Here is a 40,924-nt window from a genome sequence, read left to right on the forward strand (position 1 = left end):
GGTGCCGGGGCGCAGGTGGGTGACATTGGCCCCCAGTGCCACCAGGGTGCCCATGCCATCGACGCCGGGCACATGGCCTGGCTGCCAGTGGGGATGACCCTGTTCGATGAGTTTCCAGTCCACCGGATTGAAGGCGATGGTCCGGTTGGCGACGAGGACCTCGTCGGGCCCGGGGGTGGGGAGCGCTTGCCGGGTGAGGGTGAGCTGGTCCGGTTCGCCGGGGGCGTGCCAGCACCAGGCCTGGGTATGGTTCATGGTGACTCCTTGAAAGAGAGGGGCGCAGATTGAATCACATGGCGTAACAATGTCTTGGGTTGTTGTTGCACTGGCAAGACAACAAGGCGGACCCCACGCTGGTGGGGTCCGCCCGGGAAGAGGTTCGGCGCCAGCCGCCTTATGCCCGCTCTGCCCCATAGACGGGGTAATCGGTCAGCCCTTTCTCGCCGCCGCCAAACAGGGTGGCGGGATCGTGGGGGGCGAACGGATGGCCGTGGCGCAGGCGGTTCGGCAAGTCGGGGTTGGCCACGAAGGGGCGACCGAAGCCAATCATGTCGGCCCAGCCCGCCTCGATGGCGGCGCGGGCGCGTTCCCCATCGTACTTGCCGGCGTAGATGAGGGTGTTGGGGAAGGCGTCGCGCAGCCCCTGCTTGAAGCTCTCCGCCATCAGGGGGGCGTCGTCCCAGTCCGCTTCGGCGACGTGCAGATAGACCACGCCGAGCTGGCCCAGCAGGCGCGCGGCGGCCAGATAGGTCTCCTGGGGGTTGGCATCCACGGTGCCGTTGAGGGTGGTGAGTGGCGCAAGGCGTACCCCGACCCGGTCGGGACCGATCTCGTCACAGACCGCCTCGGTCACCTCTTTGAGGAAACGCAGCCGGTTTTCGAGCGAACCGCCATAGCCGTCGGTGCGGGTATTGGACTCGGAGTCGAGGAACTGGTTGATGAGGTAGCCGTTGGCGGCGTGCAACTCAATGCCGTCAAAGCCCGCTTCCATGGCGTTGCGGGCGGCCTGGCGAAACTGCCCCACCACGGCGTCGATGTCGGCCTGGGTCATGGCGCGCGGGGTGACGGTCTCCACAAACCCCGGGGCATCGCTGCCGTTGTCGACGAATACCTTCACTCCCTTGGCCTGGATGGCGGAGGAGGAGAGGGGCTGGGCGCCGCCGATGTTGTCAGGATGGGTGACCCGGCCCACGTGCCAGAGCTGGGCGAACATGATGCCCCCCTCGGCGTGGACGGCATCGGTTACCTGCTTCCAACCTGCCACCTGCTCGGCGCTGTGGATGCCCGGTGTCCAGGCGTAGCCCTTGCCCAGGGGATCTATCTGGGTGCCTTCGCTGATGATGAGGCCGGCCCCGGCACGCTGGGCGTAGTAGGTCGCCATCATGGCGTTGGCCACGTCCCCGGGCTGGCTGGCGCGGGAGCGAGTCATGGGGGGCATGACGATGCGGTTGGCAAGGTGCAGCTGGCCGAGGCGAAGGGGGCAGAACAGGGGATCGTGGTGCATGATGGATTCCTCAATCTTTGGGAGTGAGGTGACTCTAAAGGGGATTGTTATTGTGAAAAAGAGGGGGTATTGCAGAAGAGAATTGCCGTTATCGCAGCAATGGCGCGGGAGGGGCCGGGCTCGGGCCAGAAAAAAGAGGGCCAAAGGCCCTCTTTTGCTGCATTGTCATCGATGATCAGGGGGAGAGTGGGGTGACCCGTACTCGCTCGATGCGCCGCTCGCTCACGGCCATGACCTCGAAGCAGAACTGGCCGAGGTGCAACTGCTGACCGACGTCGGGCAGGCTGCCGAAGTGGGAGAGCAACATGCCCGCCAGGGTCACGTACTCGTCGCTCTCGCTCACCAGACCATCGCAGTTCAGTGCCTGCTCCACCTGGTGGATGTTGGTGGTGCCGTGGATGAGCCAGTGCTCGCCCTCGCGCACCACATCGGGGGTCTCGTCCTCGTCCGGCAGCTCGCCGACGATGGCCTCCAGCAGATCGTGGTTGGTGACCAGCCCCTGGATGACGCCAAACTCGTCCGCCACCAGAATGAGGCTGCCCCTGGCCTGGCGCAGCTCCGCCAGCAGCCGGATCACGTTGATGGTCTGGGGCACGATGACGGGCTCGTTCTGTCTGGCTAGTGCTGCCAGGGATTGCCCCTCGTTGAGGGCAAACAGCAGATCCCGAGCCTTGACCACCCCGATGATCTCGTCCAGCTCCCCGTCACAGACCGGGAACAGGCTGTGGGGGGCCCGTTGCAGCAGGGCGCGGATCTCGTCCTCGCTGTCGCTCACGTCGATCCACTCCATCTCGGAGCGCGGGGTCATGATGGTGCGAATGGAACGCTCGGCCAGCGACAGCACGCCGCTCACCATGTAACGCTCCTCTTCACCGAAACCAGGGGGCAGGGGCTGAGCCTGCACCTCTTCTTCGTCCTCCTGCGGGTGGGCTGAGCGTTTGTTCCCCCCCATCAGCTTGAAGATGGCGGCGGTGGTGCGCTCGCGCAGGGGCTGGCGCGCCTCATGGCGCAGGGCACTGCGCTGGGCGAGCTGGTTGAAGAACTCGATGAGCACCGAGAAGCCGATGGCCGCGTAGAGGTAGCCCTTCGGAATGTGGAAGCCGAAGCCCTCCGCCACCAGGCTGAAGCCGATCATCAAGAGGAAGCTCAGGCAGAGCACCACCACAGTGGGATGGGCGTTGACGAAGCGGGTCAGGGGCTTGGAGGCGAGCACCATCACTACCATGGCGATGGTCACGGCCGCCATCATGACGCCGAGGTGATCCACCATGCCGACGGCGGTGATGATGGAGTCCAGGGAGAAGACCGCATCCAGCACCAGGATCTGGGCGATCACCACCCCGAACCCGGCATAGACGCCGGTGCCGCCTTGCTCCTCGGGCTTGGCCTCGAGTCGCTCATGCAGCTCGGAGGTGGCCTTGAACAGCAGGAAGAGTCCGCCTCCCATCAGGATGAGATCCCGACCGGAGAAGGGGTGATCCCAGATGTGCAGCAGAGGCGCCGTGAGGGTGACCAGCCATGACATGATGGTGAGCAGTCCCAGGCGCATCAGCAGGGCCAGGGAGAGACCGATGATGCGCGCTTTGTCCCGCTGGGCGGGGGGCAGTTTTTTCACCAGGATGGCGATGAAGACCAGGTTGTCTATCCCGAGAACGATTTCCAGGATGATCAGGGTAAGCAGACCGACCCAGATTGACGGGTCCAGCAAGAATTCCATGTGATTGACCTCAATGAAGACAGATGCAGTGAATCGTGGTCACGGCGTGGCCGTGGTGACGGAGACGATCGCTTCAGAGGCGTTGGTTGAGCAGGTACAGATAGGCTTTGATGGGAAAAGACGAAGGGCTACTTCGGGGATTGTCCATGATGGGCAATAAAACCTCGGGTCAAAAGTGAGCCCTGATGATAACGGGAATCCCGTATTTGGCAAGAGGGGGCGGGCAGCGCAGGGGGAAGGTTCGCTCGCCCAGCGGGGCGACAGGAGCGGGCGGAGCTTGCCAGGCAAGCCCCGCCTTGCGGCTTACAACCAGCGTTTCTCGCGGGTGAAGCAGACCGAGAGCCAGGCGTCTCCCAGGGTGTCGCCGAGGCGGGACCAGAGCTCCTGGCGCAGGGCATCCTGGCGCTCGACGGGCCACTCCTGGCCGGGGGCCACCAGGATGTTGAGCTCGAGATCGAAGCGGCGGCCGCTTTTTGCCAGGTGGCTGTAGCACTCGACCCCATGGCGCAGGCGCAGGGCTTCGACTTCGCTGGCCACCAGCCGGGAAACATCCCCCTTGGGGGCAATCTTCAGCACTTCCCGCAGGTTGCGACCGAGCACCTTGATGGGAATGAGGGTGGCACACAGGGCCAGCAGCGAGACCAGCACCGGGTCTATATAGCGGTTGTAGTGGCCGTAACCCAGGGTATCGAGCCCGATGGCGACCAGAAAGCCGATGAGCAGGGTGGCGCTGAGCAGGGTATCCACCAGCCACTCCTTGGAGTCCACCCGCACCAGCTCGGAGTTGACCCGCTCGGCCACGTCGGCCTCGATGAGATAGAGGATGCCGCAGAAGAAGGTGGAGACGACGGCATAGATGAGGGCGTGGCCGAGATCGATCTCCCGTCCTCCTGCCAGCAGGGAGGTGATGCCGCCATAGAGGGCACCGAGGCAGAGCAGCAGAATGATGGCGCCGTTGATGACGTTGGCGATGGGTTCGAAGTGGGCGTAGCCGTATTGGAAACGGGCGTCGGAGGGGCGAGTAACCAGGTAGGCAGTGATGAGCCCAAGGCCCGTCATGCCCATACTGAACAGGGTGAAGATGCCGTCCAGCATGATGGCGTTGGAACCGACGAAGAGGCCATAACCGATCCCGAAGATGGCAAAGGTGATGCAACCAAACAGCGACAGGGTCAGCGCCTGTTTTTCGGTGCGAATAAGCGTACTGATAACATGGCTGTAGTGAGCCATAAAAGTCCTCCTTTCAAATGGTGAAGATTGCGCGCGCAAGCGGTTTTCTAGCTGATATACTGCCCGCTCACATGTGAGCGGACTGGTTCGGACACCCGCAAAGAGGCTGGTCCGAACGGTCGTTGTCGCCGGAATGCCGGCATCAAGCAAAGGATGGGAACAAGGATTCATGATCCCGAGACTCGATTACCAGGACAGTTTGTCACCTACAACCCTGCAGTTTCTTGAGTTGCTGGCGCGATCAGCATTTCGTGGTGATATCGAAAAGTCTTATGCAAGCCGGTTGGCGATGGCGACGGATAACAGCGTCTATCAGGTCGTACCTCAGGCGGTTCTCTATCCGCGCAGCGCGGACGATATTGCGGTGATGCTCAAGCTGGCCCAGGGGCCCGAGTACGCAACCTTGAGTTTCTTCCCTCGCGGCGGCGGTACCGGCACCAATGGCCAATCCTTGGGCGGCGGCATTATCGTCGATCTCTCGCGCCATATGAACCAGATCATGGAAATTAATCTGGAAGAGGGTTGGGTGCGGGCCCAGGCCGGGGTGGTGAAGGACCAGCTCAACGCCTATTTGAAGCCTCATGGCTACTTCTTCTCGCCGGATCTCTCTACCTCCAACCGGGCCACCTTAGGGGGCATGGTCAACACCGATGCCTCGGGGCAGGGCTCCTTGGTGTACGGCAAGACCTCGGATCATGTGCTCGGCCTCAAGGCCGTGCTGGAAAACGGCGATCTCATGGCGACCGAGCCGGTGACCGGTCAGCGTCTGGCGGACAAGCTGGCCCTCGAGACCCGTGAAGGGGAGATCTATCGCACCCTCTATCGCATCGGCCGCGAGCGGCGCGCCGACATCGAAGCCACCTTCCCCAAGCTCAACCGCTTTCTGACCGGTTACGATCTCAAGCACCTCTATCAGCCCGAGAGCGACACCCTGGACGTCAGCCGGGTGCTGTGCGGTTCGGAAGGTTCCTTGGGTTTTATCACCGAAGCTAGGCTCAATATCACCCCCATTCCGCGTTACCGCACGCTCGTCAACGTCAAGTACGACAGTTTCCCGTCGGCTCTGCGCAATGCCCCCTTTATGGTTGAGGCCGAGGCGCTGTCGGTGGAGACGGTGGACTCCCGGGTGCTGGGACTGGCCCGCGCCGACATCATCTGGCACTCGGTGAAGGATCTCATCCAGGATGTGCCGGGCAAGGATCTGCAGGGGCTCAACATCGTCGAGTTTGCCGACACCGACGAGGATGCACACAAGGCCAAGGTGGCGGAGCTGTGCCGGCGCATCGACGCCCTGCTGGCCAGGGGGGAGGCGGGGATCATTGGCTATCAGGTGTGCGACCACCTGCCGAGCATCGAGACCATCTATGGCATGCGCAAGAAGTCGGTGGGGCTGCTCGGCAACGCCGAGGGGCGCAAGAAGCCGGTGGCCTTCACCGAAGACACCGCCGTGCCGCCGGAATCCCTGGCGGACTTCATCATGGAGTTTCGCGCCCTGCTGGACGCTCACGGCCTTGACTACGGTATGTTCGGCCATGTCGATGCCGGGGTGCTGCACGTGCGCCCGGCGCTGGACTTGTGCGATCCGGAGCAGGAGGTGCTGCTGCGGCGCATCTCGGATCAGGTGGTGGCGCTCACCGCCAAATACGGCGGCCTGATGTGGGGGGAGCACGGCAAGGGCTTTCGCTCCGAATACAGCCCCGCCTTCTTCGGCGAGCTGTGGGAAGAGCTGCAACGGGTCAAGGGGGCGTTCGATCCGGCCAACCGCATCAACCCGGGCAAGATCTGCATGCCTTATGGCAGCGGCGCTTCGCTTGTCTCCGTGGACGGGCCCAAGCGCGGCAAGTTCGACCGCCAGATCCCGATTGCCGTGCGCGAGAGCTATACACGGGCCCTCGATTGCAACGGCAATGGTCTGTGTTTCACCTTCGAGACCGACTCCCCCATGTGCCCCTCGGTCAAGATCAGCCGCGACCGCCGTCACTCCCCCAAGGGGCGGGCTGGCCTGATGCGTGAATGGCTGCGCCAGTTGTCGGAGCAGGGCTTCGATCCCCTTGCCGAAGAGGTGGCGCTGCAAAGCGGGGGTCTGCGCTTCAAGCAGATCGTCGACAAGTTCCGCAATACGGTGGCCCGCGCCCGGGGCGAGTATGACTTCTCCCACGAGGTGATGGAGGCGATGGAGGGGTGCCTTGCGTGCAAGGCATGCACCAGCCAGTGCCCCATCAAGGTGGATGTACCCACCTTCCGCGCCCGCTTCATGCAGCTCTATCACAGCCGATATCTGCGCGGCCCCAAGGATTACTTCGTGGGCACGGTAGAAAGCTATGCGCCCCTGCTGGCCAAGGCCCCCAAGCTGGTCAACTTCTTCCTCGAAAAAGAGTGGGCCCAGAAGGCGACCGAGAAGAGCATCGGCATGGTGGATGTGCCGCTGCTCTCCGTGCCGACCCTGGCCGAGGAGCTGCGGGATCACCGCGCCCGCTATTTCGATCTGCCGGGTCTGGAGGCCATGAGCCCCGAGCAGCGCCAAAAAGTGGTGCTCATCGTGCAGGATCCCTTCACCAGCTACTACGACGCCCCCGTGGTGCGTGACCTGGTGAAGCTGGCCAGCAAGCTGGGTTATCAGCCCTACCTGCTGCCGTTCAAACCCAACGGCAAGCCTCAGCACGTGAAGGGATTCCTGCGCGCCTTCGCCCGCACTGCTGCCAGCAGCGCCCAGTTCCTCAACAAGGTGGCGGCCCTCGGCATCCCCATGGTGGGGGTGGACCCCTCTCTGGTGCTCTGCTACCGGGACGAGTACGTGAAGGCGCTCGGCCCCGCCCGCGGTGATTTCCAGGTGCTGCTGCCCCAGGAGTGGCTGCTCTCCCTGCCTGCCGAGGCGCTGCCGCTGCGAGAAGAGGCTGGCTCCGACCCCTGGTATCTGTTTGCCCACTGCACCGAGAAGACCGCCAAGCCCACCACCCACGGTGACTGGAGCACCCTGTTTGGCCGCTTCGGTGCGCGTTTGCAGCCGGTGTCGGTGGGTTGCTGCGGCATGGCGGGCACCTATGGTCACGACGCCAAACAGGTGGAGAACTCCAAGGGGATCTACGGTCTGAGCTGGGCCGAGCCCCTGGCTCGCCTGCCGCAAGCCCGTTGTCTGGCCACCGGTTATTCGTGCCGCAGCCAGGTCAAGCGGATGGAGGGGGAGAAGCTCAAGCACCCGCTGCAGGCCCTGCTGGAACTGCTCTGATGCTCCACTTTCCCAAGGGATTCCGGGTGCCAAAGGCCTATCGGCACCCGCATTTTCTGTTGCTCCCCACCACGCCGTCCCAGGCCGTGGTGGAGTTTGTCGCCATCCTGCGCGAGCGGGAGCAGCTCCATCAGCTGTTTCGCCCGGACGATGTGTGGCCCTCCGCCCATTTCAGCCTGAGTCAGCACGAGGCCGATTTGGAGTGGCAGCACTCCGAGTTTCTGGCCAAGCGCTCCTTTGCCTATGGCCTCTGGAGCCCGGACAGGGAGCCCCGCTTCTGGGGCGGGGTTTACCTCTATCCGTCGGTGCTGCCGGAGGTGCAGGTGGAGCTCTTCTTCTGGAAGGTGGTCGAGGCGCCGCTCACTGACAGCGAACTCGAAGCCGAACTGCGCGCCTGGCTCGGCAAGGTATGGCGCTGGTCCGAGCCGCGTCTGCCGGGGCGGGACGGCCCCTGGGCCGAGTGGCCAGGGGTGACCTATCCCTGGTGAGGGTCAATCTCGATGCAAGATGCCCCGGCGTGGGCATCTTTTTTTTTGCGCCTTTTTCGCCGACACTGCTGGTTTGCCGCTACAGCGCAGCGATAACCCGTTGATCACGCAAGGAGTCCGCTCACCATGAGTCAAGAAAGCAGCCCCATCTGGCGCAAACCCATGAGCCTGGAGGGGCTCAACGCCAGCTCCCGCAACACCCTGATGGCCCACCTCGACATCGTCTACACCGCCTTTGGCCCCGACTGGCTGGAGGCCACCATGCCGGTGGATCACCGCACCCATCAACCACTCGGCATGCTGCACGGCGGCGCCTCCGTGGTGCTGGCGGAAACGCTGGGATCGCTTGCGGCCAACATGGCGGTGGGGGAGGAGAGTTATTGCGTGGGGCTGGAGGTGAACGCCAATCACCTACGGGCCAAGCGAGAAGGGATGGTGACGGGGCGCTGCGCGCCGCTGCATCTGGGGGCGACGACTCAGGTGTGGCAGATCGAGATTCGCGATGAACGTGGTCGTTTATTGTGCACCAGCCGATTGACCATGGCGGTGCTCAAGCACAAGCGGGACAAGGACTCTGGCGAAGCGTGATCGGCAATAACGCATCATGAGTGAAAAATAAGCAAGCCATAGTCGCGAGATCCCTCTATAATTGCCAACGTCTTGAGACACCTATCACATTTTTCAAGACAGCAGAACAAAGTGGCGCTATAATCGCCGCCTTTTTGCTATTCCGCGGTGTTAGCCGCCTGCCTTAATCTGGAAGAATCTATGTCTGATACCGAACAACTGCCCCTTTTTAGTGAGCTTGGACTGGCCGCGCCTGTATTGAAAGCGCTGCAGGACGTGGGCTATGAGCGCCCGTCTCCCATCCAGGCCGCAGCAATTCCCCACCTGATGGCGGGACACGATCTGCTGGGGCAGGCACAAACCGGTACAGGGAAGACCGCTGCTTTTGCCTTGCCTCTGTTGTCTCGTCTGGAAGCTGGTAACCGCAACACCCAGATCCTGGTGCTGGCCCCGACCCGCGAGCTGGCCCTGCAGGTGGCTGAGGCGTGCCAACGCTATGCCCACCACATGCCCGATTTCCACGTGCTGCCCATCTACGGCGGCGCTTCCTACGAAACCCAGACCCGCGCTCTGCGCCGCGGTGCCCAGGTTGTCGTGGGTACCCCGGGCCGCGTGATGGACCTGATCCGTCGCAAGAACCTGGACCTCTCCGGTCTGAAAGCCCTGGTGCTGGACGAAGCGGACGAAATGCTGCGCATGGGCTTCATCGACGACGTGGACTGGATCATGGATCAGTGCCCGGCCGGTCGTCAGGTTGCTCTGTTCTCTGCCACCATGCCGGAGCAGATCCGTCGTGTTGCCCAGAAGCACCTGAAGCAGCCCAAAGAGATCAAGATCGCCTCCAAGACCGCGACCGCAACCACCATTCGCCAGCGTTACTGGCAGGTGACCGGTCTGCACAAGCTGGACGCCATGACCCGTCTGCTGGAAGTGGAATCCTACGAAGCCCTGCTGGTGTTCGTGCGTACCAAGAACGCCGCCGAAGAGCTGGCAGGCAAGCTGGCTGCCCGTGGTCACGCCTGTGAAGCGCTGCACGGTGACATCCCGCAGAAGCTGCGTGAGCGTACCGTTGACAAGCTGCGTCAGGGCCAGCTGGACATTCTGATCGCCACCGACGTGGTCGCCCGCGGTCTGGACGTTGAGCGCATCACCCACGTAGTGAACTACGACATCCCCTACGACACCGAATCCTACGTTCACCGTATCGGCCGTACCGGCCGTGCCGGTCGCAAGGGTGAAGCCATCCTGTTCGTGGCGCCGCGCGAGCGTCGCATGCTGCGTGCCATCGAGCACGCCACTCGTCAAGCCATCGAGCCGATGAAGATGCCGAGCACCGAGGACATCAACCAGCACCGTCTGGCCAAGTTCAAGGAGCGCATCCGCGAAACCATGATGGGCGAAGAGCTCGAGATCTACCACAACCTGGTGAACGAGCTGATCGAAGAAGACTCTGCCGATCCGCTGGAGCTGGCTGCCGCACTGGCCAAGCTGGTACAGGGTGACCAACCGCTGCTGCTGGATGACTCCATCCCGGATCCGGTGTTCAACGCCGGCAACGATCGCGGTGGCTTCGAGCGTCGTGAGTTCAACGACCGTGGCGGTCGTGACTTCGGTGACCGTGGCGATCGTCCGGCCCGTCGCATGCCGTCCCTCGAACCGCGTCCGCTGAAAGACAACCCGGACGTGGAGATGGAGCGTTACCGTGTCGACGTGGGCGCCCATCACGGCGTCAAGCCGGGCCAGATCGTGGGTGCCATCGCCAACGAAGCGAACATCGAGAGCCGCTTCATCGGCAACATCGACATCGCCGATGACTTCTCCACCGTCGATCTGCCCAAGGGCATGAGTGCCGAGGTGCTGGAAGTGATCAAGAAGGCCCGTGTCTGCCAGCGTCCGCTGCAGATCACCCGTTACACCGAAGTGCCGGCCGGCGGCAACACTGCTCCCCGTCCGCCCCGTGGTGATCGTCCGTTCCGTGGCGACCGTCCTTTCAACAAGGATCGCCGTCCCCAGGGGGATCGTCCCTTCAACAAGGATCGCCGTGAAGGCGGTTTCGACAAGGGTCGCAAATTCGGTGGCAACAAGCGCCGCGACAGCTAAACCCTGACTGCACTGATGAGAAGGCCGCTCCATGGAGCGGCCTTTTTTGTGTCTGTTTTTCAGATGCCTAGCGAAGATTGTCACCTTTTTCCGGCCGTAGCGGGCACCCGGTTTTATGAGGAGCCAGTGAAAAGAAAAATGGTGCAATCCATTTGCCTGGGGGTGGCGCCTGGTGTCATTCTTTGGGAAGCGATTGGGTACTTTTGGAAGGCGCAGAGATAGTTGCTGGTTGCAAACGACTGCGACTTTGGTCTGAAGGTGCATTCTGTTGTTTTCATATGAGTCAGCAGAGTGAGATGAATAAATAAACCGTATGACAGGGAGGTGCGTGATGGGCAAGTGGCTTGGCAAGGTGTTGCTGATATCTGGATGGCTCGTGTCGGGTATGGTGTTGGCGGAGGAGCCCTTCTTCAGAATTGCGGGGGCGGGGTGCTGCAATGGCAAGGGGGAGGTGGTGCTGACCCGTACCGAGTTTGAGGCCTTGCCGCAGACGGAGGTTAAGACGGGGACGCCCTGGACCGAGGGGGAGCACCTCTATCGCGGGGTGTTGCTGCGGGACCTTGTCAGGATCTACGGTCTCAAGAGCCAGGAGGTCAAGGCACTCGCGGTCAATGAATACTGGGCCGCACTGCCGCTGGAAGACGGGGAGAAGTACCCGGTGCTGGTGGCCGAGAAGCAGGATGGCAAGGCGCTGACTCTGCGCAACAAGGGGCCGCTCTGGGTCATTTATCCCCTCACCGACCATCCCGAACTCAACAAGGAGCTCTATCACAGCCGGATGGTGTGGCAGCTGACGGCGCTGGAGAGCAAATAAGATGCTGCGCGGCAAGTTCTTGAGCCTGATCCTGATGGTGACCACCTTTTTGGGGGTGACCCTCTGGTCGGTCTGGAACTATGACCGCGCGTTCAATGCGGTGACGCGCTACACCCAGCTCTCCGCCTGGGCACTGGCTCAGCTCGAGCTGGAGATCCACGCCTTCGAGGAGGGCTTGCAGCTCTATCGTGCCGGTGCCGCCAGCCGGGAGGAGATGAACAAGCGCTTTGACATTGCCTGGAACCGGCTCGATGTCTTCCTGCACGGGGAGGAGGCAAAGTCGGTCAGGGCCCGATTCGGTGCGGACAAGGCGGTCGGCAAGATCCTCGCTCTCTTCGAACGCTATGAGCAGGATGTGGTGCAAGGGGAGCCGAATTCCCCTGCACTCAAGATGTTCACGGCCGCGCTCGATGACGAGATGCGCGGGGTGCGGGACGTGATGGTGAAAAACTTCACCGGGCCTTCTGCCATCGCCCAGCGCGAGCTGCTCAACGAGTCGAAAACCCAGAACTTCTTCATCCTGGGATTTCTGATGTTGGCGACCATGGTGATGTTGATGGTGCTGTTTCGCGAAGTGCGTCGCCAGCATTTTCTGGCGTGGAACGACCCTCTCACCCGTCTCCCCAACCGGGCGGCGCTCATCAAGCACCTCCAGCAGTGGACCAGCCATCCCGGTCGGCGCAGCAGCATCACCGTCTGTCTCATGGATCTGGGGCATTTCAGGGAGGTCAATGACAGTCTGGGTTACGAAGTGGGGGACGCCTTGCTCAAACGGCTTGCGGCGCGGATCAAGGCCGCCTCTGGCCAGGGGATCTTCGTTGCCCGAACCGGCAGTGACGAGTTCACCCTCATCATCACCGGCACCATGCCCACCTATCTGCGCTTCCCGTTTCTGGATCAACTGCGCAGCGAGCTGGCGGATCTGGTGTTTGCCGCCGATCCGGCGCACCGGGTGCGGGTCTTCATGGGCACCAGCCAGTACGTGAAACCGGATCATTCACCGGAAGAGATGCTGCTGTTTGCCGATATCGCACTCGACAGCGCCAAGCGCAAACGGCTGAATCGCAATGTGCTCTTCTCCAGCAGCATGTATCAGCACTATCAGCGCAAACGCCGGCTGTCGACCGAGCTGCGGGAGCTTATCCACTGCCCGCAATGCCCGCAACTGGCCCTTTACTATCAGCCCATCGTGCGCGGCCAGAGTGTGGTGAGGCTGGGGGCGGAGGCGCTGATACGCTGGCATCATCCGGAATATGGCTTTATTGCCCCCCTCGACATCATCTCGCTGGCAGAAGAGAACGGGTTGGGTGAGGCGCTGGGGGGCTGGATCATCCGGCGCATGCAGATCGACCTGTCCGGCTTCCCGGAGGAGGCGCTAGCACCGCTCGAGATCTCCATCAACCTCTCCAACTCCATGTTCAACATGGGGTTGGCCAGGGAGATTGAAGAGAAGATGGGTGACGGTCCGTTGGGACTGCACCAGTTGATAGTGGAGCTGACCGAAACCATCGCCCTTGATGACATCGCCCTGAGCAAGCAGATCATCCACTCCCTGCGCCAGATTGGGGTGCGGGTGGCCCTCGATGACTTCGGGACCGGCTGGTCCTCGTTCTCTTACCTGCGTGAACTCTATTTCGACAAGCTCAAGATCGACAGATCCTTTATCACCGCGATCGACAGTGACACCCGGCAGGCGCTCTTCGTCGAAACCATCACCACCCTCTCTCATCAGTTGGGGGTGCGCGTCGTGGCAGAAGGGGTGGAAAACAGCGATGAGCTCAAGGCGGTGCTCACCATAGGGGTGGATGAGATCCAGGGTTATTTCTACTCGCGTCCCTTGCCGCTGCCGGAGTTCATGCAGTTCTGTCACCGCTATTTCGCCCACAGCGCCGCCATTCAGGAAGTGGCACTGGGCTAGCCTTGGGGCAATCGAGCTCCTGTAGCCTTGTCTTCGAGTCCCTCTGTTCGATTGTTCCTAGTTGATATTTCATCCCGACACCTTTCTCCCATGGCAGGACCTCCCATTACGCGGTTTTCTTGTGCCTCCTGCCAGAACGAGGGTGCGAGAGGGCAGGCCCGGTGCTACCTTGTGCCACGAACAGTGCCACAGGGCAGAGGAGCCATAGATGGATCGCTTGGGGGTGATGGAGGTGTTCGTGCTGGCGGTGGAGACCGGCTCGTTTTCGGCGGTGGCCCGCCGACTGGGGATGGGGCAACCCACGGTTTCCAGATTGATTGCCCAGCTTGAGGCGCACCTTGGCAGCCGCCTGTTGCTGCGTTCGACCCGGGGGCTGGCGCCTACCGAGGCCGGAGAGGCCTACTATTTGCGGGCGAGAGAGATCCTGGCCCAGGTCAACGAGGCCGATGCCATGGTGCAGCAATGCCGGGCCGGGCTGAGCGGGCGTCTGCGGGTGAGCGCTCCCGTCACCTTCGCCCGCCTGCATATCATTCCCCATCTTGCCGGTTTTCTGGCGGCTCACCCGGGACTGGATCTGGAGATCCTGCTGGATGATGGCAATGTGGATCTCATTTCGGCGGGCATCGAGGTGGCTCTGCGGATCGGCAAACAGGCCGACTCGTCGCTGGTCGCCCGCTGCCTCGCCCGAAGCGACATGCGGGTGCTGGCGACGCCGGCCTATCTGGCCGCCAAAGGAGAGCCTGAGACCCCTCAGGCTCTGCAACAGCATGATCTGGTGCTTTACAGTCCACGGCCCGGGGTGGGGCAGCAGTGGCGATTTCGCCGCGGCGTCGAAGAGAAGGTGGTTTCCGGAGAAGGCAGGCTGACGGTCTCGGCGGCCGAAGGCATGCGCGCCGCCGTGCTGGCAGGACTGGGGCTCGGTATCGCCTCGGAGTGGATGTTTGCCCCCGAGCTTGCCCGCGGCGAGGTGGTGGCGGTGCTGCCCGAGTGGCAACTGCCCATGCAGGAGCTCTGGACCCTGCTCCCGGCAGGTCGCCAGCCTGGTGCCAAGGCGAGCGCCTTTCTGGCATTCGTGACCGGCCTGCCCGGCGTGGGGCATACGCCAGCGGAATAACTGTTATGGTCCCCACCGCTCTACTGGTGGCGACGCTCCCCGGGTAGGCTGTGCGCATGGGGCCCGTATCCTGGCGGGAGCCCTTCTACCACGAGGAGAAGATCATGAGTACATCGCCTTCTGCCGGAGGGGCCGCAACCCCCGGCCCCTCCCTGCTCTTCGCCATGGCCCTGTCATGCGGCCTGGCAGTTGCCAACATCTACTACAACCAGCCCATGCTGGCGGTGATGGCGCAGGACTTTCCCGGGCACTCGGGCATGCCATTGATCGCCATGCTGACCCAGCTCGGCTATGCCATGGGTCTGCTTTTGCTGGTGCCGCTTGGCGATGTGGTCGAGCGCCGCTGGCTCATTCCGGGGCAGTTTGCACTGATCGCGCTGGCTTCCCTGCTGGCGGCCACGGCCACGAGTGCCACCACCTTGATGCTGGCCTCCGTCCTGCTCGGCATCGGGGCCACGGCGGCCCAGCAGATAGTTCCGGTGGCGGCGACCCTGGCAGATCCGGCCCGCCGGGGTGCCGTGGTCGGCAGCGTGATGAGCGGCCTGCTGGCCGGAATACTGCTCAGCCGCACCGTCGCTGGCCTGGTCACCGCTTATGGCAGTTGGCGCACCATGTTCTGGCTGGCCATTCCCCTGGCCCTGTCGGGGGCTCTGCTGATGGCCAGGATGATACCGTCCGGATTGCCGCGCTCTCCCCTCGGTTATGGCCGTCTGCTTCACTCTCTGGTCGGTCTGTGGCGCGAGGAGCCCGCCCTGCGCCGCGCGACCCTGACCCAGGCCTTGCTGTTTGCCTCCTTCAGCGCCTTCTGGACCGTGCTGGCGTTCTACCTGGCCGAACCTGCCTATGGGTTGGGGGCCGACATGGCGGGTCTGTTCGGGGTCATCGGGGTGGCTGGGGTGGTTGCGGCCCCTTTGGCAGGCCGGATGGCGGATCGGTTGGGGGCCAGACCAGTGGTATTGGCCGGTGCCGTGCTGGTGGTGCTTGCCTGGATCTGCTTCGAGCTGTGGCTCTCTCTGGCCGGGCTGGCGTGCGGGGTCATCTTGCTGGATCTCGGAGTGCAGAGCGCACTCATCGCCCATCAGCAGCGCATCTATGGTCTGAGACCTGAGGCCAGGGGGCGCATCAATACCCTCTTCATGACCGGCATGTTCCTGGGGGGAACCCTCGGCTCCAGCCTGGGGATGCTGGTCTGGCAACAGGGACACTGGCTCGGGGTGGGAGCAGCCGGCATGGGGTTGGCCCTGGTTGCCTGTCTCTGCGCCCTGGCCGGCAGGCGGGGGCTGCAACCGGCCATCTGAGGCATGTGCAAGACAAGAAAGGCGACCCCGGGGTCGCCTTTTGTCTGTCTGCTCGGGATGGACTCAGAGCACCATGGCGGCAATCCAGCCGAAGATCACCAGGGGGATGTTGTAGTGGATGAAGGTTGGCACCACGCTGTCCCAGATGTGGTCGTGCTGACCGTCGGCATTGAGGCCCGATGTGGGGCCGAGCGTCGAGTCGGAGGCGGGGGAACCCGCGTCCCCCAGCGCGCCCGCGGTGCCCACCAGGGCGATGGTCGCCATGGGCGAGAAGCCGAGGTGGATGCACAGGGGCACATAGATGGTGGCGATGATGGGCACGGTGGAGAAGGAGGAGCCGATCCCCATGGTGATGAGCAGGCCCACCAGCAGCATCAGGAAGGCCGCCAGTCCCTTGTGACCTGCCATCATGCTGGAGACGGACTGCACCAGACTCTCCACCCCGTGGGTCTCCTTCATGACGGCGGCGAAGCCTGCGGCCGAGATCATGATAAAGCCGATGAGGGACATCATGCGCACACCCTGGGTGAAGGCATCCTGGCTCTCGCGGAATTTGATGACGCCGCCGCAGGTGAAGATGATGAAGCCTGCGAGCGCCCCCAGCACGATGCTGTTGGTCATCAGTTGCAGACCGAGTGCCACGGCGATGGCCAGCAGGGCGACCCAGATGTGGTTGAGATTGAGCTCGACCGTCTCGGGTTCGGCGGCCAGGATCTTCTCCAGATCATACTGACGCGGCTTGCGGTAGCTGAAGAAGACGGCGATGAGCAGGCCGAGGAACATGCCGAATACCGGGATGGCCATCGCCAGGGGCAACTGGCTGAATTCCACCGGTACGCCGTTGTCGACGAGATTCTTGGCCAGGATGTTGTTCAGGAAGATGCCGCCAAAGCCCACCGGCAGCAGCATGTAGGTAGCGGTCAGACCGAAGGTGATGACGCAGGCCACCTGACGGCGGTCTATCTGCATCTGGGCCATGACATGCAGCAGCGGCGGGATCAGGATGGGAATGAAGGCGATGTGCACCGGGATCAGGTTCTGGGAGGAGATGGAGACCGCGAGCACCGAGGTGAGCAGCAGGCTCTTGACCCAGAGAATGCGGGTGCTGCTGGCATCCTTGCCGAGCTGGTTGATGACCTTGCGGGCCAGCAGATCGGTGATGCCGGAGCGGGAGATGGCTACCGCGAAAGCCCCCAGCATGGCGTAGGAGAGGGCGATTTCTGCACCGCCGCCCAGGCCGCCGGTGAAGGTGCTGAGGGTCTGCTCGAGGGAGAGTCCGCCGAGCAGGCCACCCACGATGGCACCGATGGCGAGGGAGACCACCACATTGATCCGCAGCAGGCTGAGCACCAGCATCAGCGCCACCGCGATAACAACAGGATTCATTTGATTTCCTTATGGATTGTGTTGCTGTCAGTCGTGTGAAAGCCAGCTAGTTTGCGAAAAACAGGCTAAATGTCGAGAAAAAAATCGGCAGATCCCGGCCAAGGGACGCATCTTCTGCTGGCGGTGAACGGGAACCGGGAAAATGCCCCCTTCTTCCTTGCCCAGACAGGTCCCCTCATGCAGACAGGCTGCCATGGGCAGCCTGTCTGGGCAGGGGCTGGGAGTGTTCAGCCCTCGTCTTCGGTGTCCGTCGTTTCATCCGGGTTGGCCAGAGGCCAGCCTCCCAGGCTCTTCCAGCGATTGACGATGTGGCAGAAGAGCTCTGTGGTGCGCTCGGTGTCGTAGAGGGCCGAGTGGGCCTCTTTGTTGTCAAAGGGAATATTGGCGCTCTGACAGGCCTTGGCCAGCACCGTCTGCCCCAGGGCAAGACCCGAGAGGGCGGCGGTGTCGAAGGTGGCGAAGGGGTGGAACGGATTGCGCTTGAGGCCGGCCCGCTCGGCGGCGGCCATCACGAAGCCGTGGTCGAAGGTGGCGTTGTGGGCCACTATGATGGCGCGACCACAATCCTGCTCCTTCATGCCCTTGCGCACCCCCTTGAAGATCTCGGTGAGTGCTTCCTTCTCGTCCACCGCGCCCCGCAGCGGGTTAAAGGGGTCGATGCCGGTGAACTCCAGCGCCGCTTTCTCCAGATTGGCGCCCTCAAAAGGCTGGACATGAAAATGGAAGATCTGGTCAGGGACGAGCCAGCCCTGCTCATCCATCTTGAGGGTGTGGGCGGCTATTTCCAGCAGGGCATCGGTCTTGGCATTGAATCCGGCGGTTTCAACATCGATGACGACGGGGTAAAAGCCGCGAAAACGGCCCTTGAGGGTGTGAACGGCGTCGGTCATGGTATCTCGGTCGGCGTGAAAGGAGGCGGCATTATGGCAAAAAAGCGTGCCCTTGTCCCTTATCTGCCGCCATGGGACGGCAAGAGGGCCATTTTGAAACACCTGTGCTTATAATGGGCGACGTCAACCATGGAGGGAGAGGACGATGAAGAAGCTGGGATTGGCACACAAGATGATGTTGGTGGTCTGTCTGCCGCTGTTGGCCCTGCTTGAAGTGCTCCCAGTGAATTGATCACTGGTGACATAGGTTAGGGAATAAGTGGGATCAGCAGGGATAAAGTGGGATCGAATCAGAAGTGACGCGGCCTGCAGAGTGATTGCAACTCTTCAGGCCGTGTTCGTTATGGAAGATCGTCAGAATGATCAATGGATCTGAAATCGGCCAAAAAATCCGAGTGAATTGATCACTGGTGATTTTGAGACGCGGCCTTTAAACGAGCTTTAAACCTTGGTCTTTACACTGCCTGATGCCAGCAGCTTCTGATATTCATGCTTTGAGATCTGCCGAACACCACACTTGCATTCATCACTGTTGGGCGGGAAGTGCGTTTCCCACCATGGATCATCAATAGGCAGCACCACGCCATCCCACTGAGGATGGCAAGGAACCTTGCTAGGGCCAAGCGTATACAGCAGGTATGGCAATGCGCGCTTAGTACGTTGAATTCTTTGCCATTGTTGCTTCGCTCTCTCTATTCTATTCTCCATCTCACTCCCCTATGTCATGTGCAATGTGAACAACCTGGCCGATCACCTCAAAGGTATGCTGCTCGTCCTTCGGTACCTCGATCGGCTGGTAGTGCTTGTTGTCGCTCAGGAGCAGCCAGGCGCTCGGCAGCACCTGCAGACGCTTGACCCATAGCTGGTCATCGTTGCGCACCACGTAGATGTGGCCATCAACCGGCCGCGTTCGGCCAAGATGCACTACCAGGGTGTCGTTGTTGCTGATGGTGGGCTCCATGCTGTCGCCTTTGCTCCAAACGATCGCCAGCTCTTTCTCGTCAAACCCGCGCCATCTCAGCCACTTACGGCGAAATGCCAAATGCCTGCACGGCTCCAGCTCGCCCTGCGTCAGGCTGCCGTGGCCTGCTGATACCTGCACTCGGTAGCCAGGTATCAACGCAAACTCATCCAGAAACGCAGAATAAACCGTTGCATTCTCATTGACGCCAGTCAGCGTGATCTTGGGTTGCTCATAGGGTGTGCTGGAAGGGGATTGATGCTCAACATGAACCCCATCTGGGAAAAGGCCTCTTTTTTCAAGCTCGTCTAAAACGTACTGAGGAAGGATCGATGCGTGATATTCGAATGCTTTGGTACCTGACCGCTTACGTTTAACTCCATCCTTACCTGCGCTTAGCCGCTCCAGCTCGTCCCTTGCTCTTCTGTCCGTTGTGGGCATTCCTTCAATACCAGCAACTTCGGACGCAATGACCCATGGCGTTCGTTTCTCACCATGGGATTCGGACGCTCCGTCCGTTTCATTTATTTCAGCGTCCGATTTATCTAAGATATTGTTTTTCATCAAATTAACCTGTTTTTGTTATGTCATCTTCAAATCACGAAACGGACGACACGAAAATAAATTCGTCCGTTTGTATTGCCTTTCCGTCCGATTCGTCTCTATACTCTCGTTAACTTAGTCAGTTAACCAAGTAGAGTTACTAAGATGAGTAATCACAGAGTGTCGCAGAAACGGACGGAAAATGGGAGTGACTGGCATCGCGCAGATGTTGTTGCCGCCTTGAAAAAGGTTGGGATGTCAGTTTCTCAGTTGTCACGCGATGCAGGGCTTTCCGCTTCTACATTGCAAAACACCTTTCGGGCTCCTTGGCCTAAAGGAGAGCGCATCATTGCTGATGCACTCGGCCTTTCACCAGAAGATATCTGGCCTAGCCGGTATCAACCCCTTTTGAAGAAAGCAAGCTGAGGGGGCTGGTATGGAATGGTTCACTGCAAATGAGGTCGCTGGTGTAGCAGGAATGCCAACATCAGAAAGACGCTCCAGAGACCAGCTTAATCGGCTGGCCGATGGCAACCCTGAAAAATCCCGCCAACGCGAAGGCAGCAAGGCGACTGAATACCACATCAGCATCTTGCCACCCACCGTCCAAGCCGCCCTGCTGCGCAAGTCCGGCAAGGTCAAGGTCGGCGCTATGACGCTGGATCTGCCAAAGCCAAAGGCGCCGCGCTACTGCAAAGAGCAGCTGTGGGCCAACTGGAGCAAGGCCAACGACAAGGCACACGACAAAGCCAAGGAGCGGGTCAGGGCAGTGCAGGCTGTGCATGCCCTGGTTGCCAGTGGCAGCACCCTGATGCAGGCCTACGAACATATCTCTGCCGAGTTTGATATCGCCCTGCCGACCCTGCGCCGCTACTGCGCCGCGGTGAAAGGCTTCGACGATAGCGACTGGCTGGCGGTGCTGGTGCCAAAACAGCAACAGGCCGCGCTCGAAAACCGCACTGGCAAGCTGGCCAAGGTGAGCGAGCAGGCGTGGGAGTTCTTCAAGGCGGATTACCTGCGCAACGAGCGCCCGAACGCCGCCAGCTGTTACGAGCGCCTGAAACTGGCCGCCCGCGATCAGAGCTGGGTGGTGCCGAGCATCAACAGCCTGATGCGCCGCATGGATCTGGAAGTGCCGCACATCCAGCAGGTCATGCTGCGCGAAGGTGAGCACGCCATGATGCAGCTCTACCCGCCGCAGGAGCGCACCATCGAAGGGCTGGATGCCATGAGCTGGATTAACGGCGATGGCTACCTGCACAACGTGTTCGTGAAGTGGTTTAACGGCGAAGTATTGCGCCCGAAAACATGGTTCTGGCAGGACATCTACAGCCGCAAAATCATCGGCTGGCGCACCGATATCAGTGAAAACACTGACTCGATCCGCCTGTCACTGATGGATGTGTGCAGCAAATACGGCATCCCCCGTGAAATCACCATCGATAACACCCGGGCGGCAGCCAACAAATGGATGACCGGCGGCGTGGCCAACCGTTACCGCTTCAAGGTCAAGGAAGATGATCCGCTCGGCATGATCCCCATGCTCGGCATCAAGCTGCACTGGTCCAGCGTACTGCTGGGCAAGGGCCACGGTCAGGCCAAGCCGATCGAACGCGCCTTCGGCGTGGGCGGTCTGGATGAAATCATCGACAAGCACCCAGCGCTGGCAGGTTGCTACACCGGCCCTAACCCGATGGACAAGCCAGACAATTATGGTGAACGGGCGGTGGATGCAGAGGAGTTTCTGCGCGTGGTTGCCGAAGGCGTGGCCCATTACAACGGCAAGCTGGGCCGCAATACCGAGGCCTGCCGTGGGGTAATGAGCTTCGACCAGGCATTCGAACAGAGCTATGCCCAGGCCGCAGTGCGCAAGGCGACCAGCGAACAGCTGACCATGATGATGCTGCAGTCAGAAGCCTGCCGCGTTCATCCAAAACATGGGTCAATCAGGCTGGAATCTGGCGGCACCATCCGCAATCGGAGCAACCGTTATTACCACCCAGACCTTGCGGAATATGCAGGGCAAAAGGTGGTGGCACGGTTCGACCCGCAGCGCCTGCACGAGGCGGTGATCGTCACTACTCTCACCGGCCTGCATATCTGCGAAGCGGTCTGTCAGGAGAAGGTGGCCTTCGGCGATACCCAGCAAGCCCGCGAACACAAGCGCAAGCGCACTCAGTTCGTCAAGGCCAACAAGGCTGCGGCGCTGGCCCAGAAAGGCATGTCGGCAATGGAGGCCGCCGCGCTGCTGCCCAGCATCAGCGACGAAGAGGCGCCAGAGGCCAAGGTGGTCGAGATGGTGCGCCCGGTCAGCATTGGCAATGCCGCCGTGGCCATCCAGCCGATGACCCAGCCGGTCGCCACCCCGCGCAGTGAAGCAGAACCCGCAATCGACTTTGAGGCCCGCTTTCAACAGGCCGCCGCAGCCATGGCTGCAAAACAGAAAAACCGGATTTAACCGGCATTTAAACCACAAAAAAAGCGGCCATACGGGCCGCCTGAAAGGAGTAATTCAATGACCAATGTAGTCGCACTCGACCAAACCGGCAATACCGATGCCATCACCCGCATCAAGGCGTTGCTGGAACAGAGCATCGTCACCCAAGCGCAGATCGCCAAAGAGGTTGGCGTCAGCCCATCCACCATCAACCAGCTGCTGAACGGCAACTACAAGGCCGACCAGGCGCCGATGATGCAAAAGCTGGCCAACTGGCTGACCGCCCGCGACCAGCGCGCCGATGCCCCGCGCGATCCCGGCTTTGTGATGACCGAGACCGCCAAACAGATCATCGCGGATATGAACTACGCGTTGGCTACCGAGAGCATCGTCATCATCCACGGCATATCTGGCGTGGGCAAAACCACCGCCCTGCGCGAGTTCCAGCGCCAGAACAACAACGTCTGGGTGATCACCACCTCCCCGAGCCGCAGCACCATGACCGAATGCATGTATGAGCTGGCCATGGAACTGGGGATGGAGAACGCCCCCCGCCTGCGTGGCCCGCTGGCCCGCGCCCTGCGCCGCCGCCTGCTCAACACCAAAGGTCTGATTGTGGTGGATGAAGCGGACCACCTCGACCGCCCCACGCTGGAAGAGCTGCGCATTCTGGTGGAGGAAGTGGGGATCGGCATGGTGCTGGTCGGCAACTCCCGCGTTTACACCCAGCTGACCGGCGGCCAGCGCAGCGAAGATTTCGCCCGCCTTTACTCCCGCGTCGCCAAGAAGCGCGCCCTGACCAAGGCCAAGAAGGCCGATGTGATGGCCGTCGCCAGCGCCTGGAACATAGAAGGCGATGCCGAGCGCAGCCTTCTGGTGCAGATCAGCGAACGCCCCGGCGCCCTGCGACTGGTCAGCAAGAACTTGAAGTTGGCAGTGGCCTGCTCCGGCGGCGAACCGCTGACCGAGCAAGTGCTGCGGTATGCGTTTAACGAGCTGGAGGGGGAGTGATTCATGGCAAATCCACCGAGCAATAAGTGCAAGTTCAAGGTCTGGACAGAAACGCTGGTGATGGATGGGACAGACACCATCTCAAACGCTGCGACCTTCATATTCGACTCAATCCCGTCAGTGGAGTTGAAGCGAAAGGCGCTAGAAAAAATGCAAGCCTCATATGAAAAGCAGCTTGCCAAGCAGCAGCAGGTTGAAGGGGAAAACTGATGAACGCACCCAAGGAACAAACCAGCTTCTACGGCGTCAAGACCGCGCCATGGACGCACGTCCACCTGCTCAGCGGTCGCAAGGGCCGCGTGGTTGAGCAAAGCGATGGCGAAGTGGTGATCCAAGACGAGAAGGGCTGGGCACAGAGCTACGACGAAGACCGGCTGCACCTTACCTGGGCGCCGCTGAACAGTGATTCACAAGGAGAGCAAGCATGAACATTCATACCACTCCCATCGGTATCAAGGCCCAGCGCATGGCCTGCCGTCTGCGCCAGTTCGGTTGCCAAGTGCTGGCCATAAAATCAACCCCGCAGCGCCCGCTGATCGAGATTGCCTATCCGACCGACGACCTGCGCAAGGATGCCATCGAGATCATCGAACAGGTTGATGGCCTGCGCCGCCGCGCCTACGCCGCCCGCCTCAACGGCTGCATCGTCCACTGGCGTGAAACCGCCACCCGTGACGAGTTCGAGCGCACTGCTGATATGGCAGCCAGCGAATACATGGCCTATCGGGCCGCCGGTTTCCCCGCTTAACAGGAGCAACAAGCAATGACTACTACCACCGAAAACAAGACCGAAACCCTGCACCGCAACGCCCAAGGCCACATGGTGCCGCAGAGCCTGATCAAGCCTATCGACCTGCTGCGCGATGAAGTGGTGCGCAAGCAGATTGCCATCGCGCTGGAGCTCAAGCTGCACATGGCCGCCACCAAAATCCAGATGCAGCAGGAGCTGGAAGACTATCTGGATCTCAGCGCCAGCGAGTACGGCGTCACTTACGGCGGCGCCAAGGGCAACATCACCCTCACCTCGTTTGACGGCTCCATGAAAGTCGAGCGGGCCATCGGCGAGCATCGGGTTTTTGATGAACGGATCCAGGCTGCCAAGGCGCAAATCGATGCCTGCATCGAGCGCTGGTCAGAAGGTTCAAACGACAAGATTGTCGCCCTGGTTGACCATGCTTTTCGCGTCAACAAGCAAGGCAAGATCGATGTGAATCAGGTGCTAAGCCTGCGCAATCTGGCCATTGAAGATGCCGAGTGGAAGGCGGCTATGGACTCCATCGCCGATGCCATCACCACCGTCAGCAAGAAGGAATATATCCGCCTCTACCAGCGCGAGCCGTCTGGCAAGTACGTGGCAATCAACCTCGACTGGGCAAAGTTGTAGTGGAGTTTGAAACCCGCTATGGCCCGCTGTACGTCACCCGCCACGCCATCGAACGCTGGGTGCAACGTACCGGCCGCAGCGAATTGGAAATGCTGGGCGCCCTGTCACGGGCTTGGCGCCCAAGCAAACGCCAGCTGCGGCGGATCCGGCAGCGCGAGGCGGGATGGAGCCCGCGCCGGATCCTCGAATGTGACGATGCCTATTTCATCTTGAAGAACGGTTCCATCGTCACCGTGTACGACAAGCAACAAACCAGATTTGAACAGGAGTTACACCATGGCTAATGCAGTGTTGAAGGGCGACGAGATCGCCCACCAAGTCGCAAAGAACCCAAACGGTTATCTGGCACTGGCCACCCAGGGCGCCCAGCTGGAGCGTGAAGAGCGTTATGCCGCCGCGCTGGAGATGTGGAAGGCCGCCGCCAAGGCTGCCAAGAACCAGCTCAACGTGGAGTATGCCCGCCAGCGTGCCGCGTTCTGCCTGACCTGCATCCACCGCTTTGGCAAGAGGGCCGCGTGATGGCTATCAGCAAAGAGCAATGGCAGGCCATCGCGGCCGAGCTGAAGTCTGGTTGGGTATCGATGTTGTTCAGACTGCATGGGCATGAGGTCTATGTCACCCGTGAGCGCAAGAGCGAAAGCACCACCGTTCTGGCGGTGTATATCGATGGCTCTATCAAAGGCGCATGGATGAAGGTGCTCGAAGATATCGATCCGGCAGATGAGTTTATGAACAAGGTGGTCAAGCAGGTTTTCTTCCACAAGTTCCACAAACGCTATGGCAAGAAACAGCTGGAGGAGTACGCCAAGTGCAAGCGTCAGTGTGGAGCAAAGTTTGCCAATGAGCTGTATGGCAAGGATCCGGAAAAGCAGGGAACAACCTATCTGTTCCCCGCCTTCGGCAGCAGCACGGCGCTGGTGCGCCAGTTCAAGAAGATCGAAGGGATGGAGCTGGTCAGCGAACTGAAAGAGGTGGCCGCATGAAAATAAGCCGCCGCACCTTTCGCATCCTCGCCGTGGTGTGGGGATTGGTCTGGGCCGTGCTGATTGTCGGCGCCGTCCAGTTCGTCAAGCACGCATAGGAGCAAGCCATGGAACGCGTCATCAACCTGCTGAACACCAGCGTGACCGATGCCAAGTCGAGCCTTGATTGCATCATCGAGCAGAACCCGAAGCAGGCCCAGCAAGAAGCCCAGCTGGCCATCGACTTTATCAACAACCAGGGCAGCGCAGAGCACCACAAATCACGGTTGGCCATGCTGACCACCATCGTCAACAAGGCGCGTAAACGCCTCAAGCAGTAAGCGAAACCATGCCGGGCAGTGCTCGGTATGGTCTGCCCAGCGTGGTGGCTGGGCACTGATGAGCAGCCGACCGGGCCCGGTCATAACCCACTCCTGAAACCAGAGAGGACGCTATGACCAGAGAAGTGCTGAACAACCTGTTAAACCGGCTCTATGGCGAGATGACCATAGCGCTGAATTGGAAAGAGAAGCTGGTGCTGCAGCGCCGCTTTATCGCCCTGTCGCGGGGCGCCAGAAAGTACCGCGCACATGATCTTGCCGGTGATGCCCTGCGCGGCGCCGAGCAATTGCTGGCAGAACTGGAGGCAGAACGCCTGCAGGGGATGAATGGCAAGGGGGCCGTATGCACGGTGAATACACGCCATTGATGAAAGATGGGCTGCTGCAAAAGCGGCTCGAAAGCGGCAAGGCCCGCATCGATGCAGAAATGGGACTGGAGAAGTTCTGCACCGGCTGCTGCGACTACTGGCCACAAGATACCGCCTTCTGGTCTGTGCGCAATCACCCGAACGCGCCAGACGGCCTGCAGCACTACTGCAAGGCCTGCGAATCAGAAGGCAACGCCGAGCGAAAGAGGAAATACCGCCATGGCCCTGACCCGCTACCAGCGCAGGATGGTGAATTACGTCAAAGCAAACAAGCCGTGTTACGCAAAGCGCCGCCACAAAGGCATGAGCAAAGCCGAGCTGCGTGAACTGGAAGAGCAGGCCGATGGCGTCGCTATCGCCTGGTTAGACCAAACGGTACCGCGCTGGCGTGAAGGCCAGCCACCCAAGACCAATAAAGTGATTGTGACCGCCTCGGCGGATGAGGATGAAGACGATGAACATTAAATCTCGCTGCAAAATGACTGAATCAAGATTAGCGCGAATGAAAAAAGAGGTGTTGGCCGTTCCGCTCTGGAACCATATGACGGGCGGCGAGCTGGCCGATGTGCTTGGTTACAACAGCCAGTATGTTTCTGGCGCTCTGGCAAAGCTGCGTGCTAGGGGTGAAATCGAGGTGGCCAGCCCCATCACTCTTCTCAAGATCCGCCGCTATCACCAGCTGAACAAGCTGCTGGAAAATCCAAGAGGAAATCATCATATCGATGCGCTGACCGTTGAGATTTATGGCAATAACGGCAAGTTTCGTGAGACCTCTCGCCGCAGCCAACTGCGTGAACTGATTGCAGACTGCAAAAACGCAGGTTTTCCTGTACCGCATGAAAGCCGAATTTTCAGTGAATATCCGAGTTCAGGAAAGGTAAGCCAGAAGAAAATGACACTGAGCTATATTCCGTTGTCAAAGGTTGACCCTGACCACCTCGCCCAGTTCGTCAACATCTGCCAGATAAACGGGGGCCGCCATGCAGCCTGATGCCAAGCGCTTGCTCAAGATTGTGCAGGTCGGCCGCCGCGAACTGGGGCTGGATGAAGAGGACTATCGCGCACTGCTGGAATCCGTGACCGGCGCCCGCTCTGCCAAGGGGTTGAGCGCGGCCAAGCTCGATGCCGTCATCACCGCCATGAAGGGGCTGGGGTTCAAGGTCAAAGGGGGCGCCCAGGTTGCTGGGCGCCGCTCCCCGCCCAGTTCGGCCAAAGTGCAGGCGCCGGAGGTGCGCAAGATTCGCGCCATCTGGATCACCATGTACAATGACGGTTTCGTGCGCGATGGCTCGGAGGATGCGCTGGGCAGCTACATCAAGCGGATGACCGCCAACGCCAACGGCGGAGCCGGTATCGCAAGGCCGGAGTGGCTCACCTCGGCGCAGGCCGAGCGGGTGCTGGAGGCGTTGAAGAAGTGGCATATCCGCCTGATGACCTCCGCCATTATCGAGCGCGGGGATAAGGTGCCGGTCAGTAACTCGCACCGGTTGGATGCGATGCCGGGTTATGACCTGATCCGCCAAGCCTATGAAAACCCCGGCTGGCGGCCAGCGCAGATAATGGTGATCGATGGCAGCAAGCTGGTGAATGGATAGAGGGAAAAAATTATGTGTAACTGTCAAATGATGGCCCGTGACTTTTCAGAAACTCAAGACGGGGCATTTGCTGCAAGCATTCATGCTCCACTCTGCGAAGACTTCAAACAGCTAAAGTTCTTAAGAGTGACGTTCGACCTTGGCTGTTTTGTTGTTCCAGCTGATGAAGTTGACTCTGTATGTGAGAACATTGATGGCCCATACAAGGTAGAGGCATTGATGCTTACGCAAGACCAGTTCGATAAACTTCCAGAATATGATGGTTAAAAGGATCAACACGATGAACAACCAAACTGAACAACTGGATCTCTATGTGGCACGGGGTGTGGCGCTTGTCGGTGCCTTTGTCACTCTGCTGATGATCATCGGCCCGCTGTACTTTCTCTATTACATGCTCGAAGGCTTCTCACCCATCCATGAATGGGGTCGCTTGTCGCTCTCTCTGTTTGCCCTTGTTACCCTGTTTATGGTTGGGGTGATGCGGGTGAAGGGCGGCATGCCGTGGCCAGTGTGCATCATCATGCCGCTGGTCCAGATTGGCGGGCTGGTCTATCTCACCAGCGGTTGAATTGGGCGCCCAGATCCACTGCGTTATCATACCAACACCCGGCATCGTCCGGGTGTTGCTTTATCTGGCGTTTGCATACCGTTTGGGGGCCCTATGAAAGATGCGCACGACCACCAATCCGTTGACCTGTTTGGCGTAGGCGTTGACCTTGACGCCATCGATCCTGAAACCTACCGCATGCTGAGCGATGAAACCGCCCCGGGCTGGAGCGAGCAGCTGCGCGCCATGTTCGACACTATCGAGCATGTGGTGGCGGCGCACCGCGAATCCCCCATGCTGTCGTTCGTTATGCTCTCCGAGTTCTGCCGCACCTTCGGCGGGGCCCCCTTCTACGTGCCGAACGGCAAAACGCTGGCGACCGTGCTGCGCTCCATCCAGATCTGGAAAGAGTTCAACGGCAAGAACCAGTTCGAGCTGTCGCGTAAATTCGGGGTATCGGTGCGGGAAATTCAATTTGTGCTGGCACGTATGCGCCGCAGTGAATTGCGTAAAGTCCAGCCGGATATGTTCACCGGACTGGACCCGGTTGCTGATGGTCACGGTCGGCGTAATGGTCGGGCGTATTAACAGACAATTCGATATTAAATAGAGGCGGCCAGATAGGCCGCTTTTATTTTGTCTGTGATTTATACGATATCCGTCAGTACAACCAGTCACCATATAAAAAGCACACTTGACGAAATTCATTATTTCTCAGGTGTGCTATGTCCATCTATGCGCTTATCAAATACGAAGAGGGTTGGCGCGAAAAGCCCTATCTCTGCACCGAAGGTTATCCCACTGTGGGTTATGGTTTTCGTATCGGCCCGAAAGGCGCAGACATAAAGCTCTATCAATTCATCCTGCCATTAAGCGTCGGCAACATATGGCTTGATGAGATTCTCGCAAGCAAAGAAAAAGAGATGCGCACCATCCCGCATCTGGCCGATGCGCTCGATACCTGCGCGCCATACCCTGCCCGTACTGCGGTGCTGCAATCCATGGCCTATCAGCTGGGGGTGAAGGGGCTTGGCAACTTCAAGAACACCCTCGCCGCCGTGGCCCGTGGCAACTGGGACAAGGCCGCTGCCGGAATGCTCGATAGCCGCTGGGCCAAGCAGACCCCCAAGCGGGCACAGCGCCACGCTGAACAGATGCGCACCGGCCGCTGGGCCAGCGTCTATGGGGGCTGATATGGGCCGCAACTGGGAGTGGAGTTTTAACCATGGCCGCGAGCAGAGGCTGAAACGGGAGCGCGAGGCGGCCGAACAGGGCATCGCCGAGTGCGATGTCGATCGCAGCGTGCCGCTCCACAGCCATGACGGCACCATGCAAAGCCTATTTAAAAAAGGATGGAACTCGGTAACACAGACCGACATCTACGCCGTCCGCAACCAACACCGCTTCAATATCCTCACCACCTGCAACGGCAAGGCCGCAGAGCACTGCGCCAGGCTGCGTGCGCTTTTCAAGAAGGATGAACCCTCATGCCACTCCCGTTAATCCCCGCACTGGCCGCGCTGGCGGTGCAGCAGGGCCCCGCCATGATCCGGGGTATCGCCAGCCTGTTTGGTGGCAGCGCCACCGCGAACAAGGTGGCCGATATGGTCGAGCAGGTATCGGGCATCAACCTGACCGCTGCCCAGCAGCAAGCAGCCATTGAGGACCAGCTCAGCCGCATCACCGATCCGACTGCCCTGGTCGAGCTGCAAAAGATCAAGGTAGAGCTGGAGAAGGAGCAGACCCGCCGCCGCGAGTTGGAAACCGCCGACCTGCAGGCCGAACAGGCCACCACCCAGCAGACCATTCGTGATGGTGACGGCGCCAAAGATGAATACGTGCGCCACACCCGCCCGCTGATGGCGCGCCAGAGCTGGCAAGCCGGGGCGCTCTATATCGTGCTGTTCACTGTGCTGAGCGCCTTTGGCCATGGCACCGGCCCTGATTTCGAAATGGCCATGCTGATGCTCACCCCGGCTTGGGCCTATATGGGCCTGCGCACCCTAGACGGTTTCGCCCCCCATCCCAAGGCCAGCGGCCAGAAGGTGGGCGCGGTGATCACCGGCACTGTCTCCAAGCTGCTGACGAGGGGCAAATGACCGACCTGTTTGATCGCGCACAACAACAAGAGCAGGAGTTTCGCGAGCGGGCTATCGCCAACGCGCGGCACCACCGCCAGGAACAACCGGATCAGGACGAGCACGGGAATCGCTTTTGCCTGAGCTGTGGGGAGCAGATCGCCGCCGCGCGACTGCAGGCCGAACCGGATGCGGTGCGCTGCGTACCGTGCCAGAGCCGTAATGAGAAAGCGGGGAGACATCGCTATGGAGTTTGACTGGATCCCCAAGTGGTGGGGGGTGATTACCACGGCCGCAGCAATTCTGGCGACCATCGCCATGCTTTGGCTGAGCAAAACCTTTGCCCGCCGCGAGGACTTGAACAAGGTGGAAACGACCATGGCTGACCACAGCACCCGCCTCGCCGCTCTCGAAGATAAAGTCGAATCCCTGCCAACGCGGGATGAAGTCAACGCGCTGCGCCTTGAAATGGCCGAGATGCGGGGTGATATCAAAGCCCTGCATGAGGCCCTGCGCCCGGTCAATCACGTCGCACAGCTGCTGCTTGAGCAGCGTTTAAACGAAAAATAAACGGGGGTTATATGTCATTCAAAGAGCTTGTTACCGAAGATCAGCGTCTGGTGATGCTGCGCTCACTGCATGAAATGCCGGGTTATGAGGCCAACGAATCGATCCTCGACTCATGCCTCGACCAGTACGGCCACAAGATCAGCCGCGATGCGGTGCGCACCCACATCAGCTGGCTGGCCGAACAGGGGCTGATCACCCAGCGCGAACTGGGCAACACCCTGATCGCCAAAATCACCGGCCGCGGGATTGATGTCGCCACTGGCGCCGCCACCGTGCCGGGTGTCAAGAAACCGCGTCCGGAGTGATGACCATGAACAAGATGAAAAGTGCCCTGGTTGGTCTGCTGCTTGGTGGGCTTGGTGGTTTTTCACCGCTGATGCTGCGTAATTGGTCTGGCCCTGCCTCGCTGGATGAAGCAATCGAGCGTCACGTTCGAGTGGTACGGCGCGCCAGTCGCTACCGCCCAACCTTCAATGGTCGCCAGCCTTCGGTCAAGCGTGCCAATCGTCAGGCCAAGGCGCAACGCGCCCAGCGCCGAGCTCGTCGGCTTGGTCATGCGTAAGGAGCTGCTATGAAAAAAACTATCATCCTGCTCTGCTGCGCCCTGCTGGGTGGCTGCATTGAGCATGCACAGTCAGGCAGCGAGCAGCAGAAAGGGCCGCAACAGGTTGATAAATACACCGTTGATCATAGGTTCAGTGTCTGGCATGACGATAAGCGCAACGTTACCTGCTGGATTTATTACTTCAACAGCAATAAGAGCATTTCATGCTTGCCTGATCGCCAATTGACAGGTGTCCAGTGAAAAGCCGCCTGCTAGATATCACCGCCATGATTGGCGTCGGCTACCTGCTGGCGCTGGTGCTGTTTGGCGATCCGGTCACCGCATTGTGGGGCTGCACCGCCCCGCTGATTGACAAGCTGCTGGGGTAACCATGACCACCAAGAAGAACACCAAGAGCAAGATCCAGCAGCTGCCGGACGATATCCGCAGCCAGCTGTCGGCGATGATCCGCTCTGGCTCCATGTCGCAGAAGGATATTTTGGCCGAGGTGAATCAGCTGATCGTTGAATCCGGCCTGCCGCCAGAAGAGCAGATCAGCCGCACCGGCCTTAACCGGTTTGCCAAACGGATGGAAGAGGCAGGAAGCCGCATGGCGCAGGCCCGCGAAGTGGCCGAGGTCTGGACGGCAAAGCTGGGTCAGGCCCCTACCTCAGAGGTGGGCAAGCTGCTGCAGGAATTCGTGCGCACCATGGCGTTCGAAACCTCCATGAAGATGATGGATGCCAGCGACGGCGAAGAGGGCAAGATGATTGACCCGAAATCGCTGGGCCAGCTGGCCCTCGTTATCCAGCGGGTGGAGCAGGCCGCCATGACCAGCCACAAGGTCGAGAAAGAGATCCGCGCCGCGTTCGCTGCCGAGGCAGCCAATGCCGCCGAGAAGATTGTGAAGCAGGCAGGGCTGACGGCCGAGACCGCCGCCCAGATTAAGCAGCAGATCCTGGGGATTGCGTGATGAACCATCTGACTCAAGCCGAAAACGAACTACGCAATCAGTCAGCGGCCGCCATCATAGGCGGCCAGTTCGATCCCAACGAAGTGCTGCTGCCCTATCAGAAGCGCTGGATCGCTGACCAGGCAAAAATCAAGATTGCCGAGAAGTCGCGGCGAACCGGCCTTACCTGGGCAGAGGCAGCAGATGCCGCGCTCAATGGTTCCATGTCTACCGCCGCTGGCGGTTGCGATACCTTCTATGTCGGCACCACCAAGGATATGGCCCGCGAGTTTATAGAGGCCGCCTCTATGTGGGCCAAGGCTTACGACTTTGCCGCCACGGAGATCGGCGAAGAGGTGCTGGAGAGCGAAGACAAAGACATTCTGGTCTATGTCATCAACTTCGCCAGCGGCTTCAAAATCAAGGCGCTGTCATCGAATCCCAGCAACTTGCGGGGTATGCAAGGCAACGTAGTAATCGATGAAGGGGCCTTTCACAAAGACCTTGCCGCTATCCTCAAAGCCGCCAACGCCTTGACGATGTGGGGTAGCAAGGTGCGCATCATCTCGACCCATAACGGTATCGAGAACCTGTTCAATACCCTGATCACCGAAACCCGCGCAGGCAAGCGCAAAAGCTACTCTGTTCACCGCATCGACATCGAAACCGCCTGTAACGAAGGGCTTTACAAGCGGATCTGTCAGGTCAAGAAGAAAGAGGAGTGGAGCGAAGAGGGGGAGCGCAAGTGGCTGCAAGAGCTGCTCTCAGACTGCGCCACCGAAGAGGACGCACGGGAGGAATACTACTGCGAGCCCAAGAGCGGCGGCGGTGCCTACCTGCCACGTGGCCTGCGCGAACGGGCGTGCCGGGTCGATGGGCCTGTGCTGCGATTTACCGGATCTGACGCCTTCAACCGCGCCGGTGAATCGGAGCGCAATGCCGAAATGAAGGAGTGGCTGGAGGCCGAAGTCTTCCCCGAGCTGATGAAGCTGGATCGCAGCCATCGCCACGCCCTGGGCGAAGACTTCGCCCGTTCCGGTGACCTGACGGTATTCGCACCCATTGAGGTGTTGCCGGATACCCGCCGGCGGGTGCCGTTCACCGTCGAGCTCAAGAACACCCCGTTCAAGCAGCAGGAGCAGGCGCTCTATTTTATCTGCGATCGCCTGCCACGCCGCGATGGTATCTGGCTCGATGCCCGTGGCAATGGCCAGTATCTGGCCGAACAGGCCGCCTATCGCTACGGCCAAGAGGTGGTGCAGGTGATGCTGTCGGTCGGCTTCTACCGCGAGAATATGCCGCGCTTCAAGGCGGCGTTTGAAGATGACGAGCTGGAGCTACCGCGCCACGAAGACATCATCACCGACTTGGGGCAGATCCAGATCTACCGTGGCACCCCCGGCATTGACGACAGTCGCACCCAGGGCAGCGATGGCAACAAGCGCCACGGTGACTCGGCGGTCGCCATTTTTCTGGCCTATCTGGCCAGCCGGGCTGAAAACCATATTTACGAGCTGCACCGCATCGCCAAGGTGGGGGCGCCAGCAAAAGACAACGATGGCCAGCGGCAGATGAACCTGACCCGTGGCCTGCGAAGCGGAGGCGGATTACTGTGACCACCATTCTCGATAGCCGGGGCAATCCCATCAAACCCGACAAGGCGGTGCTGCGCGAGAATATCGCGGAGGCCCATATCACCAGCGTGCGCAACCCGCGCCCCGCGTCAGTGGCCAGCACCATCACCCCGCAGCGCCTCGCTGGCCTGCTGCGATCGGTGGTGGATGGCAACAACCCGCAGGATTACATGACGCTGGCGGAGGAGATCGAAGAGCGGGATCTCCATTACGCATCCGTGCTGCGCACCCGCAAGCTGGCTGTGGCCGCGTTGCCGCCCAGCGTGGAGGCAGCCAGCGACGATGCCAACGACCAGCGACTGGCTGATGAAGTGCGCCAGCTGATGGAAAGCGACCAGATCCCCGAGCTGTTCTTCGACCTGCTCGATGGCTTGGGCAAGGGGATGGGGGTCTGTCAAATCCTGTGGGATACCAGCGGCGGCCGCTGGACGCCGAGCGATTACAGCTGGGTTGACCCCCGCTATCTGCGCCCCGATGCCGAGACCCTGAGCAAGATCCTGCTTATCAGCGACGATGCGCCCCAGGGCAAGCCGCTGGAGCCCTACAAATTCATCGTGCATCTGCCGCGCACCAAGTCAGGCAGCATCTGGCGCAACGGCCTGACCCGCCTGTGCGCCGTGATGTATATGCTCAAGTCCTTCACCGTGCGCGACTGGTGGGCGTTTGCCGAAGTGTTCGGCATCCCCATTCGGGTGGGCAAGTACGGGGCGAACGCCACGCCGGAACAGATTGCCACCCTCAAGACGGCGATCGCTACCATCGCCAGCGATGCGGGCGCGGTGATCCCCGAGTCGATGATGATTGAGCTGGTCGAGACCGCAAAGGGGAACGGCGGCGATACCCTGTTCGAGAACATGGCCCGCTGGGCAGACGAGCAGACCAGCAAGGCGGTGCTTGGCCAGACCATGACCACCGACGATGGCAGCAGCAGGGCGCAGGCCACCGTGCATAACGAGGTGCGGCTGGATATCGCCAAGTGGGATGCCCGCCAGCTGGAAGCCACAATCAACGAGTACCTGGTCAAGCCTTTCATCGTGCTGAACTGGGGCGTGCAGAAGGCGTACCCCCGCGTCTGCATCCGGGTTCCGGAGCCGGAAGACCTCAAGCTGATTGTCGATAGCATCACCCCGCTGATTGATCGCGGGATGCGGGTCAGCGAAAGCGAACTGCGTGACAAGTTCGGGCTGGCCGACCCCGATGCGAAAGAGGCCGTGCTGCAACCCATGTCAGTGATGGAGGCCGCCGCCGTGCAGCCGGTGGCCATGAACCGCCAGCAGCACCAACCGCAACAGCGCTTGGCCATCAACCGCATCCAGCAGCCCAGCGAGCAGGCTATCGAGCAGCTGACCGAAGAGGCCATGAGCGACTGGGTAGAGGTGGGCGGCGAAGACTTTATGAACCCGATCCTCGAATTGGCGGCCACGGCCACCACCTTCGAAGAGTTCAACGATGGCCTGCTCAAGCTGCAAGAGAGCCTGACCGCCGAGCAGTTCACCCCGCAGCTGGCCGATTACCTGTTCCGGATGCGTGGCATGGGGGATGTGCAAGATGCCTGAACCCAAGGCCTCGGCCTTTCCGCCCAAGGTGGCGCTCGACTGGTTCAAGAAAAAGGGGCTGCAGCCCGGCTTTGACTATCGCGACGTGTGGAAGGAGGAACACAGCAACGCCTTCACCGTCGCCAAGATGCTCAACGCCGATCTGCTGGTCGAGGTGCGGGCCCTGGTCGAGCAGGCGCTGGAGCAGGGTCAGACCTATCAGCAGTTCGCTGCCGTGCTCAAACCGCTGCTGGTAAAATCAGGTTGGTGGGGCATTCAGGAGATGGATGACCCGCTGACCGGTGAAACCAAGCCGGTACAACTGGGCAGTGAAGGGCGGATAAAGATTATTTACCGCACCAACATGCGCACCGCCCGCGCAGCTGGCCAGTGGCAGCGCATCGAGCGCACCAAGCGGGCCATGCCCTATCTCACCTACACAATCGGCCCGGCACGGGAGCACCGCGCCCTGCACCTGAGTTGGCGCGGCATTACACTGCCGGTGGATGATCCCTGGTGGCAAACCCATATGCCGCCCAACGGCTGGGGCTGCCACTGCGGGGTGCGCCAGATCAGCAAGTTCGAATACGCCAAGCTGCAGGGGGATAGCGGCTTCAAGTTCGCCGCGCCGAACGATGGCACCAGCGAGTGGGTGAACAAGCGAACCGGCGAAGCGGAGGTGCTGCCCAAGGGCATCGAGCCGGGGTGGGATTACAACCCGGGCAAGCGCCGCGAGCAGGCGTTGCAAGCTGACCTGAAAGCCAAGGAGCAAACATTGCGCCAAACGCTCTCTAAGCCGCTGTGAGCGTTCTTGGCTACCAGCGCACGAACAATTACCCAGCTTTTGAATCTGAGTCGATTTAAATCGGTTTTAAAGATGGTGTGTGGTGGTGTCGAAGGTGCTGTTTTCGGCCTGCGCCACCATCCTCCCCATCACCCCGTTTATCATTCCTGCGGTCAGCATTGCCCGATCACATTGGCAAGCTGACCCGCCATCTGTATCCTGTGATGACCGGTCATCACCGTGTTCACCCTCTCCACCTCCTTGCCATCCCCCTCTGATTAGCGCGAAAAGCGTCATTACAGACCGCTCCCCAATCCGGCCCATTATCGATTCGTCCAAACATTTGTTCACCCAACCAACCGCCACCCGGCAGGAGGTTGTTATGTGACGGAGCGATCATGCACCACCAACGTATCCATAAAGCCATCTGCTTTGACATGTCCCGCATGGTGGCAGAAGAACAGGGATTGTGGCTGCCGTTAATCCCGGCTGGTCAATTCTCTGGTCGAGATGGTCGCAGCTGGAATAACTCCGACCCTGATGGCGTGGTAGCTCAGTTCGATATGAAGCTGCCATTCGATGTTGAACACGCGACCGAAACCCGCGTAGGCAACACCGAGGCGGTCGGCTGGATTGTCGAGCTGCAAAACCGCACAGGCGAAATCTGGGGCCGTGTGGAATGGAATGGCGCAGGCAGCGAATTGCTGGAGGAGAAGAAGTTCGGCTTCTATTCGCCAGCGTTTGATTACTTCAGTGATAGTCGCGAAGTCTTCGCGATGCTCAGCGCTGGCCTGACCAACAAGCCAAATCTCTATGTCCCCGCTCTAAACCACCAAGAGGATCACACTGTGAAACTGCCCCTTGTCCTGACCCAGCTGCTGGGCCTGGCTGAGGATGCCACTGCCGAACAGGCCGTGACAGCCATCAACGCCATGCAAGCGCAGCAACAGATTGCACTGAACGCCCAGCAGGACCCGACCAAGTTCGTCCCTGCTGCCACCCATCAGCTGGCCCTGAACCGCACTCAGGAGCTGGAATCCAAGCTGGCCGAGATCGAAAAGTCAAAGGTCGATGCGCTGGTCGATGCTGCCATTGCCGAAGGAAAGGTCGCTCCGGCTGACAAGGCGATGTATGTCGGCCTCTGCAGTACCGAAGCAGGCCGCGAGCAGTTCACCGCATGGTGCGGCCGTGCTCCTGTCATCGCCGATGCCAGCAAGGTGAAGACCACCACCGAACAAACTACCGGTGCCCTGAGCGCTGACGAACTGGCCCTGTGCCGCAAGATGGGCCAAAAGCCCGAAGAGTTCCTGGCTGCCAAGCAAGCCATGAAAGCCAAACAAGGGGAGTAATCCATCATGGCATTTACCGAAGCGCAAATTCTGGAGGCGCTGACCGTCTCCATGTCAGCCGCCTACACTCGCGGGCTGGGTTATATCAACCCGCAGTGGAATCGCGTGGCCACTCAGGTTCCCAGTGCTGGCAGTTCCAACTTTTATGGCTGGCTGAAAGATCTGCCTGCCATCAAGGAGTGGCTGACTGACCGTCAGCTGGTCGAAGTCGGTAGCCATGGCTATCAGATCCTCAACAAGACCTTTGAGTCTTCCATCGTCATCAAGCGCGAAGACGTGGAAGACGACCAGATCGGCAAGTATTCGATCATCTCCGAAAACTTCGGTCGAGAAGCGGCCATGTTCCCGGACAAGAACGTGTATGCCCTGCTGGCTGCGGGGTTCACCACCCTCTGCTATGACGGTCAGAACTTCTTCGATACCGATCACCCGCTCGATACCTCTCCGGCCACCACCTTCAGTAACGTGGTAGGTGATCCGGCAACCGATACTGGCCCGGCATGGTTCGTCATCGACGATATGCAGGTGGTCAAGCCGATCGTGTTCCAGGAACGCCGGCCGTTCGACTTCCAGACCATGAACGCAACCAGCGAATACACCTGGTTCAACAACAAGTTTGCGGCGGGCGTTGACGGTCGTCATGGCTATGGCTTCGGCTTCCCGCAGACTGCCATCGGCTCCAAGGCCGTGCTGGATGAAGCGAACTTCGAAGCGGCCAAGACCAAGCTGGCCAACATGAAGAAGTCCAACGGCACCCCCATCGGTACCATGGCGCGCATTCTGGTCGTCGGCCCGAGCAACGAAGCGGCAGCCCGCAAGCTGATCAAGCGCGAGTACCTCGATAACGGCGAGAGCAACATCTACTACAACAACGTCGAGATCGTGGTTAGCCCGTACCTGGTCTAACCGAATCGACCGCCCCGGCATAGCCGGGGCCTCTTTCAACCAGATGGCGGTGGAGCTGTATAGCGTCGAAGCCGCCATCAAAGAGGGTGATGTGATGCCAACAGTAAGCAAGCCAGTCTCTGCCGCTGCCTGGATTCAGATCTCTGCTGCCACATCAGGTTATGTCGAGAATCAGGGGCCATCTGCGGTCAAGTATCGGTCTTCCACCGCCTTGCCTGCTGCGTCTGACACCATGGGGCATCTTCTCAAGTCAGGTGATGCCATTGGCTGGTCACGCTCTGCCGCAGAGAATCTGTATGCCAGAACGATTTCTGGCACGGCTGAACTGATTATCACCGAGGGCTGATCCATGTTCTTCAATGCGCCTCCAATCGTTCAGCAAAGCGGTCCTGTAGTCCTGCCAACCCGCAAGAAAAGCGAGGTGCGCTGGTCTGGTCTGGTCGGGAAATCCATCGCCGGTGATACCAACGTGGATCTGGTTGCCTATCTCAAGGCCTTGCCTGTACCGGCTTCTGGTTCGCTGGCGCCGTTCTTCAATACGACCAGCAACAAGCTGAACGTCTACAACGACAACGCCAGTGTGGCGTTCAAGTTGAATCTGGAAGGGAGTTGGTCAAGCGGAAGTACCAACCGATCCATGCAGCTGGATTTCGTGGGTACCAACGGCAACCGTCTGGTGGCCAGTCGGGATGTGGCAGTGACCACGGACGTTATCACCCTGGCGACCTTCTTCTCGATCGACAAGGCAGGCTTTATCGCCCTCAACGGTACTAAGCCGGTGATCCGCAGCAATGGCGGCACGTTCAACCTTACCGGCGTGCTGCTGATCGCCGAGCAAATTACCACTGAAACCGTGATATCAGCGGTTTAAACACCCTTTACAGGAGCATTGAAATGGCCCCGAAAAAGAAAGTTACCACAACCGGTGACGACAAAAGCCAGCAGCTGGCAGCTGCAGCAGTGGATCAAAGTGCCGAGCTGGTTCAGGCGCAAGCCGAACCGTTGCAATCCGTAGCGCTGGAGCAAGCCGCCGAAGCTCAGGGTGTGGATCTGGTTGCCGAGCAGGCCGCCAAGCAAACCGAGATGATCGCCGCAGAAGAGGCGCGACAGGCACTGGCTGAGCCGGTGACCGAGCAGGAGATTAATCAGCTGGCGACGAATATCAACTTGAAGGCGCTGGGCATTGAGAAGGTACCGCAGCAGCAGGACAACGCCGACTGGCTGCTCGGCCAGTTCGACGTCAAGGCCAAGTCACCGGCCGGTTTCTGGCGCTGTGGCATCCAGTTCCTGCACTCCAGCGCGACCCGAGTCTTTGTGGTGACTGCCAAGGCGGATGTTCCGCACGACCACAGTTGCGAGATTCCGTGCTGCTACCTGACATGTGAAGAGGCCCTGAGAGTTCATGAAGATCAGTGGCTGGTCTGCACCGAATATGAAGTGATGGGCGTTTAACCATGGCCATCTACGCGACGAAGCAGGATCTGGAAGACCGCGACGGCTCGATGCTCTACAACTTCGCGCTCGACCGCAGCACCCAGACCATCAATGACGTCTGGATTGATGAGGCATTGGCCACCGCCGATGACGAAATCAATGGCTACCTTGCCCGTCGCTATGTGCTGCCGCTGCCTACCGTGCCTTCCTTGCTCAAGCGTCAGGCCGTGGTCATCGCTTTCTACTGGTTGGCCGACCGCGACACTCAGGCCACCAACCTGCTGGAAGAGCGATACAAGAAGGCCATCGCCAAGCTGGAAGAGATAGCTGAAGGCAAGGTGGATCTTGGCCTGCCCACGCCGGATATGCCGCCAGAGGGTAACGTCGGCAAGGTCGAGCTGGTGCAGGAGAACGAGCGCCTGTTCACCCGCAACAGCCTGAAAGGGGTGCTCTGATGGCCGTCTCGGTGCAGGTCTCGACCCGGGGAGAAGAGCTGGCGCGTTATCAGCGCCTGCTCGATACCCTGGGCCGCAACGACTACAAGGCCGAACTGCTTGAAACCATCGGCGCCGTGGTCGAAAGACAGACCCGCCGCCGCATTGAGGACGAAAAGACCGCGCCGGATGGTACGCCCTGGGCGCCCTGGTCAGATGCCTATGCCAAGACCCGCCACGGCGGCCAGAGTCTGCTGCAGGGTGATGGCGATCTGCTCGATAGCATCGAGTATCAGACTGTGA

The 40,924-nt window shown here is 60.3% G+C and carries 55 protein-coding genes and 1 other RNA gene; 48 read left to right on the top strand and 8 right to left on the bottom strand.

Features of this window, described 5'->3' with window-relative positions; all coding sequences use genetic code 11:
- The 4 genes from AACR77_RS16405 to AACR77_RS16420 form a co-directional block, all read right to left on the bottom strand.
- A partial coding sequence (locus AACR77_RS16405) for an alcohol dehydrogenase catalytic domain-containing protein (RefSeq protein WP_042882828.1) occupies positions 1-255 on the bottom strand: 255 nt, incomplete at its 3' end.
- 139 nt (positions 256-394) lie between these two features.
- Positions 395-1,504 (bottom strand): alkene reductase, encoded by a 1,110-nt coding sequence (locus tag AACR77_RS16410; RefSeq protein ID WP_042882831.1) that lies wholly within the window; start codon positions 1,502-1,504, stop codon positions 395-397.
- 175 nt (positions 1,505-1,679) lie between these two features.
- Positions 1,680-3,221: a TerC family protein gene (locus AACR77_RS16415; RefSeq protein WP_039038766.1), complete on the bottom strand. Its 1,542-nt coding sequence runs from the start codon at positions 3,219-3,221 to the stop codon at positions 1,680-1,682.
- 303 nt (positions 3,222-3,524) lie between these two features.
- Positions 3,525-4,451 carry a cation diffusion facilitator family transporter gene (locus tag AACR77_RS16420; protein WP_041214996.1) on the bottom strand — a complete coding sequence of 309 codons (927 nt, stop codon included), beginning with the start codon at positions 4,449-4,451 and terminating at the stop codon, positions 3,525-3,527.
- Positions 4,452-4,620: 169 nt separating this feature from the next.
- Here AACR77_RS16420 and ydiJ point away from each other — a divergent pair, with 169 nt between their 5' ends.
- The 8 genes from ydiJ to AACR77_RS16460 all read left to right on the top strand — a co-directional run bounded on the left by ydiJ (position 4,621) and on the right by AACR77_RS16460 (position 15,976).
- Positions 4,621-7,677: a D-2-hydroxyglutarate dehydrogenase YdiJ gene (gene ydiJ / locus AACR77_RS16425; protein WP_042882834.1), complete on the top strand. Its 3,057-nt coding sequence runs from the start codon at positions 4,621-4,623 to the stop codon at positions 7,675-7,677.
- Positions 7,677-8,165, top strand: a complete 489-nt coding sequence (locus AACR77_RS16430) for a hypothetical protein (protein ID WP_042864014.1) — start codon at positions 7,677-7,679, stop codon at positions 8,163-8,165. Before ydiJ ends, AACR77_RS16430 begins: the two co-directional genes overlap by 1 nt.
- 126 nt (positions 8,166-8,291) lie before the next feature.
- Entirely contained in the window at positions 8,292-8,753 is a 462-nt protein-coding gene (locus tag AACR77_RS16435) for a hotdog fold thioesterase (RefSeq protein ID WP_042882837.1), read from the top strand.
- A gap of 180 nt (positions 8,754-8,933) precedes the next feature.
- Positions 8,934-10,832 carry a DEAD/DEAH box helicase gene (locus tag AACR77_RS16440; RefSeq protein ID WP_029314717.1) on the top strand — a complete coding sequence of 633 codons (1,899 nt, stop codon included), beginning with the start codon at positions 8,934-8,936 and terminating at the stop codon, positions 10,830-10,832.
- A 331-nt stretch (positions 10,833-11,163) separates the two neighbouring features.
- A complete protein-coding gene (locus tag AACR77_RS16445; RefSeq protein ID WP_010675103.1) occupies positions 11,164-11,646 on the top strand; it encodes a molybdopterin-binding oxidoreductase in 483 nt (160 codons plus the stop codon).
- Between the two features lies 1 nt (position 11,647).
- Complete coding sequence (locus AACR77_RS16450) at positions 11,648-13,564, top strand: putative bifunctional diguanylate cyclase/phosphodiesterase (RefSeq protein ID WP_042882839.1); 1,917 nt, start codon at positions 11,648-11,650, stop codon at positions 13,562-13,564.
- Between the two features lie 208 nt (positions 13,565-13,772).
- On the top strand, positions 13,773-14,678 hold the full coding sequence (locus AACR77_RS16455; RefSeq protein WP_042882841.1) for a LysR family transcriptional regulator: 906 nt from the start codon (positions 13,773-13,775) through the stop codon (positions 14,676-14,678).
- A 104-nt stretch (positions 14,679-14,782) separates the two neighbouring features.
- The gene (locus AACR77_RS16460) at positions 14,783-15,976 is read left to right on the top strand and encodes an MFS transporter (RefSeq protein ID WP_042882911.1); all 1,194 of its coding nucleotides are present in this window, start codon (positions 14,783-14,785) and stop codon (positions 15,974-15,976) included.
- Positions 15,977-16,039: 63 nt separating this feature from the next.
- Here the strand turns inward: AACR77_RS16460 and AACR77_RS16465 are convergent, their stop codons facing one another.
- From AACR77_RS16465 to AACR77_RS16480, 4 genes are all read right to left on the bottom strand, one after another.
- A complete protein-coding gene (locus tag AACR77_RS16465; protein WP_039038758.1) occupies positions 16,040-17,362 on the bottom strand; it encodes a Na+/H+ antiporter family protein in 1,323 nt (440 codons plus the stop codon).
- Between the two features lie 227 nt (positions 17,363-17,589).
- Complete coding sequence (gene rnt / locus AACR77_RS16470; protein ID WP_010675098.1) at positions 17,590-18,252, bottom strand: ribonuclease T; 663 nt, start codon at positions 18,250-18,252, stop codon at positions 17,590-17,592.
- A gap of 441 nt (positions 18,253-18,693) precedes the next feature.
- Complete coding sequence (locus AACR77_RS16475; protein ID WP_139739496.1) at positions 18,694-18,960, bottom strand: hypothetical protein; 267 nt, start codon at positions 18,958-18,960, stop codon at positions 18,694-18,696.
- 1 nt (position 18,961) lies between these two features.
- Positions 18,962-19,777 (bottom strand): S24 family peptidase, encoded by an 816-nt coding sequence (locus AACR77_RS16480; protein ID WP_197055498.1) that lies wholly within the window; start codon positions 19,775-19,777, stop codon positions 18,962-18,964.
- Positions 19,778-19,921: 144 nt separating this feature from the next.
- On the opposite strand from AACR77_RS16480, the gene AACR77_RS16485 reads away from it, so the two are divergent.
- The 40 genes from AACR77_RS16485 to AACR77_RS16680 all read left to right on the top strand — a co-directional run.
- Entirely contained in the window at positions 19,922-20,182 is a 261-nt protein-coding gene (locus AACR77_RS16485; RefSeq protein ID WP_081999482.1) for a helix-turn-helix domain-containing protein, read from the top strand.
- Positions 20,183-20,192: 10 nt separating this feature from the next.
- A complete protein-coding gene (locus AACR77_RS16490; protein WP_042882843.1) occupies positions 20,193-22,214 on the top strand; it encodes a transposase domain-containing protein in 2,022 nt (673 codons plus the stop codon).
- A gap of 57 nt (positions 22,215-22,271) precedes the next feature.
- On the top strand, positions 22,272-23,204 hold the full coding sequence (locus AACR77_RS16495; protein WP_042882845.1) for an AAA family ATPase: 933 nt from the start codon (positions 22,272-22,274) through the stop codon (positions 23,202-23,204).
- Between the two features lie 3 nt (positions 23,205-23,207).
- Positions 23,208-23,414, top strand: coding sequence for a hypothetical protein (locus tag AACR77_RS16500; RefSeq protein WP_042882847.1), 207 nt, complete (start codon positions 23,208-23,210; stop codon positions 23,412-23,414).
- Positions 23,414-23,632: a hypothetical protein gene (locus AACR77_RS16505; protein WP_042882850.1), complete on the top strand. Its 219-nt coding sequence runs from the start codon at positions 23,414-23,416 to the stop codon at positions 23,630-23,632. The genes AACR77_RS16500 and AACR77_RS16505 overlap by 1 nt, the downstream gene beginning before the upstream one ends.
- Positions 23,629-23,952 (top strand): hypothetical protein, encoded by a 324-nt coding sequence (locus tag AACR77_RS16510; protein ID WP_042882852.1) that lies wholly within the window; start codon positions 23,629-23,631, stop codon positions 23,950-23,952. The genes AACR77_RS16505 and AACR77_RS16510 overlap by 4 nt, the downstream gene beginning before the upstream one ends.
- 15 nt (positions 23,953-23,967) lie before the next feature.
- Positions 23,968-24,588: a DUF3164 family protein gene (locus AACR77_RS16515; RefSeq protein ID WP_042882853.1), complete on the top strand. Its 621-nt coding sequence runs from the start codon at positions 23,968-23,970 to the stop codon at positions 24,586-24,588.
- Positions 24,588-24,872: a hypothetical protein gene (locus AACR77_RS16520; RefSeq protein ID WP_017410073.1), complete on the top strand. Its 285-nt coding sequence runs from the start codon at positions 24,588-24,590 to the stop codon at positions 24,870-24,872. Before AACR77_RS16515 ends, AACR77_RS16520 begins: the two co-directional genes overlap by 1 nt.
- Positions 24,865-25,107, top strand: a complete 243-nt coding sequence (locus AACR77_RS16525; protein ID WP_042882855.1) for an ANR family transcriptional regulator — start codon at positions 24,865-24,867, stop codon at positions 25,105-25,107. Before AACR77_RS16520 ends, AACR77_RS16525 begins: the two co-directional genes overlap by 8 nt.
- Positions 25,107-25,571, top strand: coding sequence for a hypothetical protein (locus tag AACR77_RS16530; RefSeq protein WP_042882857.1), 465 nt, complete (start codon positions 25,107-25,109; stop codon positions 25,569-25,571). Before AACR77_RS16525 ends, AACR77_RS16530 begins: the two co-directional genes overlap by 1 nt.
- A 107-nt stretch (positions 25,572-25,678) precedes the next feature.
- A complete protein-coding gene (locus AACR77_RS16535; protein WP_042882859.1) occupies positions 25,679-25,891 on the top strand; it encodes a hypothetical protein in 213 nt (70 codons plus the stop codon).
- An RNA gene (locus tag AACR77_RS16540) (hammerhead ribozyme type II) lies at positions 25,890-25,963 on the top strand. The genes AACR77_RS16535 and AACR77_RS16540 overlap by 2 nt, the downstream gene beginning before the upstream one ends.
- A gap of 41 nt (positions 25,964-26,004) precedes the next feature.
- Complete coding sequence (locus AACR77_RS16545; RefSeq protein WP_042882861.1) at positions 26,005-26,259, top strand: hypothetical protein; 255 nt, start codon at positions 26,005-26,007, stop codon at positions 26,257-26,259.
- Positions 26,235-26,585, top strand: coding sequence for a hypothetical protein (locus tag AACR77_RS16550; RefSeq protein WP_197055502.1), 351 nt, complete (start codon positions 26,235-26,237; stop codon positions 26,583-26,585). Before AACR77_RS16545 ends, AACR77_RS16550 begins: the two co-directional genes overlap by 25 nt.
- Positions 26,563-26,724, top strand: a complete 162-nt coding sequence (locus AACR77_RS16555; protein ID WP_231563272.1) for a hypothetical protein — start codon at positions 26,563-26,565, stop codon at positions 26,722-26,724. The genes AACR77_RS16550 and AACR77_RS16555 overlap by 23 nt, the downstream gene beginning before the upstream one ends.
- Complete coding sequence (locus AACR77_RS16560; RefSeq protein ID WP_139739495.1) at positions 26,714-27,250, top strand: glutaminase; 537 nt, start codon at positions 26,714-26,716, stop codon at positions 27,248-27,250. The genes AACR77_RS16555 and AACR77_RS16560 overlap by 11 nt, the downstream gene beginning before the upstream one ends.
- Positions 27,240-27,854, top strand: a complete 615-nt coding sequence (locus AACR77_RS16565; protein WP_042882867.1) for a gp16 family protein — start codon at positions 27,240-27,242, stop codon at positions 27,852-27,854. The genes AACR77_RS16560 and AACR77_RS16565 overlap by 11 nt, the downstream gene beginning before the upstream one ends.
- A gap of 12 nt (positions 27,855-27,866) precedes the next feature.
- Complete coding sequence (locus AACR77_RS16570; protein ID WP_139739494.1) at positions 27,867-28,121, top strand: hypothetical protein; 255 nt, start codon at positions 27,867-27,869, stop codon at positions 28,119-28,121.
- 13 nt (positions 28,122-28,134) lie between these two features.
- Positions 28,135-28,422, top strand: a complete 288-nt coding sequence (locus tag AACR77_RS16575) for a hypothetical protein (protein WP_042882871.1) — start codon at positions 28,135-28,137, stop codon at positions 28,420-28,422.
- Between the two features lie 93 nt (positions 28,423-28,515).
- A complete protein-coding gene (locus tag AACR77_RS16580; protein WP_052224822.1) occupies positions 28,516-28,989 on the top strand; it encodes a Mor transcription activator family protein in 474 nt (157 codons plus the stop codon).
- Between the two features lie 137 nt (positions 28,990-29,126).
- Positions 29,127-29,594: a glycoside hydrolase family protein gene (locus AACR77_RS23180; RefSeq protein ID WP_042882873.1), complete on the top strand. Its 468-nt coding sequence runs from the start codon at positions 29,127-29,129 to the stop codon at positions 29,592-29,594.
- 1 nt (position 29,595) lies between these two features.
- Positions 29,596-29,904: a hypothetical protein gene (locus tag AACR77_RS16590; RefSeq protein ID WP_042882876.1), complete on the top strand. Its 309-nt coding sequence runs from the start codon at positions 29,596-29,598 to the stop codon at positions 29,902-29,904.
- A complete protein-coding gene (locus AACR77_RS16595) occupies positions 29,889-30,500 on the top strand; it encodes a hypothetical protein (RefSeq protein ID WP_042882878.1) in 612 nt (203 codons plus the stop codon). The genes AACR77_RS16590 and AACR77_RS16595 overlap by 16 nt, the downstream gene beginning before the upstream one ends.
- Entirely contained in the window at positions 30,497-30,736 is a 240-nt protein-coding gene (locus AACR77_RS16600; protein ID WP_042882880.1) for a TraR/DksA family transcriptional regulator, read from the top strand. Before AACR77_RS16595 ends, AACR77_RS16600 begins: the two co-directional genes overlap by 4 nt.
- Positions 30,726-31,049: a DUF2730 family protein gene (locus tag AACR77_RS16605; RefSeq protein WP_042882882.1), complete on the top strand. Its 324-nt coding sequence runs from the start codon at positions 30,726-30,728 to the stop codon at positions 31,047-31,049. Before AACR77_RS16600 ends, AACR77_RS16605 begins: the two co-directional genes overlap by 11 nt.
- 11 nt (positions 31,050-31,060) lie before the next feature.
- A complete protein-coding gene (locus AACR77_RS16610; RefSeq protein ID WP_042882883.1) occupies positions 31,061-31,354 on the top strand; it encodes a VpaChn25_0724 family phage protein in 294 nt (97 codons plus the stop codon).
- Between the two features lie 5 nt (positions 31,355-31,359).
- On the top strand, positions 31,360-31,611 hold the full coding sequence (locus AACR77_RS16615) for a hypothetical protein (protein ID WP_139739493.1): 252 nt from the start codon (positions 31,360-31,362) through the stop codon (positions 31,609-31,611).
- 9 nt (positions 31,612-31,620) lie between these two features.
- Positions 31,621-31,854, top strand: coding sequence for a hypothetical protein (locus tag AACR77_RS16620; RefSeq protein WP_042882889.1), 234 nt, complete (start codon positions 31,621-31,623; stop codon positions 31,852-31,854).
- Positions 31,851-31,982: a hypothetical protein gene (locus tag AACR77_RS16625; RefSeq protein ID WP_269429296.1), complete on the top strand. Its 132-nt coding sequence runs from the start codon at positions 31,851-31,853 to the stop codon at positions 31,980-31,982. The genes AACR77_RS16620 and AACR77_RS16625 overlap by 4 nt, the downstream gene beginning before the upstream one ends.
- Before the next feature lie 2 nt (positions 31,983-31,984).
- A complete protein-coding gene (locus AACR77_RS16630) occupies positions 31,985-32,566 on the top strand; it encodes a DUF3486 family protein (protein WP_042882890.1) in 582 nt (193 codons plus the stop codon).
- Positions 32,566-34,161: a terminase large subunit domain-containing protein gene (locus AACR77_RS16635; RefSeq protein WP_042882891.1), complete on the top strand. Its 1,596-nt coding sequence runs from the start codon at positions 32,566-32,568 to the stop codon at positions 34,159-34,161. The genes AACR77_RS16630 and AACR77_RS16635 overlap by 1 nt, the downstream gene beginning before the upstream one ends.
- Positions 34,158-35,735: a DUF935 domain-containing protein gene (locus AACR77_RS16640; RefSeq protein WP_042882892.1), complete on the top strand. Its 1,578-nt coding sequence runs from the start codon at positions 34,158-34,160 to the stop codon at positions 35,733-35,735. Before AACR77_RS16635 ends, AACR77_RS16640 begins: the two co-directional genes overlap by 4 nt.
- Entirely contained in the window at positions 35,728-36,519 is a 792-nt protein-coding gene (locus AACR77_RS16645) for a phage head morphogenesis protein (protein ID WP_042882893.1), read from the top strand. Before AACR77_RS16640 ends, AACR77_RS16645 begins: the two co-directional genes overlap by 8 nt.
- A gap of 377 nt (positions 36,520-36,896) precedes the next feature.
- Positions 36,897-37,847 (top strand): phage protease, encoded by a 951-nt coding sequence (locus AACR77_RS16650; protein ID WP_042882894.1) that lies wholly within the window; start codon positions 36,897-36,899, stop codon positions 37,845-37,847.
- 6 nt (positions 37,848-37,853) lie between these two features.
- On the top strand, positions 37,854-38,753 hold the full coding sequence (locus AACR77_RS16655; RefSeq protein WP_042882896.1) for a Mu-like prophage major head subunit gpT family protein: 900 nt from the start codon (positions 37,854-37,856) through the stop codon (positions 38,751-38,753).
- Positions 38,754-38,802: 49 nt separating this feature from the next.
- A complete protein-coding gene (locus tag AACR77_RS16660) occupies positions 38,803-39,099 on the top strand; it encodes a hypothetical protein (RefSeq protein ID WP_197055499.1) in 297 nt (98 codons plus the stop codon).
- 3 nt (positions 39,100-39,102) lie between these two features.
- Positions 39,103-39,624 carry a tail needle knob protein gene (locus tag AACR77_RS16665; protein ID WP_052224823.1) on the top strand — a complete coding sequence of 174 codons (522 nt, stop codon included), beginning with the start codon at positions 39,103-39,105 and terminating at the stop codon, positions 39,622-39,624.
- A 23-nt stretch (positions 39,625-39,647) separates the two neighbouring features.
- The gene (locus AACR77_RS16670) at positions 39,648-40,205 is read left to right on the top strand and encodes a hypothetical protein (RefSeq protein ID WP_042882898.1); all 558 of its coding nucleotides are present in this window, start codon (positions 39,648-39,650) and stop codon (positions 40,203-40,205) included.
- A 2-nt stretch (positions 40,206-40,207) separates the two neighbouring features.
- Positions 40,208-40,642 (top strand): gp436 family protein, encoded by a 435-nt coding sequence (locus AACR77_RS16675; protein ID WP_042882901.1) that lies wholly within the window; start codon positions 40,208-40,210, stop codon positions 40,640-40,642.
- On the top strand, positions 40,642-40,924 hold a 283-nt coding region (locus tag AACR77_RS16680), incomplete at its 3' end, for a phage virion morphogenesis protein (RefSeq protein WP_042882903.1). The genes AACR77_RS16675 and AACR77_RS16680, both read left to right, overlap by 1 nt.

It is taken from the genome of Aeromonas sp. ZOR0002, from assembly GCF_963866995.1.
Lineage (GTDB): Bacteria > Pseudomonadota > Gammaproteobacteria > Enterobacterales > Aeromonadaceae > Aeromonas > Aeromonas caviae.

Excerpts from the sequence above, each read along its gene's own strand:
- AACR77_RS16655 (WP_042882896.1), top strand. The coding sequence starts at position 37,854 with ATGGCATTTACCGAAGCGCAAATTCTGGAGGCGCTGACCGTCTCCATG.
- AACR77_RS16650 (WP_042882894.1), top strand. The coding sequence starts at position 36,897 with ATGCACCACCAACGTATCCATAAAGCCATCTGCTTTGACATGTCCCGC.
- AACR77_RS16535 (WP_042882859.1), top strand. The coding sequence starts at position 25,679 with ATGGAACGCGTCATCAACCTGCTGAACACCAGCGTGACCGATGCCAAG.
- AACR77_RS16495 (WP_042882845.1), top strand. The coding sequence starts at position 22,272 with ATGACCAATGTAGTCGCACTCGACCAAACCGGCAATACCGATGCCATC.
- AACR77_RS16480 (WP_197055498.1), bottom strand. The coding sequence starts at position 19,777 with ATGAAAAACAATATCTTAGATAAATCGGACGCTGAAATAAATGAAACG.
- AACR77_RS16580 (WP_052224822.1), top strand. The coding sequence starts at position 28,516 with ATGAAAGATGCGCACGACCACCAATCCGTTGACCTGTTTGGCGTAGGC.
- AACR77_RS16560 (WP_139739495.1), top strand. The coding sequence starts at position 26,714 with ATGAACATTAAATCTCGCTGCAAAATGACTGAATCAAGATTAGCGCGA.
- AACR77_RS16445 (WP_010675103.1), top strand. The coding sequence starts at position 11,164 with ATGGGCAAGTGGCTTGGCAAGGTGTTGCTGATATCTGGATGGCTCGTG.
- AACR77_RS16630 (WP_042882890.1), top strand. The coding sequence starts at position 31,985 with ATGACCACCAAGAAGAACACCAAGAGCAAGATCCAGCAGCTGCCGGAC.
- AACR77_RS16635 (WP_042882891.1), top strand. The coding sequence starts at position 32,566 with ATGAACCATCTGACTCAAGCCGAAAACGAACTACGCAATCAGTCAGCG.
- AACR77_RS16675 (WP_042882901.1), top strand. The coding sequence starts at position 40,208 with ATGGCCATCTACGCGACGAAGCAGGATCTGGAAGACCGCGACGGCTCG.
- AACR77_RS16575 (WP_042882871.1), top strand. The coding sequence starts at position 28,135 with ATGAACAACCAAACTGAACAACTGGATCTCTATGTGGCACGGGGTGTG.
- AACR77_RS16430 (WP_042864014.1), top strand. The coding sequence starts at position 7,677 with ATGCTCCACTTTCCCAAGGGATTCCGGGTGCCAAAGGCCTATCGGCAC.
- AACR77_RS16490 (WP_042882843.1), top strand. The coding sequence starts at position 20,193 with ATGGAATGGTTCACTGCAAATGAGGTCGCTGGTGTAGCAGGAATGCCA.
- AACR77_RS16605 (WP_042882882.1), top strand. The coding sequence starts at position 30,726 with ATGGAGTTTGACTGGATCCCCAAGTGGTGGGGGGTGATTACCACGGCC.
- AACR77_RS16440 (WP_029314717.1), top strand. The coding sequence starts at position 8,934 with ATGTCTGATACCGAACAACTGCCCCTTTTTAGTGAGCTTGGACTGGCC.
- AACR77_RS16455 (WP_042882841.1), top strand. The coding sequence starts at position 13,773 with ATGGATCGCTTGGGGGTGATGGAGGTGTTCGTGCTGGCGGTGGAGACC.
- rnt (WP_010675098.1), bottom strand. The coding sequence starts at position 18,252 with ATGACCGACGCCGTTCACACCCTCAAGGGCCGTTTTCGCGGCTTTTAC.
- AACR77_RS16545 (WP_042882861.1), top strand. The coding sequence starts at position 26,005 with ATGACCAGAGAAGTGCTGAACAACCTGTTAAACCGGCTCTATGGCGAG.
- AACR77_RS16410 (WP_042882831.1), bottom strand. The coding sequence starts at position 1,504 with ATGCACCACGATCCCCTGTTCTGCCCCCTTCGCCTCGGCCAGCTGCAC.
- AACR77_RS16500 (WP_042882847.1), top strand. The coding sequence starts at position 23,208 with ATGGCAAATCCACCGAGCAATAAGTGCAAGTTCAAGGTCTGGACAGAA.
- AACR77_RS16450 (WP_042882839.1), top strand. The coding sequence starts at position 11,648 with ATGCTGCGCGGCAAGTTCTTGAGCCTGATCCTGATGGTGACCACCTTT.
- AACR77_RS16515 (WP_042882853.1), top strand. The coding sequence starts at position 23,968 with ATGACTACTACCACCGAAAACAAGACCGAAACCCTGCACCGCAACGCC.
- AACR77_RS16590 (WP_042882876.1), top strand. The coding sequence starts at position 29,596 with ATGGGCCGCAACTGGGAGTGGAGTTTTAACCATGGCCGCGAGCAGAGG.
- AACR77_RS16550 (WP_197055502.1), top strand. The coding sequence starts at position 26,235 with ATGCACGGTGAATACACGCCATTGATGAAAGATGGGCTGCTGCAAAAG.
- AACR77_RS16595 (WP_042882878.1), top strand. The coding sequence starts at position 29,889 with ATGCCACTCCCGTTAATCCCCGCACTGGCCGCGCTGGCGGTGCAGCAG.
- AACR77_RS16565 (WP_042882867.1), top strand. The coding sequence starts at position 27,240 with ATGCAGCCTGATGCCAAGCGCTTGCTCAAGATTGTGCAGGTCGGCCGC.
- AACR77_RS16645 (WP_042882893.1), top strand. The coding sequence starts at position 35,728 with ATGCCTGAACCCAAGGCCTCGGCCTTTCCGCCCAAGGTGGCGCTCGAC.
- AACR77_RS16570 (WP_139739494.1), top strand. The coding sequence starts at position 27,867 with ATGTGTAACTGTCAAATGATGGCCCGTGACTTTTCAGAAACTCAAGAC.
- AACR77_RS16435 (WP_042882837.1), top strand. The coding sequence starts at position 8,292 with ATGAGTCAAGAAAGCAGCCCCATCTGGCGCAAACCCATGAGCCTGGAG.
- AACR77_RS16415 (WP_039038766.1), bottom strand. The coding sequence starts at position 3,221 with ATGGAATTCTTGCTGGACCCGTCAATCTGGGTCGGTCTGCTTACCCTG.
- AACR77_RS16610 (WP_042882883.1), top strand. The coding sequence starts at position 31,061 with ATGTCATTCAAAGAGCTTGTTACCGAAGATCAGCGTCTGGTGATGCTG.
- ydiJ (WP_042882834.1), top strand. The coding sequence starts at position 4,621 with ATGATCCCGAGACTCGATTACCAGGACAGTTTGTCACCTACAACCCTG.
- AACR77_RS16465 (WP_039038758.1), bottom strand. The coding sequence starts at position 17,362 with ATGAATCCTGTTGTTATCGCGGTGGCGCTGATGCTGGTGCTCAGCCTG.
- AACR77_RS16505 (WP_042882850.1), top strand. The coding sequence starts at position 23,414 with ATGAACGCACCCAAGGAACAAACCAGCTTCTACGGCGTCAAGACCGCG.
- AACR77_RS16510 (WP_042882852.1), top strand. The coding sequence starts at position 23,629 with ATGAACATTCATACCACTCCCATCGGTATCAAGGCCCAGCGCATGGCC.
- AACR77_RS16475 (WP_139739496.1), bottom strand. The coding sequence starts at position 18,960 with ATGGAGAATAGAATAGAGAGAGCGAAGCAACAATGGCAAAGAATTCAA.
- AACR77_RS16420 (WP_041214996.1), bottom strand. The coding sequence starts at position 4,451 with ATGGCTCACTACAGCCATGTTATCAGTACGCTTATTCGCACCGAAAAA.
- AACR77_RS23180 (WP_042882873.1), top strand. The coding sequence starts at position 29,127 with ATGTCCATCTATGCGCTTATCAAATACGAAGAGGGTTGGCGCGAAAAG.
- AACR77_RS16485 (WP_081999482.1), top strand. The coding sequence starts at position 19,922 with ATGAGTAATCACAGAGTGTCGCAGAAACGGACGGAAAATGGGAGTGAC.
- AACR77_RS16615 (WP_139739493.1), top strand. The coding sequence starts at position 31,360 with ATGAACAAGATGAAAAGTGCCCTGGTTGGTCTGCTGCTTGGTGGGCTT.
- AACR77_RS16600 (WP_042882880.1), top strand. The coding sequence starts at position 30,497 with ATGACCGACCTGTTTGATCGCGCACAACAACAAGAGCAGGAGTTTCGC.
- AACR77_RS16620 (WP_042882889.1), top strand. The coding sequence starts at position 31,621 with ATGAAAAAAACTATCATCCTGCTCTGCTGCGCCCTGCTGGGTGGCTGC.
- AACR77_RS16670 (WP_042882898.1), top strand. The coding sequence starts at position 39,648 with ATGGCCCCGAAAAAGAAAGTTACCACAACCGGTGACGACAAAAGCCAG.
- AACR77_RS16665 (WP_052224823.1), top strand. The coding sequence starts at position 39,103 with ATGTTCTTCAATGCGCCTCCAATCGTTCAGCAAAGCGGTCCTGTAGTC.
- AACR77_RS16555 (WP_231563272.1), top strand. The coding sequence starts at position 26,563 with ATGAGCAAAGCCGAGCTGCGTGAACTGGAAGAGCAGGCCGATGGCGTC.
- AACR77_RS16460 (WP_042882911.1), top strand. The coding sequence starts at position 14,783 with ATGAGTACATCGCCTTCTGCCGGAGGGGCCGCAACCCCCGGCCCCTCC.
- AACR77_RS16530 (WP_042882857.1), top strand. The coding sequence starts at position 25,107 with ATGGCTATCAGCAAAGAGCAATGGCAGGCCATCGCGGCCGAGCTGAAG.
- AACR77_RS16525 (WP_042882855.1), top strand. The coding sequence starts at position 24,865 with ATGGCTAATGCAGTGTTGAAGGGCGACGAGATCGCCCACCAAGTCGCA.